The 56,186-nt window shown below is 72.9% G+C and carries 54 protein-coding genes (1 of these 54 running past the window's edge); 30 read left to right on the forward strand and 24 right to left on the reverse strand.

Annotated elements, in window-relative coordinates; genetic code table 11:
- Positions 1-148 precede the first annotated feature (148 nt).
- From AB0A74_RS21440 to AB0A74_RS21450, 3 genes are read right to left on the reverse strand one after another with little or no spacing between them, the layout of a single operon-like run.
- Complete coding sequence (locus AB0A74_RS21440; RefSeq protein ID WP_358251841.1) at positions 149-1,189, reverse strand: hypothetical protein; 1,041 nt, start codon at positions 1,187-1,189, stop codon at positions 149-151.
- A gap of 4 nt (positions 1,190-1,193) precedes the next feature.
- A complete protein-coding gene (gene hflX / locus AB0A74_RS21445; RefSeq protein WP_343936181.1) occupies positions 1,194-2,636 on the reverse strand; it encodes a GTPase HflX in 1,443 nt (480 codons plus the stop codon).
- A 42-nt stretch (positions 2,637-2,678) separates the two neighbouring features.
- On the reverse strand, positions 2,679-3,164 hold the full coding sequence (locus AB0A74_RS21450; RefSeq protein WP_358251843.1) for a winged helix-turn-helix domain-containing protein: 486 nt from the start codon (positions 3,162-3,164) through the stop codon (positions 2,679-2,681).
- Positions 3,165-3,209: 45 nt separating this feature from the next.
- Between AB0A74_RS21450 and AB0A74_RS21455 the strand changes: the two genes are divergently transcribed.
- Complete coding sequence (locus AB0A74_RS21455; protein WP_358251955.1) at positions 3,210-4,436, forward strand: MFS transporter; 1,227 nt, start codon at positions 3,210-3,212, stop codon at positions 4,434-4,436.
- Between the two features lie 18 nt (positions 4,437-4,454).
- On the forward strand, positions 4,455-5,639 hold the full coding sequence (locus AB0A74_RS21460) for an MFS transporter (protein WP_358251845.1): 1,185 nt from the start codon (positions 4,455-4,457) through the stop codon (positions 5,637-5,639).
- Here the strand turns inward: AB0A74_RS21460 and dapF are convergent.
- The 3 genes from dapF to AB0A74_RS21475 are packed head-to-tail and all read right to left on the reverse strand — an operon-like array spanning position 5,610 to position 8,020.
- A complete protein-coding gene (gene dapF / locus AB0A74_RS21465; protein ID WP_358251846.1) occupies positions 5,610-6,419 on the reverse strand; it encodes a diaminopimelate epimerase in 810 nt (269 codons plus the stop codon). The two genes, AB0A74_RS21460 and dapF, sit on opposite strands and share 30 nt — an antisense overlap.
- 4 nt (positions 6,420-6,423) lie before the next feature.
- Positions 6,424-7,326 (reverse strand): tRNA (adenosine(37)-N6)-dimethylallyltransferase MiaA, encoded by a 903-nt coding sequence (gene miaA / locus AB0A74_RS21470; RefSeq protein ID WP_358251848.1) that lies wholly within the window; start codon positions 7,324-7,326, stop codon positions 6,424-6,426.
- Between the two features lie 4 nt (positions 7,327-7,330).
- Complete coding sequence (locus AB0A74_RS21475; RefSeq protein ID WP_358251850.1) at positions 7,331-8,020, reverse strand: class III extradiol dioxygenase subunit B-like domain-containing protein; 690 nt, start codon at positions 8,018-8,020, stop codon at positions 7,331-7,333.
- Between the two features lie 183 nt (positions 8,021-8,203).
- Here AB0A74_RS21475 and AB0A74_RS21480 point away from each other — a divergent pair, with 183 nt between their 5' ends.
- A complete protein-coding gene (locus tag AB0A74_RS21480; protein ID WP_343936186.1) occupies positions 8,204-9,526 on the forward strand; it encodes a DUF349 domain-containing protein in 1,323 nt (440 codons plus the stop codon).
- A 56-nt stretch (positions 9,527-9,582) separates the two neighbouring features.
- On the opposite strand, the gene AB0A74_RS21485 is transcribed toward AB0A74_RS21480, so the two are convergent.
- Both AB0A74_RS21485 and miaB read right to left on the reverse strand, forming a co-directional pair.
- Entirely contained in the window at positions 9,583-10,056 is a 474-nt protein-coding gene (locus AB0A74_RS21485; RefSeq protein ID WP_358251852.1) for a hypothetical protein, read from the reverse strand.
- Complete coding sequence (gene miaB, locus AB0A74_RS21490; RefSeq protein WP_358251853.1) at positions 10,053-11,537, reverse strand: tRNA (N6-isopentenyl adenosine(37)-C2)-methylthiotransferase MiaB; 1,485 nt, start codon at positions 11,535-11,537, stop codon at positions 10,053-10,055. Before miaB ends, AB0A74_RS21485 begins: the two co-directional genes overlap by 4 nt.
- A gap of 284 nt (positions 11,538-11,821) precedes the next feature.
- On the opposite strand from miaB, the gene AB0A74_RS21495 reads away from it, so the two are divergent.
- Positions 11,822-12,781, forward strand: a complete 960-nt coding sequence (locus tag AB0A74_RS21495; protein WP_358251855.1) for a TAXI family TRAP transporter solute-binding subunit — start codon at positions 11,822-11,824, stop codon at positions 12,779-12,781.
- Between the two features lie 3 nt (positions 12,782-12,784).
- Here AB0A74_RS21495 and AB0A74_RS21500 read toward each other — a convergent pair whose 3' ends face one another.
- Complete coding sequence (locus tag AB0A74_RS21500) at positions 12,785-14,161, reverse strand: HAMP domain-containing sensor histidine kinase (protein WP_358251857.1); 1,377 nt, start codon at positions 14,159-14,161, stop codon at positions 12,785-12,787.
- A 1-nt stretch (position 14,162) separates the two neighbouring features.
- Positions 14,163-14,837 (reverse strand): response regulator transcription factor, encoded by a 675-nt coding sequence (locus tag AB0A74_RS21505; RefSeq protein ID WP_358251859.1) that lies wholly within the window; start codon positions 14,835-14,837, stop codon positions 14,163-14,165.
- Between the two features lie 163 nt (positions 14,838-15,000).
- Here AB0A74_RS21505 and AB0A74_RS21510 point away from each other — a divergent pair, with 163 nt between their 5' ends.
- From AB0A74_RS21510 to AB0A74_RS21525, 4 genes are all read left to right on the forward strand, one after another.
- Positions 15,001-15,729 carry an amino acid ABC transporter ATP-binding protein gene (locus AB0A74_RS21510; protein ID WP_358251957.1) on the forward strand — a complete coding sequence of 243 codons (729 nt, stop codon included), beginning with the start codon at positions 15,001-15,003 and terminating at the stop codon, positions 15,727-15,729.
- Positions 15,730-15,795: 66 nt separating this feature from the next.
- Entirely contained in the window at positions 15,796-16,683 is an 888-nt protein-coding gene (locus AB0A74_RS21515) for a glutamate ABC transporter substrate-binding protein (RefSeq protein WP_358251861.1), read from the forward strand.
- Between the two features lie 49 nt (positions 16,684-16,732).
- The gene (locus AB0A74_RS21520) at positions 16,733-17,407 is read left to right on the forward strand and encodes an amino acid ABC transporter permease (protein WP_358251863.1); all 675 of its coding nucleotides are present in this window, start codon (positions 16,733-16,735) and stop codon (positions 17,405-17,407) included.
- Entirely contained in the window at positions 17,404-18,303 is a 900-nt protein-coding gene (locus AB0A74_RS21525) for an amino acid ABC transporter permease (protein ID WP_358251864.1), read from the forward strand. The genes AB0A74_RS21520 and AB0A74_RS21525 overlap by 4 nt, the downstream gene beginning before the upstream one ends.
- 55 nt (positions 18,304-18,358) lie before the next feature.
- On the opposite strand, the gene AB0A74_RS21530 is transcribed toward AB0A74_RS21525, so the two are convergent.
- Positions 18,359-19,444: a Vms1/Ankzf1 family peptidyl-tRNA hydrolase gene (locus AB0A74_RS21530; RefSeq protein ID WP_358251866.1), complete on the reverse strand. Its 1,086-nt coding sequence runs from the start codon at positions 19,442-19,444 to the stop codon at positions 18,359-18,361.
- A gap of 48 nt (positions 19,445-19,492) precedes the next feature.
- Between AB0A74_RS21530 and AB0A74_RS21535 the strand changes: the two genes are divergently transcribed.
- The 8 genes from AB0A74_RS21535 (at position 19,493) to AB0A74_RS21570 (ending at position 27,201) form a co-directional block, all read left to right on the forward strand.
- Positions 19,493-20,203 carry an EcsC family protein gene (locus AB0A74_RS21535; RefSeq protein WP_358251868.1) on the forward strand — a complete coding sequence of 237 codons (711 nt, stop codon included), beginning with the start codon at positions 19,493-19,495 and terminating at the stop codon, positions 20,201-20,203.
- A 67-nt stretch (positions 20,204-20,270) separates the two neighbouring features.
- On the forward strand, positions 20,271-21,485 hold the full coding sequence (locus AB0A74_RS21540; protein WP_358251870.1) for an MFS transporter: 1,215 nt from the start codon (positions 20,271-20,273) through the stop codon (positions 21,483-21,485).
- 178 nt (positions 21,486-21,663) lie between these two features.
- The gene (locus AB0A74_RS21545; protein ID WP_358251872.1) at positions 21,664-21,801 is read left to right on the forward strand and encodes a hypothetical protein; all 138 of its coding nucleotides are present in this window, start codon (positions 21,664-21,666) and stop codon (positions 21,799-21,801) included.
- Between the two features lie 34 nt (positions 21,802-21,835).
- A complete protein-coding gene (locus tag AB0A74_RS21550) occupies positions 21,836-22,018 on the forward strand; it encodes a hypothetical protein (RefSeq protein WP_358251874.1) in 183 nt (60 codons plus the stop codon).
- A gap of 171 nt (positions 22,019-22,189) precedes the next feature.
- On the forward strand, positions 22,190-24,853 hold the full coding sequence (locus AB0A74_RS21555) for an AAA family ATPase (protein WP_358251875.1): 2,664 nt from the start codon (positions 22,190-22,192) through the stop codon (positions 24,851-24,853).
- Positions 24,854-24,902: 49 nt separating this feature from the next.
- On the forward strand, positions 24,903-25,436 hold the full coding sequence (locus AB0A74_RS21560) for an NAD(P)H-dependent oxidoreductase (protein ID WP_358251877.1): 534 nt from the start codon (positions 24,903-24,905) through the stop codon (positions 25,434-25,436).
- On the forward strand, positions 25,433-26,725 hold the full coding sequence (locus AB0A74_RS21565; RefSeq protein WP_358251879.1) for an MFS transporter: 1,293 nt from the start codon (positions 25,433-25,435) through the stop codon (positions 26,723-26,725). Before AB0A74_RS21560 ends, AB0A74_RS21565 begins: the two co-directional genes overlap by 4 nt.
- Before the next feature lie 47 nt (positions 26,726-26,772).
- On the forward strand, positions 26,773-27,201 hold the full coding sequence (locus AB0A74_RS21570; protein WP_358251880.1) for a CBS domain-containing protein: 429 nt from the start codon (positions 26,773-26,775) through the stop codon (positions 27,199-27,201).
- 186 nt (positions 27,202-27,387) lie between these two features.
- Here AB0A74_RS21570 and AB0A74_RS21575 read toward each other — a convergent pair whose 3' ends face one another.
- On the reverse strand, positions 27,388-27,915 hold the full coding sequence (locus AB0A74_RS21575; RefSeq protein WP_358251882.1) for an ABATE domain-containing protein: 528 nt from the start codon (positions 27,913-27,915) through the stop codon (positions 27,388-27,390).
- An 82-nt stretch (positions 27,916-27,997) separates the two neighbouring features.
- Between AB0A74_RS21575 and AB0A74_RS21580 the strand changes: the two genes are divergently transcribed.
- On the forward strand, positions 27,998-28,648 hold the full coding sequence (locus tag AB0A74_RS21580) for a maleylpyruvate isomerase family mycothiol-dependent enzyme (protein WP_358251884.1): 651 nt from the start codon (positions 27,998-28,000) through the stop codon (positions 28,646-28,648).
- On the opposite strand, the gene AB0A74_RS21585 is transcribed toward AB0A74_RS21580, so the two are convergent.
- Positions 28,611-29,387: an arylamine N-acetyltransferase gene (locus AB0A74_RS21585; protein ID WP_358251886.1), complete on the reverse strand. Its 777-nt coding sequence runs from the start codon at positions 29,385-29,387 to the stop codon at positions 28,611-28,613. The genes AB0A74_RS21580 and AB0A74_RS21585 overlap by 38 nt on opposite strands.
- A gap of 13 nt (positions 29,388-29,400) precedes the next feature.
- Positions 29,401-30,624, reverse strand: a complete 1,224-nt coding sequence (locus tag AB0A74_RS21590; protein WP_358251888.1) for an MFS transporter — start codon at positions 30,622-30,624, stop codon at positions 29,401-29,403.
- A gap of 63 nt (positions 30,625-30,687) precedes the next feature.
- Between AB0A74_RS21590 and AB0A74_RS21595 the strand changes: the two genes are divergently transcribed.
- Genes AB0A74_RS21595 through AB0A74_RS21605 form a run of 3 tightly spaced genes read left to right on the forward strand, consistent with a single transcriptional unit; the run spans position 30,688 to position 33,013 of the window.
- Complete coding sequence (locus AB0A74_RS21595; RefSeq protein WP_358251890.1) at positions 30,688-31,446, forward strand: heparin lyase I family protein; 759 nt, start codon at positions 30,688-30,690, stop codon at positions 31,444-31,446.
- The gene (locus AB0A74_RS21600; protein WP_358251892.1) at positions 31,446-32,384 is read left to right on the forward strand and encodes a DUF3500 domain-containing protein; all 939 of its coding nucleotides are present in this window, start codon (positions 31,446-31,448) and stop codon (positions 32,382-32,384) included. The genes AB0A74_RS21595 and AB0A74_RS21600 overlap by 1 nt, the downstream gene beginning before the upstream one ends.
- The gene (locus AB0A74_RS21605) at positions 32,381-33,013 is read left to right on the forward strand and encodes an endonuclease V (RefSeq protein ID WP_358251894.1); all 633 of its coding nucleotides are present in this window, start codon (positions 32,381-32,383) and stop codon (positions 33,011-33,013) included. Before AB0A74_RS21600 ends, AB0A74_RS21605 begins: the two co-directional genes overlap by 4 nt.
- Here AB0A74_RS21605 and AB0A74_RS21610 read toward each other — a convergent pair.
- Both AB0A74_RS21610 and AB0A74_RS21615 read right to left on the reverse strand, forming a co-directional pair.
- A complete protein-coding gene (locus AB0A74_RS21610) occupies positions 33,001-34,266 on the reverse strand; it encodes a 6-phospho-beta-glucosidase (RefSeq protein WP_358251895.1) in 1,266 nt (421 codons plus the stop codon). The genes AB0A74_RS21605 and AB0A74_RS21610 overlap by 13 nt on opposite strands.
- Positions 34,263-35,129: a LysR family transcriptional regulator gene (locus AB0A74_RS21615; protein ID WP_358251897.1), complete on the reverse strand. Its 867-nt coding sequence runs from the start codon at positions 35,127-35,129 to the stop codon at positions 34,263-34,265. The genes AB0A74_RS21610 and AB0A74_RS21615 overlap by 4 nt, the downstream gene beginning before the upstream one ends.
- Before the next feature lie 70 nt (positions 35,130-35,199).
- On the opposite strand from AB0A74_RS21615, the gene AB0A74_RS21620 reads away from it, so the two are divergent.
- Positions 35,200-36,093, forward strand: coding sequence for an alpha/beta hydrolase (locus AB0A74_RS21620; RefSeq protein WP_358251899.1), 894 nt, complete (start codon positions 35,200-35,202; stop codon positions 36,091-36,093).
- Between the two features lie 2 nt (positions 36,094-36,095).
- On the forward strand, positions 36,096-37,244 hold the full coding sequence (locus AB0A74_RS21625; RefSeq protein WP_358251901.1) for an MFS transporter: 1,149 nt from the start codon (positions 36,096-36,098) through the stop codon (positions 37,242-37,244).
- Here the strand turns inward: AB0A74_RS21625 and add are convergent.
- On the reverse strand, positions 37,219-38,226 hold the full coding sequence (gene add, locus AB0A74_RS21630; RefSeq protein WP_358251903.1) for an adenosine deaminase: 1,008 nt from the start codon (positions 38,224-38,226) through the stop codon (positions 37,219-37,221). The two genes, AB0A74_RS21625 and add, sit on opposite strands and share 26 nt — an antisense overlap.
- A 160-nt stretch (positions 38,227-38,386) precedes the next feature.
- Between add and AB0A74_RS21635 the strand changes: the two genes are divergently transcribed.
- The 3 genes from AB0A74_RS21635 (at position 38,387) to AB0A74_RS21645 (ending at position 42,276) form a co-directional block, all read left to right on the forward strand.
- Positions 38,387-40,228 (forward strand): Xaa-Pro dipeptidyl-peptidase, encoded by a 1,842-nt coding sequence (locus tag AB0A74_RS21635; protein WP_358251905.1) that lies wholly within the window; start codon positions 38,387-38,389, stop codon positions 40,226-40,228.
- A 93-nt stretch (positions 40,229-40,321) separates the two neighbouring features.
- On the forward strand, positions 40,322-41,074 hold the full coding sequence (locus tag AB0A74_RS21640; RefSeq protein WP_358251907.1) for a peptidoglycan DD-metalloendopeptidase family protein: 753 nt from the start codon (positions 40,322-40,324) through the stop codon (positions 41,072-41,074).
- A gap of 173 nt (positions 41,075-41,247) precedes the next feature.
- The gene (locus AB0A74_RS21645) at positions 41,248-42,276 is read left to right on the forward strand and encodes a DUF4192 domain-containing protein (RefSeq protein ID WP_358251909.1); all 1,029 of its coding nucleotides are present in this window, start codon (positions 41,248-41,250) and stop codon (positions 42,274-42,276) included.
- Positions 42,277-42,534: 258 nt separating this feature from the next.
- Here AB0A74_RS21645 and AB0A74_RS21650 read toward each other — a convergent pair whose 3' ends face one another.
- From AB0A74_RS21650 to AB0A74_RS21675, 6 genes are all read right to left on the reverse strand, one after another.
- On the reverse strand, positions 42,535-43,680 hold the full coding sequence (locus tag AB0A74_RS21650; RefSeq protein ID WP_358251959.1) for a DUF6596 domain-containing protein: 1,146 nt from the start codon (positions 43,678-43,680) through the stop codon (positions 42,535-42,537).
- A 5-nt stretch (positions 43,681-43,685) separates the two neighbouring features.
- Positions 43,686-44,093 carry a YciI family protein gene (locus tag AB0A74_RS21655; RefSeq protein ID WP_343936218.1) on the reverse strand — a complete coding sequence of 136 codons (408 nt, stop codon included), beginning with the start codon at positions 44,091-44,093 and terminating at the stop codon, positions 43,686-43,688.
- Between the two features lie 177 nt (positions 44,094-44,270).
- Positions 44,271-46,448, reverse strand: coding sequence for a S9 family peptidase (locus AB0A74_RS21660; protein ID WP_358251911.1), 2,178 nt, complete (start codon positions 46,446-46,448; stop codon positions 44,271-44,273).
- Positions 46,448-47,413 carry a UDP-glucose 4-epimerase GalE gene (gene galE, locus AB0A74_RS21665; protein ID WP_358251913.1) on the reverse strand — a complete coding sequence of 322 codons (966 nt, stop codon included), beginning with the start codon at positions 47,411-47,413 and terminating at the stop codon, positions 46,448-46,450. The genes AB0A74_RS21660 and galE overlap by 1 nt, the downstream gene beginning before the upstream one ends.
- Positions 47,414-47,431: 18 nt before the next feature.
- Positions 47,432-48,604: a galactokinase gene (gene galK, locus AB0A74_RS21670; protein ID WP_358251915.1), complete on the reverse strand. Its 1,173-nt coding sequence runs from the start codon at positions 48,602-48,604 to the stop codon at positions 47,432-47,434.
- Complete coding sequence (locus AB0A74_RS21675; RefSeq protein ID WP_343936222.1) at positions 48,601-49,293, reverse strand: iron dependent repressor, metal binding and dimerization domain protein; 693 nt, start codon at positions 49,291-49,293, stop codon at positions 48,601-48,603. The genes galK and AB0A74_RS21675 overlap by 4 nt, the downstream gene beginning before the upstream one ends.
- A 61-nt stretch (positions 49,294-49,354) precedes the next feature.
- Here AB0A74_RS21675 and AB0A74_RS21680 point away from each other — a divergent pair, with 61 nt between their 5' ends.
- Positions 49,355-50,203 (forward strand): sulfurtransferase, encoded by an 849-nt coding sequence (locus tag AB0A74_RS21680; RefSeq protein WP_358251917.1) that lies wholly within the window; start codon positions 49,355-49,357, stop codon positions 50,201-50,203.
- Positions 50,204-50,235: 32 nt separating this feature from the next.
- Here the strand turns inward: AB0A74_RS21680 and AB0A74_RS21685 are convergent, their stop codons facing one another.
- Positions 50,236-50,853, reverse strand: coding sequence for a hypothetical protein (locus tag AB0A74_RS21685; protein WP_358251919.1), 618 nt, complete (start codon positions 50,851-50,853; stop codon positions 50,236-50,238).
- A gap of 163 nt (positions 50,854-51,016) precedes the next feature.
- On the opposite strand from AB0A74_RS21685, the gene AB0A74_RS21690 reads away from it, so the two are divergent.
- The 4 genes from AB0A74_RS21690 to AB0A74_RS21705 all read left to right on the forward strand — a co-directional run.
- Complete coding sequence (locus tag AB0A74_RS21690) at positions 51,017-52,207, forward strand: acetoin utilization protein AcuC (RefSeq protein WP_358251920.1); 1,191 nt, start codon at positions 51,017-51,019, stop codon at positions 52,205-52,207.
- Between the two features lie 4 nt (positions 52,208-52,211).
- On the forward strand, positions 52,212-54,863 hold the full coding sequence (locus AB0A74_RS21695; protein ID WP_358251921.1) for a GNAT family N-acetyltransferase: 2,652 nt from the start codon (positions 52,212-52,214) through the stop codon (positions 54,861-54,863).
- A gap of 259 nt (positions 54,864-55,122) precedes the next feature.
- Positions 55,123-55,950: a glutamate ABC transporter substrate-binding protein gene (locus AB0A74_RS21700; protein ID WP_343936227.1), complete on the forward strand. Its 828-nt coding sequence runs from the start codon at positions 55,123-55,125 to the stop codon at positions 55,948-55,950.
- Positions 55,951-56,008: 58 nt separating this feature from the next.
- Positions 56,009-56,186, forward strand: the beginning of a protein-coding gene (locus tag AB0A74_RS21705) for a GntR family transcriptional regulator (RefSeq protein ID WP_358251923.1). The gene runs 602 nt beyond the window's last position; 178 of the gene's 780 nt are visible here — the first part of the coding sequence; the start codon lies at positions 56,009-56,011; its stop codon lies beyond the right edge, outside the window.

Raw genomic sequence — 56,186 nt, forward strand, 5'->3', positions numbered from 1 at the left:
GCGTGGCGTGGGCTGCGGCGCGGGCGTGGTGTTGCGCGGCGTGGGCTGCGGCGTGGTGCGGCCGGCGCTGCGGCGCGGTCGGCGGCGGCAGCGTGGCGTGGGCGGGTTCGCCGGCACTGTGGCGTGGCCGGTGGTGGGTGGCGTGGGGTCAGGACTGGCGGCGGTTGCGGGAGCGGCGGATGCCGAGCCCGATCAGGGCCAGTGCGGCTGCGCCTGCGGCGATGACGGCCCACGGGGGGATGTCGCTGCTGTCGGCGGCGGGCGCGGGGGAGGCTGCCGTGTCGCCGGTGCCCTGGGGTGGTGGGGGCGTGGTCGTCGTGGGGGCGGGGGCGGCCAGGGCCGCCGCGCCGGTGACCGCGCGGATGGTGGAGCGGGCGGCGTCGGGGGCGAATTCCGTGGCCGAGAGCAGGGTGCCGTCCGGGTCGAAGGCGATCGCCTCGCCCTGGGGCTCGTTCGGCAGCGGGACGCGGACCGGGTCCGATCCCAGGGCCTTGGCCAGGTCGCCGTCGTCGGGCACCGGGAACAGGTACGCGTCGGTGTAGGTGCGCAGCGCCGCCACGCGGCCGTCGTGGGACATCGCGCCGCCGGTCACCAGGCGGGTCACCACGGTGCTCTCCAGCGGGCCGCCCGGGGTGTCGGTGCCGCGCATCGACACGCGGGCCACCTGTTCCAGCGGGGTGGGGGCGGCGTCGGACAGGTCGGCGGTCGGGCGGTAGACCAGGGCCGAGCCGATGGGTTCCTTGGTGACGATGTGCGGGACGCCGCGGGCGTCCAGGAGCAGCGCTTCGGCGTCGTGCTTGCCGTCCGGGTAGGTCAGGCGGAACAGGCGGGACGTGCCGTCCGGGGCGATCGCGTGCAGCGCCACGGTCTCGCGGGTCTTGCCGTTGTCGCCGGTGTCGGCCAGCCACACGGTGCCGTCCGGCGCCAGGGCCAGGTCCTCGACGTCGTACGGGTTCGCCGGGGCGGTGATGGTGCGGGTGACCCCGCACGACCGGTTGAGGACCTGGACCTCCACCCGACCCGTGTCGCTGTCGTTGACGGCGAACCACTCGTCGCCGCTGGACCCCAGGCCGGACAGCTCGGCCAGCTTCGGCGAGGTGAGCGCGCACACGTCGGCGACGGCCGGCTCCGCCGAAGCGGGACCGGCCGTCAGGACGAGTGCGGCCAGGGCCGCGAGTGGCGCGCGCAAGGGATCAGGCGCGGCTTCCGTTCACGGCGAACTGCTCCAGCACGCCGGCCAGGTCGGGGCGCACGCGAGCGCTCAGCTCGGTGCCCTCCTCGGTGTGCCGCTCCTTGAGCACCTCGCCCTCGCGGTGCACGCGGGCCACGATCTCGCCGCGCGCGTACGGCACCAGGGCGTCCACCACGACCTCGGGGCGCGGGATCAGCGAGGCGATGCGCTCGCGCAGCTCCCCGATGCCCTCGCCGGTGTGCGCCGAGACGAACACCGCCGTGGGGAACAGGTGGCGCAGCCGGGCCAGGCCCAGGTCGCCCACCGCGTCGATCTTGTTGACCACCAGCAGCTCGTGCGGCATCGAGTCGTGCCGCTCGCTGATCTCCGAGATCACCTCGCGGACCGCCGTGACCTGCTTCTCCGGCATCCCGTCGGACCCGTCGACCACGTGCACGAGCAGGTCCGCGTCGGCGACCTCCTCCAGCGTCGACCGGAACGCCTCCACCAGCTGGTGCGGCAGGTGCCGGACGAAGCCGACGGTGTCGGTCAGCGTGTACGGCAGGCCCTCGGGGGTCTGGGTGCGCCGCGTGGTCGGGTCGAGGGTGGCGAACAGGGCGTCCTGCACCAGCACCCCCGCCCCGGTCAGGGCGTTGAGCAGGCTGGACTTGCCCGCGTTCGTGTACCCGGCGATGGCCACGTTCGGCACCGCGTTGGCCACCCGCGCGCCGCGCTTGGTCTCCCGGATGACGCTCATCGCCGCGATCTCGCGCCGCAGCTTGGCGATCCGGGCGCGGATGCGCCGGCGGTCGGTTTCGAGCTTGGTCTCACCGGGACCGCGCAGACCCACGCCGCCGTTGCCGCCGCCGGCGCGACCACCGGCCTGCCGCGACAGCGACTCGCCCCAACCGCGCAGGCGCGGCAGCAGGTACTGCAGCTGCGCCATCTCGACCTGGGCCTTGCCCTCCTTGGTCGAGGCGTGCTGGGCGAAGATGTCCAGGATGAGCGCGGTGCGGTCGATGACCTTGACCTTGAGCTTCTCCTCCAGCTGCCGCAGCTGGCCGGGGGACAGCTCACCGTCGCAGATCACCGTGTCCGCCCCGGTGGCGATCACGACGTCGCGCAGTTCGGCGACCTTGCCGGAGCCGATGTAGGTGGCCGGGTCGGGCCGGTCGCGCCGCTGGACGAGGCCTTCGAGGACCTCGGAGCCCGCGGTCTCGGCGAGCAGCGCCAGTTCGGCGAGCGAGGCCTCGGAGTCGGCCGCCGTGCCCTCGGTCCACACGCCGACCAGCACGACGCGCTCCAGGCGGAGCTGCCGGTACTCGACCTCTGTGATGTCCTCCAGCTCGGTGGACAACCCGGCGACGCGGCGGAGCGCGGCGCGGTCGGCGAGAGCCAGCTCGCCGGTGGACAGCTCGGCTTCGTGGTCGAGCCAGTCGTTGCTGTTGTGCGTGTTTTCCGTCATTTGCCCTTCATCGTCGCATGTCCCGCCGCCGGCGCCGAGTGGTTAATCGCCTGGGTACACCGCCAGGTAGATCGCCACACGCTCCCCTTCCGGGTCGTCCGGTTCAGCGGCCAGCTCATCCAACAACGTGCGGAGACGCCGCTTTAGTTCCCCGGCGTTCACCCTCGTCACCAGGCGTGTCTGGTCGACCTGGTCGTGGCCCAGCTCGGCCACCTCGGACAGGAACGCCTGGAGCATCGCCTCGCCCTTGGCGTGCGGGTCGACGCCGGACAGCCGCCAGGACAGGCCCGTGGACAGGTAGGGGATCTCCCGCGCGCCGCGGTTGCCGGTGCGCGCGGGCTGGGGTTCGAGGAAGCCCGTGGCGACGAGTTTGCGCACGTGGTGGAGGGTCGTGGCGGGGTCGCGGCCGAGGCGTTCCGCGATCTCCTTGTTGGTCATCGCCCGGTCGTAGGTGAGCCGGATGATGCGCAGCCGCACGGCGGAGGCGAGGGCGGCGGCTTCGGCCTCGGTGGCGGGGCGTCGGTGCACCCGCCCAGGATAAGTGATTGACACTTTCCAATCACTCCCGCGAGACTGCCGGACGTGTCCCTGTGGTCCCACCGCGACTTCCGCCTGCTCTGGGCAGGCGACACCATCAGCTACTTCGGCGCGTCCGTCGGTCGGGTCGTGCTGCCCCTGCTCGCCGCGGGCACCCTCGCGGCGACGCCGTTCCAGATGGGGCTGTTGACGGCGGCGAACACCGCCGCGTTCCTGCTCATCGGCCTGCCGGCGGGCGTGTGGGTGGACCGCATGCGGCGGCGCCCGATCATGCTGACCGCCGACTTCGTCCGCTTCGGGCTGCTGCTGTCCGTGCCGCTCGCGTGGTGGCTGGGCGCGCTGACCCTGGTTCACCTGGTCGTGGTCGCCCTGCTGGTGGGCGCGGCCACGGTCATGTTCGACATCGCCTACCAGTCGTACCTGCCGGTGCTGGTCGGGCGGGACCAACTGGTCGAGGGCAACGCCAAGCTGACCGCGAGCCAGTCCGTGGCCGAGGTGTCCGGACCCGCGGTGGCCGGTGGTGTCGCCCAGGCGGTGGGCGCGGCCAACGGCGTGCTGGCCACGGGCGTCGGCTACCTGTGCTCGGCGCTGTTCCTGATGCGCATCCGCACGCACGAACCCGAACCGGTGCGGTCCGACAAACCGAGCCTGGTGGCGGAGATCGGCGAGGGGTTGCGGTTCGTGTTCGGCAACCGGTCGCTGCGCGCGATCGTCGGCACGACCGGCACGGCGAACTTCTTCGGCGGCATGGGCATGGCCGTCATCGTGCTGTTCCTGGCCCGGACCCTGGACCTGTCCGACGGCGTGATCGGGCTGGTCCTGACCTCGGCGGGGCTGGGCGGCGTGCTCGGCGCGCTGACCGCGAACCGGTGGAACAAGCGGTTCGGGCAGCTGCGGGTGATCTGGCTGGTCATGCTGGTGACCCAGCCGTTCGGCCTGCTGATCCCGCTGGGGGCGGCGGACTGGCGGCTGGTGTTCGTGTTCGTCGGCGACCTGGCGGTCGCGTACGGGGCGATCGTCTACAACATCGCCCAGGTCAGCTACCGGCAGTCGATCTGCCCGGACCACCTGCTGGGGCGGATGAACGCGTCGATCCGGTTCGTGGTGTGGGGGTCCATGCCGTTGGGCGGCCTGGTCGGCGGTGCGCTGGGCGGGGGGTTCGGGATCGTGCCGACGTTGTGGATCGCGATGGCCGGTCAGGCGCTGGCCGTGCTGTGGGTGCTCTTCTCGCCGCTGCGGACGCGGGAGGCCGTGGCGGCCTGATCCGTCCTTGGGGGGTTCGTGCGGGATTTCCGGCTGTTCTGGGGGAGCGACACGGTCAGCCAGTTCGGCAGCGCGGTGTCGGTGTTCGCGTTGCCGCTGGTGGCGGTCGAGATGGGGGTGTCGGAGTTCGCGATCGGCTTGCTGACCGCGGCGGGCATGGCGGCGTTCCTGCTGGTCGGGCTGCCGGTCGGGGTGTTCGTGGACCGGGTGCGGCGGCGTCCGGTGCAGGTCTGGGGCAACGCGGGGCGCGCCGCGGCCCTGGCGTCGGTGCCGCTGGTGGGGTGGTTCGGCGGGCTGTCGTTCGAGTACCTGCTGGCGGTGGCGCTGCTGGTGGGCGTGCTGTCGGTGTTCGTCGAGGTCGCGGCCCTGTCGTACCTGACGGCGCTGGTGCCGCGGGCGGAGTTGTCGGCGGCCAACAGCCGGATGATGGCCACTCAGCAGGTCGCGCGGCTGTCCGGGAAGCCGCTGGCCGGGGTGTTCGCCGAGGTGTTCGGGGCGGTCGGCAGCCTGTTCGCGGTCACCGCGAGCTTCGCCGTGTCGGGCGCGCTGCTCGGCCGCGTCCGGACCCCGGAGCCCGTGCCGGAGCCGGCCCGCCGGCGGGTGTGGGCGGACATGGGCGAGGGGCTGCGGTTCGTGTTCGGGCACGCGTTGCTGCGCCCGCTGGTGTTGTGCACGACCACGTTCAACCTGGCCAACGGGGTGTGGAGCGCGCTCAACGTGGTGTTCCTGGTCCGCGTGCTGGACCTGCCGGCCGGGGTGGCGGCGTTGCTGCTCGGCGTCGGCAGCGCGGGCGGGGCCGTGGCCGGGCTGTTCGTCGGGCGGTTGAGCGGCCGGCGGCTGGTGTGGTCGTCGCTGGTGTGCACGCAGCCGGCGTGGCTGGTGGTGCCGTGGGCGGAGCACGGGTGGGTGGTCGCCGCCGGGTGTTTCGTGGCGACGATGGGCGTGCTGGTCTACAACGTCGCCCAGGTCAGCCTGCGGCAGGCGCTGTGCCCGGACCGGCTCATGGGGCGGATGAACGCCTCGATCCGGTTCCTCGCGTGGGGCGCGATGCCGGTGGGCGCGCTGCTCGGCGGGGCGCTGGCCGAGTGGGTCGGTGTGCGCGGCGGGCTGTGGGTGGCCTCGGTCGGGATGGTGCTGGCCGTCGGGTGGGTGCTCGCGTCGCCGCTGCGGGCGTCAGAGGGCGTCCCACCACGCCTGGTCTAGCTCGCCGCGCGCGAGCAGCACGGCCGGGCCGGTCAGGGTGGAGGTGTCCTCCTCGATGACGACCGAGACCTGTCCACCCGGGACGTCCACAGTGGCCTTGCCGGTGCGCCGGCCGGTGCCGTGCAGCCACGACGCGACCGCCGCGACCGTGCCCGTGCCGCACGAACGGGTCTCGCCAACCCCCCGTTCGTGGACGCGCATGCGCAGAGCGCCGTCGCCGAGAACGTTCACGAACTCGACGTTCACCCCGTTGGGGAACACCGCGGCGTCGAACCGGGGGGTGTCGCGGAGCAGGTCGAGGGTCGCGACCGGGGTCGTGGTGACGCACGCCAGGTGCGGGTTGCCGACGTCCACCGCCACGCCGTCGAACGCCGCCGCGCCGAGCGTGGTCGAGGACGTGCCGACCACGCGGGCCGGGCCCATGTCCACCGTGACGGTGCCGTCCTCGTGGGCGATGACGTGCCGCTGACCGGCGCGGGTGCCGATGGTGGACTCGCCGGTCGGGAGCAGGCCCTCCGACACCAGGTAGCGCACGAACACGCGGACGCCGTTGCCGCACATCTCGGCGATGGAGCCGTCGGCGTTGCGGTAGTCCATGAACCACGGGCCGAAGTCGGGGCGCACCACGCGCAGCACGCCGTCCGCGCCCAGGCCGCGCTGCCGGTCGCACAGCGCCCGCACCCGCTCCTCGGTCAGGTCGAGCAGACCGTCGGGGTCCGGCAGGACCACGAAGTCGTTCTCGGTGCCGTGCCCCTTGAGAAATTCGACGCCCACGCCCACCAGGCTACTTCGCCACGAGCCGCAGGACGTCGTCGGCCAGCGCGGGCGAGGCGGCGTCGAACCACGTCACCCGCCGGTCCCGCCGGAACCACGACCGCTGCCGCCGCACGAACCGCCGCGTCGCCCGCGCGGTCTCCTCGGCCGCCGCCGCCAGGTCGCACTCGCCGTCGAACGCCGCGAGCACCTGCTGGTACCCCAGCGCCCGCGCCGCCGTCCGCCCGTCCCGGAGGCCGCGGGCCTCCAGCTCACGCACCTCGTCGACCAGCCCGGCCGCGAACATCCGCTCCACCCGGACGTCCACCCGCCGGTCCAGTTCGGCCGCCTCCCGGTCCAGCCCGACCAGCACCGTGCCGTACCGGGCGGGACCCGGCTTGGGCAGGGTCGCCGAGAACGGCCGCCCGGTCAGCTCGATGACCTCCAGCGCCCGCACCACGCGCCGCCCGTTGGACGGCAGGATCGCCAGCGCCGCCGCCGGGTCCAGGCGCGCGAGCCGGTCGTGCAGCACCCCGGGGCCGACCGCCGCCAGCTCCTCCTCCAGCCGGGACCGCACCGCCTCGTCCGTGGCGGGGAACACCAGGTCGTCCAGCACGGCCTGCACGTACAGCCCGGACCCGCCGACCAGGACCGGCACCCGTCCCCGACCCAGGACGTCCTCGATCGCCGCACGGGCTTCGCGCTGGTAGACGGCGACGTGGGCGGTCTGGGTGACGTCCAGGACGTCGAGCTGGTGGTGCGGCACCCCCCGCCGCTCGTCCGGGGACATCTTGGCGGTGCCGATGTCCATGCCGCGGTAGAGCTGCATCGAGTCGGCGTTGACGACCTCCCCGCCCAACTCGACCGCGAGCCGCACGGCGAGGTCGGACTTGCCGGTCGCGGTGGGGCCTACGACGGCGATGGGCGCGTTCACGCCGCTAAGCCTCCCAGACGGCCACGTGGTACCCGACGCCGAAGGGCGCCGAGAACTCCGACCGCGTGCACCGCCACGGCCCCGGCACGCCCGCCAGGACCTGCCACGCCGCCCGCCCGGCCGCGCCCAGTTCGTTCGCCAGCCCCGGGTCCAGGGCCTTCAGCGCCTCGGCGTCGGCGTGCACGAGCGCCGCGCGCACGTCGTCGTCGAACGGCCGCGCCCGGTCGTCGGGCCGGCCCACGGCCTGCTCCCCGTGCCGGTGCGACCCGTCGCCCAGCACCAGCAACGCCCGGTTTCCCGAAGCGCCCAGCTCGGCCCCCAGCGCCACGCAGTCGGCGGTGGGCAGGTCCGGCGGCACGAGGTGGACGCGCACGCTGCGTGCGCCCGCGTGCTCGCGCAGCCACCCCGCCACCAGGGCGGGCAGGGGCATCGCCGGTTCCACAGAGGACGGCTCCGCCGAGAGCGAAACGGGCACGTCCACGCCAAATCCGAGAAACGATCCGGCAACGTTTTCCAGCACCCGAGGACCCGTCGGATCGGCCGCGACGGCGGTCCAGTCCAGGTCGTGGGCGGCGAGGTCGCGGGCCGCGGCGAGGCAGGCTGCCCGCACCGCTTGGGTTTCGGCCACGGCGCCACCCACGAGTTCGGGCACGAGCAGGGGTGGGTGCGGCACGACGGCGACACGCGAGATCATGGCGGCCCACGCTACCCATCAGCCACCACCAGTACCGATGCGAGCCCTGACCTGTTTGAATGCGCGCGGGGTACTGGGGACTATTGAGGAGTCGCGGTACCCGGGTGCTGGGCCCCGCCGTAGGCGGGGCGCCCGTGGTCGGCACGGGCACCACGAAGTGGGCAGGCGAGGAGGAAGCCGGCGATGACGGAACACGAGACGACACCGGAAGCCACTGGCGACAGTGGCACGGGGGCGGTGGTCGAGGAGACGCGGACGGTGAGCGCACCTCCGCCGGTCCCCGTGGCGTCGGACCACCCTGACCGCTGGGGGCGCGTGGACGAGGACGGCACCGTCCACGTCAAGACGGCGGACGGTGAACGGGTCGTCGGTTCCTGGCAGGCGGGGGAGCCCGCCGAGGGCCTGGCGCACTTCGCGCGCCGGTTCGACGACATCCGCACCGAGGTCGAGCTGCTGGTGACGCGGCTGACCTCCGGCGCGGGCGACCCCAAGCACGCGCTGACCAGCGCGAAGCACGTCCAGGAGAGCCTGAAGGACGCCGCGGTCGTCGGCGACCTGGCCGCCCTGTCCGCGCGGGTCGAGTACGTCCTGGTGCTCGCCGAGCAGGGGCTGGAGGCCGCGAAGGCCGCCAAGGACGAGGCCCGCGCGCAGGCCGGCGCCCGGAAGCTGGCGCTGGTCGAGGAGGCCGAGGCGCTGGCCGCGGAGTCCACCCAGTGGAAGGCCGCCGGTGACCGCCTGCGGGCCATCCTGGACGAGTGGAAGACCATCCGGGGCGTCGACCGCAAGACCGACGAGCAGCTGTGGCGGCGGTTCTCCAAGGCGCGTGACGCGTTCAACCGGCGGCGGGGCTCGCACTTCGCCGACCTGGACCGGCAGCGCGGGGTCGCGAAGAACCGCAAGCAGGAGCTGGTCGAGGAGGCCGAGAAGCTCGTCGAGTCCGACGACTGGGGTCCGACCGCCGGCCGCTACAAGGACCTGATGGTCGAGTGGAAGGCGGCGGGCCGCGCCCCGAAGGAGGCCGACGACGCCCTGTGGCAGCGCTTCCGCGCGGCGCAGGACGCGTTCTTCGCCCGCCGGTCGGAGGCCTTCAGCGAGCGGGACGCGGAGTTCGCGGCCAACGCGAAGCTGAAGGAGGAGCTGCTCGCCGAGGCCGAGCACATCGATCCCAGCCACGACCTGGAGGCGGCGCGGCAGCAGCTCTACCGCATCCAGGAGCGGTGGGACGCGATCGGCAAGGTCCCGCGCGAGCGCGTGCGGGAGCTGGAGGGCAAGCTGCGCGCGATCGAGGAGAAGGTGCGCGGCGCGGTCGACGCCCAGTGGCGGCGCTCCGACCCCGAGGCCGAGGCGCGGGTCGCGCAGTTCCGCGAGCGGGTCGAGCAGTTCGAGGCCCAGGCGGCCAAGGCCCGGTCGGCCGGCGACAAGCGGCGGGCCGAGCAGGCCGAGGCGCAGGCCAAGCAGTGGCGCGAGTGGCTGGCGGCGGCCGAGCAGGCCGTGGCCACCCGGTAGGTCGAAGCAGCACGAGAAGGGCCCCTTCCCGCCGCGGCGGGAAGGGGCCCTTCTCGTCACTGGAGCGCGGGGCGGGAAGCGGCGATCTTGAGCCACTTCACCAGCAGCACCACGATGGCGATCACGGCGACGACCAGGCCCGCGCCCGGTCCCGGACCCGGCTGGTGACCCGTGGTCGTCTGGGTCGTCCAGATCGACAGGACGCCGCTCACCGACGCCGCGAAGGACGCCAGGGCGCTCAGCCACGCCAGCGCCCAGCGGCGCACGGCCAGGGTGGCGGCGGGGAACAGCACGCCGGCCACCAGCACCGCGTACGAGAACACCTTGGGCATCGCCGGCGCCTCGCCGAGCAGCACCCGCAACCCGGTGTCCCCGCCCACCCACGGCAGCACGAACGACACCAGGATCGCCAGCACCGCCACCGCGATCAGCATCGCGCCCGCGCCCGGGTCGAACCGCTTGGCCGCCGAACGGCCGACGCCGTCGATCTCCGCGCGCAGGCCGGCCAGGTCCTCGGGGTCGTCGCTCATGCGACCGTGCACCCGCCCGTCGCGGCCGGCAGCGGCTCCGGGGCGCCGAACTTCGGCAGGCCGAGGGTCACGCCCGCCGTCTTCGGCCGGATGCCCGCCTCCGAGCGGTCGCCCGCCTTGGTGCGGCGGTGGCTGATCAGCGGGCCGTCGGCGATGAGGTTGTGCGGGGCCGCGTAGGTGATCACGGTCTCGACCACGTCACCCGGGCGGATGTGGGCGTCGCCCGGGGCGAAGTGGACCAGGCGGCCGTCGCGGGCGCGGCCGGACAGGCGGTGGGTCTCGGCGTCCTTGCGGCCCTCGCCGTTGGCGACCAGGACCTCCACGGTGCGGCCGACCTGCAGCTTGTTCTGCTCCCAGGACATCTCGTTCTGCAGCGCCACCAGCCGGTCGTAGCGCTCCTGCACGACCTCCTTGGGCAGCTGGTCGGGCAGCGTGGCGGCGGGCGTGCCGGGGCGCTTGGAGTACTGGAAGGTGAAGGCGCTGGAGAACCGGGACTCGCGGACCACGTCCAGCGTGGCCTGGAAGTCCTCCTCGGTCTCGCCCGGGAAGCCGACGATGATGTCGGTGGTGATCGCCGCGTCCGGCATGGCCGCGCGGACCTTGTCCAGGATGGACAGGTACTTCGCGGAGCGGTACGAGCGGCGCATCTCCTTGAGCACGCGGTCCGAGCCCGACTGCAGCGGCATGTGCAGCTGGTGGCACACGTTCGGCGTCTCGGCCATCGCTGCGATGACGTCGTCGGTGAAGTCCTTCGGGTGCGGCGAGGTGAAGCGGACGCGCTCCAGGCCGTCGACGCCCCCGCACGCGCGCAGCAGCTTGCCGAACGCGAACCGGTCGCCGAACTCGACGCCGTAGGAGTTGACGTTCTGCCCGAGCAGGGTCACCTCCAGCACGCCCTCGTCCACCAGCGCCTGGACCTCGGCGAGCACCTCGCCGGGCCGGCGGTCCTTCTCCTTGCCGCGCAGCGACGGGACGATGCAGAACGTGCACGTGTTGTTGCACCCGACCGACACCGACACCCAGCCCGAGTAGGCCGAGTCGCGGCGGGCGGGCAGCGTGGACGGGAAGGTCTCCAGGGCGTCGAGGATCTCGACCTGGGCCTCGCGGTTGTGCCGGGCGCGTTCGAGCAGCACCGGCAGCGACCCGAGGTTGTGCGTGCCGAAGACCACGTCCACCCACGGGGCGCGCTTGACGATCTCGCCCTGGTCCTTCTGCGCCAGGCAGCCGCCGACGGCGATCTGCATGCCCGGGTTGGCGGCCTTGGCGGGCGCGAGGTGGCCGAGGGTGCCGTAGAGCTTGTTGTCGGCGTTCTCCCGCACCGCGCAGGTGTTGAACACCACCACGTCGGGGGTCGCGTCACCCTCCGCCGGCGCGTAGCCCGCGTCTTCGAGCATGCCGGCGAGGCGTTCGGAGTCGTGCACGTTCATCTGGCAGCCGAACGTGCGGATCTGGTAGCTCCTGCGACTCTGCGTGCCGGTCACGTGGTCACGTCTCCCCTGGTCGGTGGCTTGATGGCCACGGTCGCCACGAGGTCATCGCTACTGCTCACTAGCTGGATCACTCCGTGCTGCAGGTCGATCAACATGCTCGGGGCATGCCTGCGTGGATGACGCCCTGGTCTCGTCCAACCCATCGTAGGCACCTTCCCGGGGGCGGCGTGCACGCAGTGCCGTTATGCGGGTCCGAGGCGTGCGGAACCGGTCGCCGCGGCCGCCCCATCCTTCCGTCGGGTCCGGGGCGGAGGCGGACGTGCGACGATGCGCGGGTGTCGGGAGTGCTGCTGCGGGTGCAGGCGGCCGGGGCCGTGTTGGCCCTGGCCACGTTGTCGCTGACCGCGTGCGGTGACGAGTTCGACCACGTCAAGCTGACCATGGCCGCGGGCAGCGACTCCGGGGTCTACCACCGGCTCAGCGGCGCCCTGGCCGACTCGTGGACCCGCGACCCCGGCATCCCGCACCCCCAGGTCGTCGTCACCGCCGGGTCGGTGGACAACCTCGAACGGCTGGCCGCCAACACCGCCCAGGTGGGCTTCTCGGCGGCCGACGCGGCGGAGCGCGCCCACAACGAGGGCAAGGGCCACCGGATCTCCGCGCTGGCCCGCATGCACGACGACTACCTGCAGGTCGTGGTCCGCGACGACGTCCCGGCCACCAAGCTCACCGACCTGCGGGGTCTGCGCGTCTCGCTGGGCGCGCCCGACTCCGGCGTGCTGGTCATCGCCGAACGGCTGCTCAAGTCCGCCGGCATGTCGCCGACCACCGACCTCCAGCCCCGTTACCTCGACCTCAACGCCACCACCGACGCCATGCGCGACGGCTCGCTGGACGCGTTCTTCTGGTCCGGCGGCGTCCCCACCACCGGCGTGCGGACGCTGGCCACCACGGTCAAGATCCGCATGCTGGACCTGAGCGACGTGCTGCCGCGGCTGCGCGCCCAGTACCCCGTCTACGGGTCGGCCACCCTGCCCGCCTCGGCCTACGAGCTGCCCGGCGGCCCGGTCACCAAACCGGTCACCACCCTGGTCGTGCGCAACTTCCTCCTGGTCAACGACACGATGTCCGACGACGTCGCGGAAGCGCTGCTCAGAGGCCTGTTCGGGGCGCAGGACGCGATGGTGGCGGCCAGTCCGGTGGCCCGGTCGATAGAGGTCCGGTCGGCCATCGAGACCACGCCGATCCCGCTGCACCCCGGCGCGATGCGCTACTACCGCGACGTCAAGGTCTGAGGCTCACACGGCCGGGAACGTGACGCTGACCCGCAACCCGCCCTCCGGGGGCAGCGACAGCTCCACCGACCCGTCCACCCGCTCCACGATCTGCCGCACGATCGCCAGCCCCAACCCCGAGCCCTGGATGTTCTGGTGCGCCGGCGACCGCCAGAACCGGTCGGTGGCCCGCTCCAGCTCCTCCGGCGACAGCCCCGGCCCCTCGTCGCGCACCGACAGCCGCACCACGCCGTCGCGCCGCCGCACGTCCACCCGGATGAGCGTGTCGTCGGGCGCGAACTTCAGCGCGTTGTCCAGCAGGGCGTCCAGCACCGCCTCCACGCCGCGCGGCGGGGCCAGCGCCCGCCCGCCGCGTTCGCCGTCGAGCACCAGGTGCACCGAGCGGGCCGCGGCGGCGGCGTTCCAGGCCGACAGCCGGCCCGCCACGGCCTGGTCCACCTCCACCGGCAGCGGGTCCACCGACGGGGCGGCGGCGCGGGCCATGGCCAGCAGCTCGTCCAGGATGCGGTTGAGCCGGTCGGCCTCGTCCAGCGCGGCCACCTGGTGCACCTCGGCCTCGCCGGAGACGTGACCCTCCAGGTTGGACAGCCGCAGCTTCAGCGCGGTCAACGGGTTGCGCAGCTGGTGCGAGGCGTCGGCGACGAACGCCCGCTGCGCGGCCAGCACGTCGGTCACGTTCGCGGCCATCTGGTCGAACGACCGCGACAGTTGCCGCAGCTCCGGCGGCCCCGACGCCGACCCCACCGGCTCCACGGCCCGCCCCGACACCACCGACGCGAGCAGCCTGCCCGTGGCGTCGTCCAGCGCCCGCACCGGCCGCAGCGTCCAGCGCACCAGCGGCAGCGCCGCGAACACGCCCAGCGCCAGCACCAGCAGGCTCGCCACGAGCAGCACCGACCACCACAGGGCGACCTCGCGGCGGGTCTTGTCGGTGGGGGAGAAGGTGACGATCGCGCCGCGCACCTCGCCGTCGGCCAGCACCGGCTCGGCCAGCACCAGCTCGACCCGGTCCCACGGCATGAACAGCTCCGGCGCGGTCGGCTGCCGGCCCGCCAGCGCGCTGTCCACCAGCTCGCGCACGCCGTCGGGCGACAGGTCCACCGGGCCGGACGCGGCCACCACCGTGCCCGACCGGTCCAGCAACGCCACCTTGATCCCGTACAGCTCCTGGTAGCGGACCAGCTCGCGCTCCATCACCGTCGGCTGGTCGTCGATGAGGGGACGCTGCGCGACCGACGCGAAACGCGCCGTGTCGGTCAGCCGGTCCAGGAACATCTCCTGCTGCTCGGTCGCCGCGACCCCGCGCCCGAGCGGCACGCCCATGCCGACCAGCACCAGCACCACCAGGGTGAGGACGATCCCGAGCAGCCGCGAGCGCATGTCAGCCGGTCACCGACAGCCGGTAGCCGACGCCGCGCACCGTCTCCAGCAGCGACGGCCGCCCGAGCTTGGTGCGCAGGGTCGCCACGTGGACGTCCAGCGTCCGGTTCGCCCCCGCCCACGTCCGACCCCACACCTCGGCCAGGATCCGCTCCCGCGTGCACACCGCGCCACCCGCCGCCATCACCAGCGCCAACACCTGGAACTCCTTGCGCGACAGCGCCACGGGTTCACCCGCCACGGTGACCTCGTGCCGGGCCAGGTCCACCCGCACGTCGGCCACCTCGAACACCTCCGTGCCGGTGCCGCCGACCCCGACCGGGTCGCCGCGCCGCCGCCGCACCGCGTGCACGCGCGCCACCAGTTCGCCGACGTCGTAGGGCTTGACCAGGTAATCGTCCGCGCCGGCGTGCAAACCCAGGATTCGGTCGTCGATTTCCCCGCGGGCCGACACGACGATGATGGCGACGTCACTCGCAGCCCTGATATTGCGGCAGAGCGTGACCCCGTCGATATCCGGCAGACCCAGGTCCAGCAACACGACGTCGATACCGGCCAACCGATCGAGCGTCCCCCGACCGGTTGCCTGTCGGTCTACGCTGAAACCCCGCCGTGTCAGCGCCGGGACCAGCGCTTCTGCCACGCGGTCGTCGTCTTCGACCAACAGCACGCGCACCGGCGTCCTCCCGAGTTATTGTCGCCTGCCTGTGACAGAGTTGAGACCCTAAGTCTTGCTCAACCGCCTGGACTGGTGTGGTGATTCACACCTAGGTTTCCCGCCATCGCTCTCCGAGCCCCGACTGGAGGATCTGATGACCGCCCCCACACCTGCTCCGCCGATGATCCGGATGGCGGGCGTGGACAAGTTCTTCGGGCCTCTCCACGTTCTCAAGCAGGTCAACCTTGAGGTGCCCAAGGGCCAGGTCGTCGTCGTGCTGGGGCCGTCGGGCTCGGGCAAGTCGACCCTGTGCCGCACGATCAACCGCCTCGAACCGATCAACGCCGGCACCATCGAGGTCGACGGCCAGCCGCTGCCCTCGGAGGGCAAGGAGCTGGCGCGCCTGCGCGCGGACGTCGGCATGGTCTTCCAGTCGTTCAACCTGTTCGCGCACAAGAGCATCGTGGACAACGTGATGCTCGCGCCGGTCAAGGTGCGCAAGACCCCGTCGGCGCAGGCCCGCAAGACGGCCATGGAGCTGTTGGAGCGGGTCGGCATCGCGAACCAGGCGGAGAAGTTCCCCGCCCAGCTCTCGGGTGGGCAGCAGCAGCGGGCGGCGATCGCCCGCGCCCTGGCGATGAAGCCCAAGGTGATGCTGTTCGACGAGCCGACCTCCGCGCTGGACCCGGAGATGGTCCAGGAGGTGCTCGACGTCATGACGACCCTGGCCCGCGAGGGCATGACCATGCTCGTGGTCACCCACGAGATGGGCTTCGCCCGCAAGGCCGCGGACCGGGTGATCTTCATGGCCGACGGCGAGGTCGTCGAGGACTCGACGCCCGAGGAGTTCTTCTCGGCGCCGAAGTCCAACCGCGCGAAGGACTTCCTTGGCAAGATCCTGACCCACTGAAGTCCCTTTGACCGCGGCGCTCAAGCCTGGCGCCGCCAGACCCCGACGAAGAGCAGGAGTAAGACGATGAGGGTTCGCACCCTTGCGGTGGCGCTGCTGGCCGGCGGCCTCGCCCTGACCGCGTGCGGCAAGGAGGGGACCCCGGGCGGGTCGACCCCGGCCCCCACGCAGCAGGTCGCCACCGACGTGAAGGTGGACGGCTCGGAGACGTTCAAGAAGATCCAGGCCCGCGGCAAGGTCGTCATCGGCGTCAAGGAGGACCAGCCGGGCCTGGGCTACAAGGACCCGACGAGCGGCAAGTACAGCGGCTTCGACGTCGAGATCGCGAAGCTGATCGCCGCCAAGCTCGGCTACGGCGACGACAAGATCGAGTACAAGGCGATCGCCTCCGCCGGTCGCGAGCAGGCGCTGATCAACGGTGACGTCGACTACTACGTCGGCACCTACACCATCAACGACAAGCGCAAGCAGCAGGTCTCCTTCGCCGGCCCGTACTTCACCGCCGGCCAGGACCTCCTGGTGAAGAAGACCGACAACACCATCACCGGCCCGGAGACCCTCAAGGGCAAGAAGGTCTGCTCGGTCACCGGCTCGACGCCGATCCAGAAGGTCAAGAACGAGGGCCTGACCGAGGCCGGCAACATCGTCGAGCTGCAGAACTACTCGCAGTGCGTGCAGCAGCTGGAGCAGGGCGCGGTCGACGCGGTCACCACCGACGACGCGATCCTCAAGGGCTACGCGGCGCAGCAGCCCGACGTGTTCAAGGTCGTCGGCAAGCCCTTCTCCAAGGAGCCCTACGGCATCGGCCTGGCCAAGGACGACAAGGCCCTGCGCGACAAGGTGAACGACATCCTGGAGGCGGCCATCACCGGCGGCCAGTGGGAGAGCATCTACAACGCGACCCTCGGCAAGTCCGGTTCGCCGGCCACCAAGCCGGTGCTTGAGCGGTACTGATCCTCTGAGGCGACCGGCCCTCCCCCGACCCTGCTAGCCGAGGAAGACGATGAACGTCCTGCTCGACAACCTCGACCTGTACGGGCCGGGGTTCCTCAACACCATTGAGCTGTTCCTCTACTCCGCGGTCGGCTCGCTGGTGCTGGGCACGATCCTGGCGATGCTGCGCGTCTCGCCGGTACCCATCTTCCGCGCGGCGGGCACCCTCTACGTCACCGTCGTGCGCAACACGCCGCTGACGCTGGTGTTCTTCTTCTTCGCGTTCGCGTTCCCGCTGCTCAAGATCCTGGACGCGGCGTCGTTCGGCGGCTCGGCTTCCCGCTACTACTTCACCTCCGCCCTGATCGCCCTGATCCTCTACACGTCCGCGTTCGTCTGCGAGGTCGTCCGGTCGGGCATCAACACCGTCCCGGTGGGCCAGGCCGAGGCGTCCCGCGCGCTGGGCCTGACCTTCGGCCAGATGCTCGGCTCCGTGGTGCTGCCGCAGGCGACGCGCGCCGTGGTGCCGCCGTTGATGAGCACGATGATCGCGCTGCTGAAGAACACGACGATCGCGGCCGGCTTCTCGGTGTTCCAGGCGGGTTCGATCAGCGCCAACCTGGCCGAGCGCGGTGAGAGCCAGCTGATCGGCCTGCTGTGGGTGGCGCTGTTCTTCGTCATCCCCGTGATCCCCATGACCCTGCTGCAACGCAGCCTTGAGAAGCGGTGGAGCATCGCCCGATGAGCGCCTCGGTCCTCTTCGACGTTCCCGGGCCGAAGGCTCGGCTGCGGTACCGCCTCTACGCGGTGCTCGGCACCCTCGTCCTGCTCGCCGGCATCGCCTTCGTGGTCTACCGGTTCGCGGACAGCGGGCAGTTCGACGGCCAGAAGTGGTCGTGGCTGGAGTACGAATACGTGCAGTTGCGCCTGCTGAGCGCGTTGGGCAACACGCTCAAGGCGTTCGTGGCGGGCGCGATCCTGGCGATGCTGTTCGGCGCGATCTTCGCGGCCGGCCAGCTCTCCGACCACAAGTTCGTCCGGGTGCCGTCGCTGGTGGTCGTGGAGTTCTTCCGCGCCGTCCCGCTCGTGGTGCTGATCTTCATCTCGCACTACGGCTTCGGGTTGGGCGCCAAGCTCGACACCACGATCGGCGACCTGACCGGTCTGACGATGGGCGGCACGTTCTACTCCGTCGTCATCGGCCTCACGCTCTACAACGGGTCGGTGCTCGCCGAGGTGTTCCGCGCGGGTGTGCTGTCCCTGCCGCGGGGCCAGAGCGAGGCCGCGTACGCCCTGGGCATGCGCAAGACGCAGGTGATGAACTTCGTGCTCCTGCCGCAAGCGGTCCGGGCCATGCTGCCGGCGATCATCAGCCAGTTGGTGGTCTTGCTGAAGGACTCCGCGCTCGGCTTCATCATCGAGTACGAGGAGTTGCTGCGCGAGGCGCGCTTCCTCGGCGGTCAGTTCGAGTTCGGCCGCCCGCTGGTGCCGATCACCATCGTGGTGGCCGCCGTCTACATCGGGATGTGCCTGCTGCTCACGTGGCTGGCGAACACGCTGGAGAAGCGCAACCGGCGCAACAAGAAGGTCGTGGAGCCCGAGGCCAAGCCGGCTGAGGACGTGGTCGCGGCGGCCGTCTGACCGCGGACGTGGAGAAGGGGCGGGACCCGCTCGGGTCCCGCCCCTTCCGCGTGTGTCAGGTGTGCCGGAGGAGTGCGCCCACGCCCTCCCACAGGCGGGCCTCGTCGGTGATCACGACCTCCGCGCCGGTGGCGCCGGCCGCCGTCGTGAGCACCTCGTCGGCCGGTTGCCGCTCGACGTGGTCCACGCCGAGCGCGCGCAGGTCGGACTCCCGGACCGCGACCTGGGCCGGGTCGTCGCCCGCGAACACCATCCGGTCGCCCAGCGGGGTGCGGTTGGCGATCAGGAGCGCGGCGACGTTGGCCTCGCGCAGGGCCGCCACGACCTTCTCCATGCCCTGCACCGCCAGACCGCCGTCGCGGTTGGACTCGGCGGTGAAGCGCTCGACCACCTCGTGCTCCCGGCTGTGGCGGTGCTGGGCGACCAGGGAGCGCACGGCGGCGTCGAAGGCCTCGTCGTCGGTCCCGTCGGCCAGGCTCGCGCCCTCGACCTCGACCAGGACGTCCCGGCACCGCGGGCTCAGCTCCTCGCGGACCGCGGCGCGGGCCTGGACCTCGCCGCCCAGGATGAGCAGCGGGGCGTTCAGCCCCTCGACCAGGGTCTCGGCGGCCTCGGCCACGCGGGCCGCGTTGCGCTGGGCGGTCTCCTCGACCGCGTTCTGCATGCGCTTGTGGGACCACCCGCCGCCGCCGACCTTGTGCAGCGGGTGCTGGTCGCCGCGCACCTCCGTCGACGTCTCCACCCGCCCGTCGTAGGCGTGCAGGTCCGCGCCGGCCCGGTCGGCGACCACCACGACGTGCGGCACCTGCGGTTCGATGAGACTGGCCAGCGGCAGCAGGTTCGGGCGGCGGGACCAGCGGGCCGAGTCGGCGGCCGGTGGTCGTGGCAGCGGCCGGTCGAGCAGGAGCCGTCCGCCGGCGGCGATGAGCGCCCGGCCGGCCTTGCCCACGGCGGGCTCCCGGGCCGCCGCGTCCATCGCGCGCAGGGTCTCCTCGTCCGCGCCCTGTCGCGCCAGGTCGTCGCGCAGCCCGCGCCAGCGCAGCTCCAGCGCCTTGGCCGCGTCCTCCGTGTCGTGCGAGGCGTCCAGGTAGACCGAGGCGAACGGTCCGCGCTCCCGGAGCACCTCTCCCAAGGTGGACATGTCCATGGGTGTCGGCTACCCGCTGCACCACCGCGTAACCTCGGTGTCATGGCCGACGAACCCGGTGCGCTGGCGAAGGCGCAGCAAGGAGCCGTGGACCACCTGCTCAAGGTCGGCATCGAGGGCTTCGGCCCGTTCAAGGGCGCCCGCGCGATGGCGTCCGACCTGCTCGACCGGGGCCTGACCAGGGACGAGGCGGTCCGCAACCTGATCCGCACGCACGTCGCCGCCGCGGGCATCCAGGGGTTCGCCACCAACATCGGCGGGCTCATCACCCTCCCGGTGACGCTGCCCGCCAACGTCGCCGCCGCCTACCTGGTCCAAACGCACCTGATCGCCTCGATCGCCGCCGTCTACGGGCACGACCTGGAGAGCGACGAGGTGCGCACGGCGATCCTGGTGTGCCTGTTGGGCAACGCCGGCACCGAGGTGCTGAAGAAGGCGGGCATCAAGGTGGGCGCGAAGCTCACGATGAACCTGATCGAGCGAATCCCGGCGCAGCTCATCCGGGAGATCAACAAGCGGGTCGGGTTCACGCTGCTGGCCAAGTACGGCACGTCGAAGGGCGCGATCACGCTGGCCAAGGGCGTCCCCCTGGTGGGTGGCGTGATCGGTGGCGGGTTCGACGCGGTGACCACGCGGGCGGTGGGCGGTTTCGCGCGGCGGTTCTTCTCCGAGCGCGCCGAGGTGCCGTTCGTGGTGGAGGGCCAGGTCGTGGAGGGCGAGATCGTCGAGGAGCGGCGCGCCGAGCTGGAGTGATTGGCCCAAGTTCTCGGGTCGGGCATGGCACTTCTCGTGGGCCAATCGCCCGCTTAGCGTCATCGGCATGGGAACGACGAAGCGGCTCGCGCTGGCGCAGGCGGTCAACTCGGTGGGCGACGGCGCGTTCTACGTGTCGTCGGCGCTGTTCTTCACGCGGGTCGTCGGGCTGTCCGTCGCCCAGGTCGGGTTCGCGTTGACGCTGGCCTGGGCGGTCGGCGCGGTGGCCGGCATCCCGCTGGGGCAGCTCGCCGACCGGTTCGGGGCGCGGCGGATCGCGGTCGCGCTGGCCGTGGTGACGGCGGGCGCGTTGGCGTTGTTCCTCGTGGTGCGGTCGCTGCCGGCGTTCCTGGCGGCGGCGTGCCTCTACACGTCCGGGCAGAGCGGGTTGCAAGCAGCGCGGCAGGCGTTGCTGGCCGGGCTGGTCGAGCCGGAGCGGCGGACGCGGGTGCGGGCGGTGCTCCAGTCGGTGCTCAACGCCGGGCTCGCGGTCGGCGCCGGGCTGGGCGCGGTCGCGCTGCACCTGGACACCCCGGCCGCGTACCTGACCGTGTTCGCGGTGGACGCCGCCGGGTTCCTGGTCGCCGCGCTGGTGCTGCTCGGCCTGCCGGAGGTGGTGGTCCGGGTGTCCGGGCCGAAGCGGGCGGGGGTGCTGCGGGACCGGCCGTACGCGGTGGTGGCGTTGGTGAACGCGGTCATCCTGCTCTACATGCCGATGCTGAGCCTGGTCGTTCCACTGTGGATCGTGCAGCGGACGGACGCGCCCGCGTGGGTGGTCGGCGCGCTCTTCGCGCTCAACACCAGCGCGGTCGTGGTGGGTCAGGTGCGGTTGGCGCGCGGGGTCACGGACCTGCGCACGGCGGTGCGGTCGGTGCGGCGCGGCGGTGTGCTGCTGCTGGTGTCGTGCGGGGTGTTCGCGCTGTCCGAGGGGCGCGGCGCGGGGGTCGCGGTGGCGGTGCTGGTGGTCGCGGCGGCCGTGCAGGTGGTGGGGGAGATGCTGCACGCCGCGGGGTCGTGGGAGATCGGGTTCGGGTTGGCGCCGGCCGACAAGCAGGGGCAGTACCAGGGGTTCTACGGCACGGGCACGGCCGTGGCGCGGACCGTCGGGCCGCTGCTGCTGACCACGCTGGTGCTGGGCGGCGGCGCGGTGGGGTGGCTCGTGCTGGGCGGGCTGTTCCTGGCCGCCGCGCTGGCGATGGGCCCGGCGGTGCGGGTTGCCTCGTCGCGCGGTGATCTTGATCGCCCGAATAAGTCCTTGGCATCCGCGCACGGGACGCGCTAACGTCATCGACATGTTCTTCCAGATCTGAGGTTCTCCTCCTCCGCGCCGCACGCGAGGCTTCGCGCCCGTGCCGAGCGCTTCTCTTCCTGGTGGCCCTAGCGGCTCTGTGACGACCCTTTCGCGGTCGTATGCCTTTGCACGCCTCGAATTCGTATGAGGAGGCGGTCGCATGCCCACCATGCGCACTGAACAACACCACGACGCGCTGCCGACCAACCGGAAGGCCCGTCGTGCCCAGGGTGCGGCCCAGCCGCGCTTCGGCGGGGGGCGGCTCATCGTCGCCAACCCGCGCCAGTACGCCATGCGGCGTCGCTGACCAGCGACAACGCCACACCGAGGGGGTAGGACCGATGATCGACCAGAACGACGTCCCGGCCGAGGGCGAGCAGCCCGAGCAGGAGCCGGAGTACGTGCCCAACCGCCGCGAACGCCGCGGCCACGCCCAGAAGAACGCGGGCGTGAACAAGATCCCCGGCCGGCCGCAGCAGGCGAACTTCGTCGGGCGCAGGCTCTTCCGCCGCAACGGCGGCTGAGCGCGCCGCGGCCCGCGGCCCCCGATGTCCATTGTGGCATCGGGGGCCGACAGTTCCCCGCGGAACGGCCATCCGGCACCGCCGGCACCGCGCTCATCACGCGGTGCCGGCGGTGTGCTCGCATTCCCTTTTTCTTTGTGCCGCGCGGAATTCGTCTAGGCTCGTGGCGTCATGAGCGCACAGCGGGTGAGCCCGGTCCTGGTGGGTCGGGCGGCGGAGGTCGCGCGGCTGGGCGAGGCGCTCGCCGACGCGCCCGCGACCGTGCTGCTCGGCGGTGAGGCGGGGGTCGGCAAGTCCCGGCTGGTGGCGGAGTTCGTCGCCGGGCTGGACGCGCGGGTGCTGGTCGGCGGGTGCGTCGAGCTGGACGGGTTGCCGTTCGCGCCGTTCGTGGCCGCCCTGCGCGGGATCGGGTTGGGCGAGCGGGAACGGGCCGACCTCGCGCCGCTGGTGCCGGGGCTCGAACCACGTCCGGGTGACGAGGCGCGTCCCCGGCTGTTCGAGGGCGTGTTGGCGCTGCTGGCGCGGCTGTCCGAGGACCGGCCGGTGGTGCTGGTCGTGGAGGACGCGCACTGGGCCGACCGGTCCAGCCGCGACCTGCTGGACTTCCTGGTGCGCAACCAGCGCGCGGTGCCGCGGTCGTTGATCGTGGTGACCCACCGGACCGACGAGACGAGCCGTCCGCTGCGCGCGGTGCTGGCCGAGCTCGGGCGGCTGCCGTGGGTGCGGTCGGTCGCGCTGGGGCGGTTGTCCGCCGCGGACGTGCGGCGGCAGGTGCGCGAGATCCTCGGCGGCGAGCCCGATCCAGAGTTCGCGCGGACGGTCTTCCGGCGCAGCGCGGGCAACCCGCTGTTCGTGGAGGCCCTGCTGGACGGGTCCGCCGGGCGGTCGTTGGCCGAGCTGTTGCTGGGCCGGGTGGACCGCCTGGGTCCGGACGCGGTCGCGATCGTGCGGGCCGCCGCGGTCGGCGGCGCGCGCGTCCCCCACGCGGTGCTGAGCGAAGTCGTGGACACGACCGCCATAAGGTCCACTGTGGACGGTGGCGTGCTGGTCGTGGACGGCGACGGGTACGCGTTCCGGCACGCCCTGATCCGCGACGCCGTGTGCGCGGACCTCCTGCCCGGCGAACGGGCGGACCTGCACGCCCGCTACGCGCGTGCCCTTCCCGAGGACGCCGCCGCCGAACTCACCCACCACCGCCACGCCGCCGGTGACCTGACCGGCGCCGTCGAAGCCGCGTGGCGCGCCGCCGACACCGCCCGCCGCGCCCTGGCCTACGCCGAGCAGTTGGCGATGCTCGAACGCGTCCTGGCGCTGTGGGACCACGCCGGGCACCTGGGCGTCGAACGGAGCACCGTGCTGGAGAACGCGGGCGAGGCCGCGTGGCGGGCCGGCGAGGACACCCGGGGCGTCGAGCTGACCACGGAACTGCTGGGGTCGCTCGACCTCGACGCCGAACGCGTCCGGTACGCGGCGGTCCTGGAGCAGCGCGCCCGCATGCTGGCCCGCCTGGGCCGTCCGGAGGCCCTCGACGACCACCGCCGCGCGGTGCGGACCGTGCCCGAGGGCCACGCGATCCGCGGCTACCTGCTCAACTCGTTGGCCGGCCGCCTGATGGAGGTGCCCGCGCCGGACGAGGCCCGCGCCGCCGCCCAACAGGCCCTGGCCGCCTCGCACCACGCCGGCGACGACCCGTCCGAGGCCGCCGCCCTGATCACCCTGGCCGTCCTGGACGCCCGCGAAGGCGACCTGGACGCCCAGTTGCCGCGCCTGGCCAGGGCGGCGGCGATCGCCGAATCCGTCGCCGCGCACCAGATCCGACTGCGGGCCGTGCGCTGGGAGTCGTCCCTCTCCGAGGCGTTCGGCAGGCTGGAGCGGGCCGAGTCCCTGGCCCGCCACGGCCTCCGCACCGCCCGCGAACTGGGCCTGGCGAGGTCGGCCGGCGTGGACCACGCGGTGGCGCTGGCGATGGCCCAGGTGGCGGCCGGCAAGTGGGACGAGGCGGTGGACTGCGTCGACCACGCCCTGGACCACGCGCCACCCCCGAACCACCACGCCCACCTGCTGTGCCTCAGGGGTTACGTGGACCTGCACCGGGGCGACCCGGACCGCGCGGAGTGGGCCGTGACCCGAGCCCGCGACCTGGTCGGCTCCGGCTTCAGCCAAGACCCGCTGCTGCTCACCCGCCTGACCGCCGAGATCCGCCTGGCCCAAGGCGGCGACCCCGCCGACGTCCTGCTGCCGGCCCTGCGACTGCCCCACCTGGCCCACGCGTCCCGCTTCGCCTGGCCCCTGCTGGTGCTCGCCCGCCGCGCCCGTCTTGTCGGTACCCCGTGGGACGATGGAGACGGGGGCCGGAGGCCGCTGCCGGTCGTCGGGCCGGTGCAGCGGGCGTGGTCGCTGACCTTCCACGGCTCACCCGAGGCGATCGCCGCGTGGGAGGCCCTCGACCAGCCCTTCCACCTCGCCTCCGCCCTCCTCGACCACGCCGCTCAGGACCCGAGAGCCCGCGCCGACCACCTCCGCCGCGCCGTCACGCTGGCCGAAGCCCTCGGAGCCGAACCCCTGCGGGCCCGGGCCGCCGACCTCGCGCGCCGCGCCCACGTCACCCTGACCGGCGAGGGCGCCGCCAAGCGCGACTCCTTCGGCCTGACCGCCCGCGAGGTGGAGATCCTGCGGCTGGTCACCGACGGCCTGGCCAACCGGGAGATCGCCGAACGCCTGTTCATCTCGGCGAAGACCGCGAGCGTCCACGTGTCGAACATCCTCGGCAAGCTCGGCGTGGCCAACCGCGTCGAGGCCGCCGCCACCGCGCACCGACTGGGGCTGTTCGAATAAGGCTGTTGCCCGATGTGCCGCCGGACGCCTTAGACCGACCGTCGTGGGCATGACGATCACGATCCTGGGCATCGCGGGCAGCCTGCGCGGCCAGTCGTTCAACCGCAGGCTGCTGACCGCCGCCCGCCACGAGCTGCCGCCCGGCGCGGAACTGACCGTGTGGGACGACCTGGCCGCCGTGCCCCCGTTCGACGAGGACGCCGAGGAGGCGCCGGGCGAAGCCGTCACCGGGCTGCGCAAGGCCGTCGCCGAGGCGCACGCGGTGCTCATCGCCACCCCCGAGTACAACAACTCCCTTCCCGGACAGCTGAAAAACGCACTCGATTGGGCGTCCCGCCCGTACGGCGCCGGTGTGCTGACCGGCAAGCCCGCCGGGGTGGTCGGGGCGGGCCCGGGTCCGCGCGGCGCGGTCACCGCGCAGGCCGACGCCCGCCGCGTCCTGGCCGCCGCGGGCGCGCGGGTGGTGCCCGGCGAGGTGGCGGTGGGGGACGCGGTCCGCCGGTTCGACGAGCGTGGCCGGCTGCTCGACCACGACCTGCGGACCGCGTTGGCCGACCTGCTGAAGGCGTTGGTGGACGCGTGACCCGCTGGGGTGCCGTGCTGGCGGTGGCGCTGTCGGTGGTGCTCGCCGCGCTGGACCTGACCGCCGTCGTGGTGGCGCTGCCGGTCATGGGCGAGGACCTGGGCGCGGGGCCGACCGTGACCCAGTGGGTCCTGCACGCCTACAACCTGCCGATGGTCGCGTTGAGCATCCCGGCCGGCCGCTGGTTGGACCGCGCCGGGCACCGGCCCGCGTTCCTGTTGTCGGTGATCGGGTTCGGGGTGGCCGGCCTGGCGATCGCGCTGGCCCCGACGGCCGGGCTGGTGCTGGCCGGCCGGGCGGCGCAGGGCCTGTTCAGCGCGTTGATCGGGGCGGTGACCATGCCGGTGATCGGCGCGGCGGTCCACCCGCGGCACCGGGGGCGGGCGATGAGCCTGGTGCTGACGCTGATCCCGGTCAGCGGGGTGGCGGGGCCGGCGCTGGGCGGGGTGCTGACCGACGCGTTCGGCTGGCGGTCGGTGTTCCTGATCAACGTGCCGGTGGTGCTGGTGGCGGTGCTGGTCGGGCTGCGGACGATCCCGCGTTCGGAGCGGGGGTTGCCGTGGCCGGGCCGGCGCCTGCTGCTGGAGGCGGCGGTCGTCGGCGTCGGGGCGACGGCGCTGTTCGTGCACGTCTACCTGGCGCCGGTGGCGGTGCTGGCGCTCGTGGTGTGGCTGCGGCTGCCGGAGGCGCGGCCGGTGCGGGACATGCTCCGCCGGCCCCGGCTGGGTCTCGCGCTGGCGGCGATGCCGTTGATCATCGTGGGCATCGCGGCGTTGAACTTCGTCGTGCCCTACCTGATCGCCGACCGGCCCGCGGTGGTGATCGGGCTCGCGGTGCTGTCGATGTCGGCGGGCATGGCCGTGTTCTCGCCGGTCGCGGGCGTGCTGGCGGACCGGTTCGGCGCGGTGCCGGTCGCGGCGGTCGGGGCGGTGGTCGCCCTGGTCGGCACGGCCCTGCTGCTGCCCGTGGACGCCACGACCCCGACCGCCGACCTGGTCTGGCGGCTGGCGGTGCTCGGCGTCGGCCACGGCCTGTTCGCCGGCCCGAACGCCGCCGCGATCCTCGCCGAGACCCCGCCGGACCTGGTCGGCACGTCCGGCGGCCTGACCTCCCTGCTGCGCACCCTCGGGTTCTCCGCCGGTCCGGCGCTCGGCGCGGCGATCGGCGCGTTCACCCCCACGGTCGTGGCGTTGCTGGTGGTCACGGCGCTGGGCATCACCGCGTCGGCCGCACAACTGCGGTGGTCCCATCGGGCGGATGATCTGCCGCTGGAGCGCCGGGCGAACTAGCCTGAGGTGGGTAGCACCGGATCTGGCCGGGATCAGGGAGGCGCCACATGAGGATCGCTGACGTCCTGCGGACCAAGGGCTCGGCCGTCGCGACGGTCGGGACCAGAGCGACGGTGGCGGAGCTGGTGGCCGCCCTCGCCGAGCACAACGTGGGCGCGATGGTCGTCGTCGGACCGGACGGCATCGCGGGGATCGTGTCCGAACGGGACGTCGTGCGCAGGCTGCACGACCGCGGCCCGGCGCTGCTGGACTCGCCGGTCGAGGACATCATGACGCCCGAGGTGTTCACCTGCTCCCCGAAGGACTCGGTGGAGAGCCTGTCGGTGCTGATGACCGAACGCCGCATCCGGCACGTGCCGGTGGTGGCCGACGGTCGGCTGGTCGGCATCGTCAGCATCGGCGACGTGGTGAAGAGCCGGATCAGCCAACTGGAAGAAGACCAGGACCAGCTCACGGCCTACATCGTCCAGGGCTGACCGACCGGCGGCGTCGCGCGGGACGTGACGCCGCCGGTCGCGTGGGGCGGTTGGTGTCGCGTCCCGCGCGCCTCCGCCGGTCGCGTGGCGCTTTGGGCGTCGCGTTCCGCGCGCGGCCGCCGGTTACGTCTCGCGCGCCGCCGGCCGCCTCCGCGTGCCGCCGCCGGCGCGTCCCCTGTGGCGTCGCTAGTCGCGGGTGCGGTGGTAGTGGCGGCTGACGCGGGCGCGGTTGCCGCACGACGGTTTGCACCACTGCTGCTTGGGGTGGGTGCGGACGAAGTAGCGGATGCAGCGCGGGGACGGGCACGCGCGCAGGTCGTCGCGCTCGGCGCTCGCCAGGAGTTCGATCGCTGCCGTGGCGAGGTCGGCCAGGAGGCGGTCGCCGGGCGTGGCCGTGTCCACGTGGTGCAGCGTCGGCGGGGTGCCCCACTCCAGTCGGGCGGCCCTCGGGGCGGCGGCCGCGGCGGCGTTGACCGTGCGCAGGGCCTCGTCCAGCGGGCGCAGGTGCGGGGTGTCGATGCGGGTGCCGGCCTCCGCCGCGTGCGCGAACAGGGAGCGGACCGCCCACCTCAGCTCGATGACCGCGTGCAGCAACCCTTCCGTGGCGGGCACGCCGGACCACGCTTCGAGTGCCTCCACCGAGGACAGGGTGTCGTCCAGTCCGCCGTGGCCGTCGTGCCGGACCGTGGCGGCGAACTCCAGCGCGCGGTTCATCCTCCCCATCCTAATGGACTTCCTTGGCCCCACCCGCTAGGTTGACTAACGGTTGAAGCCAACGATCCCATTAGGGGGAAGCGTGACGATCACCGGGGACGCGCTCGACGCGCACCGCCGGCTCACCGTGCTGGTCGCCGACCTGACCGACGACCGGGTCCGCGAACCGTCCGTGCTGCCCGGCTGGACGCGCGGGCACGTGCTGGCCCACATCGCGGGTGTCACGGAGGCCATGGCGCGGCAGGCGGAGAACGAGGGCGTCGGGCTGGAGCCCTACCCCGGTGGTCGGGCGGCCCGGGACGCGGCGATCGAGGAGCGGGCCGGGCGGTCGGCGGCGGAGCACCGCGCGGCGATCGCGGCGGCCGTCACGCGGCTGGAGAAGGCCTGGGCCGGCGTCCACGACTGGTCGACGCCCGTGGCCTACCGCGACGGCACGCTGGAGGACACCGCGTACGCCGTGTGGCGGGAGGTCGAGATCCACGCGTTCGACCTCGGCCTCGGACCGGTCACCTTCTCGCCCGCGTTCTGCGAGCACGCCGTGGACTTCCTGGCCAAGCGCGTCCCGGACGGCGTCCGGCTCACCCTGGTGTCGCCGGGTCGCGAGTGGACGATCGGGGCGGGCGAGCCGCACGAGCTGCGCGGCGAGGCGACCGACCTGGTGGTGTGGCTGGCCGGGCGCGAGCCGCTGGGCGAGGTCAGCGGGACGCGACCGGCGCTGGACCCGTGGCCGTAGGCAGCTCCAGCCCGAAGTCGCGGCGCAGCACGAGGTCGCGCTCCTCGGAGGTCAGGGTGCGCTTGCGCGGTGGACCGTCCGGAGTGGCCACGGTCAGCTCGTGATCGGTGATCGTGTGCCGGGCGTGTTCGTCGGTGCGCTGCACCAGCAAGCGGCCGACGAACGCGCTCGCCGGGTGCGTGGACAGGTAGTAGTTGAGGATCTCGTAGTCGGCGGGCGAGCGCGGGTCCTCGGTGAAGTCGTAGAGCGGCACCCACTCGCCGCCCTGCCGCGACCGCAGCGTCCACACGCCGTCCGCGTGGTCGAGCCGGAACGTCCAGTCGCCCTGGGCGACCCCCACCCCGGCCTCCAGCGGGATCGGCGCGAGCAGCCCGCCGCCGCCGAACCCGACGTCCGCCACCCACTGCCCGTCCACCACGAGCAGCGCGTGCGTGCGCGGGAGGTCGCCGGTGCGGCCCAGCAGGACCCGCGCGGCCAGACCGGTCACCCGGTGCCCGAGGCGCTCCAGGACGGCGGCGAACAACAGGTTGTGCTCGAAGCAGTAACCGCCGCGCCGGCGGCGGACCATCTTGTCCTGCAACGACTCCACGTCCAGCGCGATGGGCCGGCCGGCGAGCACGTCCGCGTTCTCGAACGAGATCGACCGCAGGTGGGCGCGGTGCAGGGCGGCGAGCTCCGGCTCGGGACCGCCGAGCCGGGCCAGGTACGCGTCGAGGTCGAGCCGGGCGCCGTTCCACACGTCGCCCAGCATGTCAGGCGGCGGGCGCGTCGGGGAGCGCCTTCATCTCCCGGACGCCGCGGACGCGGGTGATCAGCACGGCCTGCGCCACCAGGCCGGCCACCGCGATCCACAGCGCGGTGCGGTGGTCGAACAGGCCCGCCAGCAGGCCGCCCAGGGGAGCCCCGACCACGATCATGGCCCGGTTCAGCGAGCGGATCGTGGCGTTCATCCGGCCCTGGAGGTGGTCGGGCGTGATGGCCTGCCGGTAGGCCATCTCCGGCGGGCTGTCCGCGCCCACGCCGAAGCCCCACACGAGCTGCGCGGCCGACAGCAGGACCAGCCCGGTCACGGTCGAGTCCGCGAACGGGACCAGCGCGTAGGCCACCGGCGTCGACCACCGGCCCAGCACGATCACCCGCCCCGGACCGCCCAGCAGCACCGCCAACCGGGTGGACAGCGACGCGCCGACGACCGTGCCGAGCCCGCCCACCGCGAACGCGATGCCCAGCTCGAACGGCGAGAACCCCAGCACGTCGTAGCCGAACACCAGGAACACCGTCGCCGCCAGCCCGGCGAACAGGAACCACATGTGCGACGTGACCGCCAACGGCCGCAGCACCGGGTGCCGGTACACCCACGCCAGCCCTTCGCGCAGCTCACGCCGCAGGTTCCGGCGTTCGGGCGGCACGACCTGCTCCTCGACCCGCAGGGTGGTCAGCACCAGACCCGACGCCAGGTAGGACACCGCGTCCACGAGGATCGCCAGCGGCGCGCCGACGGCCGTGATCAACCATCCCGCCAGGGTCGGCCCGGCCGTCTGCGCCGTCGCCCGGGTCTGTTCCATGCGGGCGTTGGCGGTGGCCAGCCAGGTCGCCGGCACGAGCTTCGGCAGGAACGACTGGTGCGCCGCGTCGTACATCAGCGACAGCGCGCCGAATACCGTGACCAGCGCAAATAGCACCGGCAGGGTCAGCGCGCCGACGGCGTGCAGCACCGGCACCAGGCCCAGCACGACGAACCGCGCCAGGTCCGCGCCGACCAGGATCGGCCACCGCCGGTACCGGTCCACCACGACGCCCGCCAGCAGGCCGAACAGCAGGTACGGCACCCACGGCGCGGCCCGCAGCAGCCCCACCTCGAACTCGGACGCGGCCAGGTCGTCCATCGCCAGGACGGCCAGCGCCAGCGTCGTGATGTGCGTGCCGACCAGCGACACCGTGTCGGCGGCCCAGAACCGCAGGAATGCTCTTGTCAATTCGCCCCCTCAGGCCACAAGCTTGCCGGACCGCCGCGTGGTTCCGTGGCGGAAGGAGACGACGTGGCACCGACCCGTCGTTCAGTGCTGGCAGGCATCGCGGCGTCGCCGCTGCTCATCGGGGGTGGAGTGGCGCACGCGGCCACGTGGCGGCGCAAGTGGTCCGCTCAAGGCGGCTTGAGCGCGTTCGAGAGCATCGAGGACGACCGCGCGGACTCCCACCCCGGCGTCCAGCACATCTACACGCAGGGCAGCGACTACCGGTTCGACATGCACACGGTGGACCGCGACACGTCCACCGACCGGCAGCGCAACGAGGTCGCGGGGATGCGCGCCAACGGCGCGAACGTCAACATCTACCAGGGCGAGACGTGGCGCTTCACGTACTCGATGTTCATCCCCAGCACGTTGCAGGCGACGACCACGTTCACGCACATCATGCAGACCAAGATGCCCGGGGTCGGGTCCGCGCCCGTCACCGTGATGTCGTTGCGCCGCACCAACGGCGTGCAGAAGATCGAGTTCAAGGTGGTCGAGGGCAACGTCCTGGTCGGCAACACCGACCTGGCGCCGCTGCACGACAGGTGGATCGACACCTCGGTCGAGATCCGCGTCGGCGACGGCACGTCCGGCCGCGTCCGGTGGGTCGTGCGCAGCGGCGGCACGACCGTGCTGGACAAGACCCGCACCGGCGTGGACACCTGGTTGGGCGACCGGTTGCGCCCGAAGTGGGGCATCTACCGGTCGCTGGGCGACACCTCCGGGTCGCTGCGGAACTGCCACCTGCTGCTGCGGAACCTGGCGGCGGATAAGTTCGAGTGATGCTGCACGAGATCGCCGAGGCCACCCGCCGGTTCGCCGACCTGCTCGACGAGCGGCAGCGCGCGGAAGCGGTGCGCGACGTCACCGACGACGACCTGCGCCGCACGTGGGCCTACACGCCCGGAGCGCGTCCCGGGCTGGTCCTCGGCGATCTCGACCGCGCCCAGCGCAAGGCCGTGCACGGGCTGCTGGCGTGCGTGCTCAGCCCGCACGCCTACGCGCAGGCGGCGGCGGTCATGGCGCTGGAGGACGTGCTGGACGACCGCGAGGCCGGGCGGCGCGACCGGCACCAGGGCGACTACTGGACCGTCCTGCTCGGCGAACCGGGCTCGGACGAGCCGTGGGGCTGGCGCGTCGAGGGGCACCACCTGTCGGTGAGCGTCGTGGTGGCCGACGGGCGCGTGTCGGCGACCCCGTTCTTCCTGGGCGCGAACCCGGCGCGGGTCACCTACCGGGGCCGAACGGTCGCGCAGCCCCTGCGGCTGGAGGAGGAACTCGCCCGCGAACTCCTCGACCGCATGGGCCGCACGGCCCGCGGCCTGGCCGTCGTGTCCGACCGGCCGCCACCCGACCTCTACACGGGCAACGCGCCGCACGTCGGCGACATCGAGCCGCAGGGCGTCACGCCGGCGCAACTGGACCGGGCGTCGCGAGGCCTGCTGGTCGGGCTGGTGCGCTACTACCTGGACCGCCTGCACAGCGACCTGGCCGACGAGGAGTTCGACCAGCTCGACCTGGACCGCCTGCACTTCGCGTGGCAGGGCTCGGCGTCGCGCGGCGCCGGCCACTACTACCGCGTGCAGGGGCCGGAGCTGCTCATCGAGTACGACAACACGGCCAACGACGCCAACCACGCGCACTCGGTGTGGCGCAGGCGGTCCGGCGACTTCGGCGACGACCTGCTGGCCGCGCACCGGGCGGCGGTGAGGCACGAGTGACGCCGGAGGAGGCGGTCGCCGAGCAGGAGCGGCTGCGGCCGTCGGTGGTCACCGAGCCGGCCCCCGGGTTCGCGGTGCGGCACGTCGCCGGGCTCGACGTCGCCTACGCCGACGACGACCGGGTGGTCGGGGCCGTGGTGGTGCTCGACGCCGCCACGTTGGAGACCGTGGACGCGGCGGTGGTGGCCGGTGTCGCCGACTTCCCGTACGTGCCGGGGCTGTTCGCCTTCCGCGAGCTGCCGACGTTGCTGGCCGCGCTGGACCGGTTGACGGTGCGCCCGGACCTGCTGGTGTGCGACGGGCAGGGGCTGGCGCACCCCCGGCGGTTCGGGTTGGCCTGCCACATCGGGGTGCTGACCGACCTGCCCAGCGTCGGGGTGGCCAAGACGCCGATGGGCGCGTTCGAGGTGCCCGCGGCCGAGCGCGGCGCGTGGACCGACCTGGTGGACGACGGCGAGGTGGTGGGCCGCGCGTTGCGGACGCGGACCGGGGTGAAGCCGGTGTTCGTGTCCGTGGGGCACCGGATCGACCTGGACCGGGCGTGCGCCGAGGTGTTGCGGCTGTGCGAGGTGCGGTTGCCGGAGACCACGCGGCGGGCGGACGCCCTGGGGCGGGCTCACCTGAGGTAGGCCAGCTCCGGGTGCCGGTCGAGGTAGGTGTCCAGGAGGCTCTTCGCGGTCTTGGTGGAGTCCACGAGCGGGTGCAGGCCGAACGCCGCGAGCGCGGCGGGGTAAGTGCCTTCGAGGACCAGCCGGTCGATCGCCTTGACCGTCTGCACCAGACCGGCGGCGTGACCGGGCAACGGGCTGACCGCGTTCGGCCGCGCACCGCCCCTGTCAACCGTGCACGGCACTTCAACCACCGCTTCGAGGTCCACTGTGGACAACGTTCCTCGGTTGCGGACGTTGAGGATCAGGTCGGCACGCTCGTCGTTGGCGATGGCACGCATGAGCTTCAACGCGACATGCTCGTACCCGCCGCCTTCCAACGAGTCGCGCTCCTGCTTCATGTAGGTGGCTTCCCGTTCGAGCCGGGTGGTCTCCCAATCGACTTCACCGTCGTAGAACCGTTTTTGCTGCGCCAGGAGGAACGCGCCCCGGTCGTCACCCAGGGCGTCACGCGTGTCGTAGTAGTAGTGCAGGTACTCGTTGGGAATGACCCCCAACGCCCGCAGCCACTCGGACCCGAACAGCCGCCCTTCCTCGAACGACCGCAACGCGTCGTCGTCGCCCAACAGGCGGGGCAACAGGTTCTCCCGCTCGACGTACACGCCCTGTAGCCAGCCGAGGTGGTTCAGCCCGGCGTAGTCGAACCGTGCGTCCTCGACGCCCAACACCCGCGCCACCCGCCGGCACAGGCCGTAGGGGGAGTCGCAGATCCCGATGACCCGGTCACCGAGGTGCGCGGCCATCGCCTCGGTCACCAGCCCGGCGGGGTTGGTGAAGTTGATGACCCAAGCCTCCGGCGCGACCTCGGCGACCCGCCGGGCGATCTCCCGCGCGACCGGAACGGTCCGCAACCCGTAAGCGATCCCGCCCGCACCGACTGTCTCCTGCCCCAACACCCCGTGCGCGTGCGCGACCTGCTCGTCGATCGCCCGCCCGGCCAACCCGCCGACCCGGATCGCGGAGAACACGAAGTCCGCACCCCGCAACGCCTCGTCCAGATCCGTCGTCGCCGACACACGAGGCCCGAGACCGTCGGTACCGCGTGAGACGATGGAACCGGGGGCCGGAGGCCGCCCCAACACCTCCCGCACCCGAGCCAGCCGCGCCGCATCTACGTCGTGCAGCACCAGTTCGTCCACGAGACCGTCGCCCACCAGCGCCCGGTGCACCAGGGGCACCCGGAACCCGCCACCGCCCAGGACCACGAGCCTCACCGCACACATCCTGCCTCGCCGAGCAACCCGATGAACGCCCGGGTGAGCGGGTCGGGCTCCTTGTGGCTGTACGCGACCAGCGTGCGCCGCACCGGCGGGTCCACCCGCAGCACCACCCCGTCGAACCGCTCGGGCAGCACGTTGCGCGGCACCAGCGCCGGCCCGAGGCCCGCCGCCGCCAGCACGGGCGCCGCCGCCGTCTGCTCGGTCCGCACCGCCGCCCACGGCTGGAACCCGCGCTCCCGGCACGCCGCGTCCACCAGGTCCGCGAGCCCGTTGCCCGGCGCGTAGTGCACCCAGCCCTCGCCGGCGAACACCCGCAGGTCCACCGGCGAGGTCAACGCGCTGTCCGCCGGCACCACGACCACGAACTCCTCCACCCCGAGCGCGTGGGTGAACCCCGGCCAGCCCGCCGGCTCCGGCCCGATCGCCACGTCCGCCTGCCCGTCGGCCATCGCCTCGCGCAGCTCGTCGGTGTGCCGGTGTTCGAACAGCCTGATCCGCACGTCCGGGTGCCGCGCCCGCCACGCCCGCAACACCGGCGGCAGCACGCCCAGCGTCAGCGAGTACAGCGTGGCCACGTGCAGCTCACCGCACTCCAGGCCGCCCGCCCGCCGCGCCGCCGTCAACGCCCGCTCGGCGTCGGCGAGCGCCTGGCGTGCGAACGGCAGCCACGCGCGACCCGCCGGCGTGAGCCGCACCGTGCGCGGCAGCCGGTCCAGCAACGGCGTGCCCACCGCCTTCTCCAACGCCCTGATCTGGTGCGACAGCGCCGGCTGGGTGACGTGCAGCAGCTCGGCGGCCCGCGTGAAGGACCCTTCGTCCACGACCGTCACCAGGTACTCGAACTGCCGCAGAGTCATGAAGACACTTTATATCGACCAGTAGATCTATGCCTTGGACTTATGGGTGACGCGCGCGCACGATCGGATCATGGCACTGAACGACCAAGCCCGCGCCGTCCTCGACAAGTGGGCCGGCGCGGCGCCCCTGGAGACCCTCACCGCTTTCGAAGCGCGCCAGGCCGGCCTCGGGTACCTGGAACTCCAGGGGCCGAAGGAGCCGGCCCGGGTCGAGCACCTCTTCATCCCCGGCCCGACCGCAGACCTCCCCGCCCGCGTCTACTACCCGCGGACCGGCGAGGGTCCTTTCCCCGGCATCGTGTTCCTGCACGGCAGCGGGTTCGTCACCCTCAACCTCGCCGTGTACGACGTGGCCCTGCGCGCCCTGGCCAACGCCACCGGCCACGCCGTCCTCGCCGTCAACTACCAGAAGGCCCCGGAACACCCGTTCCCCGTGCCGCTGGACGACTGCCGCGCCGCGACCGAGTGGTTCCTGGACCACGCGGAGGAGTTGAACGTGGCGAGTCTCGGCATCATGGGCGACAGCGCGGGCGGCACCCTGGCGGCCGTGCTGTCGCAGGAGTTCAAGGACCGCCTCAAGTTCCAGGTGCTGGTCTACCCGCCGCTGGACACCGACTTCGAGACCGAGTCCTACGTGGACAACGCGCGCGGCTTCGGTCTGGAACGCGAGGGGATGCGCTGGTTCTGGCGGCAGTACTTGGGCGACCGCGAGGCCGACGCCGAAGCCGCCCCGCTGCGCGCCACGGACTTCACCGGCCTGCCGCCCACCTTCGTCGCCACCGCCGAGCACGACCCGGTCCGCACGGACGGCGAGCGGTACGCGCAAGAGTTGGAAGCGGCCGGCGTCCCCGTGCGGTTGCGCGGGTTCAAGGGCACGATCCACGCGTTCCTGCTGATGGACGGCGTGCTGGACGACTACCGCGTGCTGCTGGCCGAACTCGCCGACTGGCTGGGGGAGCGGTAGCGATGCCCCTCGCACTCGTCGCGCTGGCCATCGGCGCGTTCGGCATCGGCACCACCGAGTTCGTCATCGTCGGACTGCTGCCGCAGGTGGCGGCCGACCTCCAGGTGTCCATCCCGGCCGCCGGCCTGCTGGTGTCGGGGTACGCGCTGAGCGTCGTCGTGGGCGCTCCGCTGATCACGGCGTTGGGCTCGCGGGTGCCGCGCAAGCGTTTGCTCGTGGGGCTGATGGTGCTGTTCATCCTCGGCAACCTGCTGTGCGCGGTGGCCGACAGCTACCCGTTGCTGATGGTCGGGCGGGTCGTGGCGGCGTTGTGCCACGGGGCGTTCTTCGGCGTGGGCGCGGTGGTGGCGTCCGGGTTGGTCGCGCCGGACCGGCAGGCGCGGGCGATCGCGCTGATGTTCACCGGCCTGACCGTGGCCAACGTGCTGGGCGTGCCGATGGGCACCGCGTTGGGGCAGGAGTTCGGCTGGCGGTCCACGTTCTGGGCGGTGACCGCGCTCGGCGTCGTGGGTCTGGTCGGCATCCTGGCGCTGGTCCCGCCGCAGCCCGCGTCGGACGGGTTGCGCGGTGAGCTGGAGGTGTTCCGGCGGCCGGGGGTGTGGTTGGCGCTGGGCACGACGGCGCTCGGGTTCGGGGCGGTGTTCGCGTCCTTCACCTACATCGCGCCGATGATGACCGAGGTCGCCGGGTTCTCGCCGGGCGCGGTGACGTGGCTGTTGGTGCTGTTCGGGGCCGGGCTGTGCGTGGGCAACGTGCTCGGCGGCCGGGCGGCGGACCGCAGCCTGATGCCCAGCCTGTACGCGATCCTGGCCGTGCTGGCGGTGGTGTTGGCGGTGTTCGTGTTCACCGCGCAGTCGCAGGTGCTGGGCGCGGTGACCATCGGCCTGTTGGGCGTGGCGGGGTTCGCGACCGTGGCCCCGTTGCAGAGCCGGGTGCTCCAGCAGGCCGAGGGCGCGCCCGCGTTGGCCTCGGCGGCGAACATCGCCGCGTTCAACCTGGGCAACGCGGCGGGCGCGTGGCTCGGCGGCCTCGCCATCGACGCCGGGTTCGGCTACACCGCGCCGAACTGGGTCGCCGCGCTGATGGCGGTGGCGGCGCTGGGCGTGGCGGTGGTCGGCGGCCGGGTCAGGACCCCTGTTCCACCGCGGTGATCGCGGCGAGGAGCTCGGCCTTGCGTTCCGGGGAGGCGAAGCTGGCGTGCACGCCCGCGCGAGCGAGGTCCGCCAGCTCGCTCCGGCCCAGGCCGAACCGCTCGTGGCACAGCAGGTACTCGGCGTCGAGGTCGGTGTGGAACATGCCGGGGTCGTCGGTGGCGATGGTCACCGGCACCCCGGCTTCGAGCAGCCTGGGCAGCGGGTGGTCCTCGATCCGGCCCACGGCGGCCGTGCGCAGGTTCGACGTCGGGCACACCTCCAGCACGACCCCGTTGTCGCGCAGGTGGGCCAGTAGCTCCGGGTCGCGCACGGCGGCGGTGCCGTGGCCGATCCGCTCCGCGCCCAGGTCGCGCAGGGCCTCCCAGATCTGGTCCGGCCCGGTGGTCTCGCCCGCGTGCGGCACGCTGCGCAGCCCGGCGTCCCGGGCGATCGCGAAGGCCTCCCGGAACGCCCGGCGCGGCGCGTCGGACTCCGCGCCGCCCAGGCCGAACCCGACCGTGCCCGGCGGGCGGTGGTCGACGGCGTAGCGGGCGCTGGTCACCCCGAAGTCCCGATCCCACGTGCCGGGAACGTCGAACACCCACGCCAGCTCGACGCCGTGCTTCTCCCACGCCTCCGCCCGGCTCGACGCCAGCGCCTCGTCCAGCTCGTCGGGCGCGATGCCGGTCCGCAGGTGGCTGGTCGCGCTGACGGTCACCTCGGCGTAGCGGACGTTGCGCCGCGCCTGCTCCTCGGCCAGCCCGACCACCAGCGCGGCCACGTCGTCGCCGGTGGTCACCAGGTCGTTGACCTTGGCGTACACGTCGATGAAGTGGGTGAAGTCGGTGAACTCGTAGAACGCGCGCAGGTCGGCCTCGTCGGTGGGCACGCCGCGGTGCGGGTGCCGGCGGGCGAGGGTGAGGACGGTGTCGAGGGAGGCTGACCCGACGAGGTGGACGTGCAGCTCCACCTTGGGCAGCGCGGCGATGAATTCACGCATGGCGCGGGCGAGTCTGCACACCCGGTCGGCGCTGGTCAAGCCGCCGATCGTCGGGTGTGCGCCGGCTGTCCACAGTGGACTTGACGGCCACTTGACACGTCTTGCGCCTCAGGGGAAAGGTCTGCGCAAAACCTGTCGTGGACATGATGGGGGAACTGCCGTGAAGGGTGTTCGGAGAGCCGCGGTGCTCGCGGCTCTGGTGACGCTGCCCCTGGGAACGCTGCCCGTGGTCGCTTCGGCCGCGGAAGGCCCGGTCTTCAAGGACGGCGAGGCGCAACCCGTCTTCGACCCGAAGGACGTGGTCAAGGAGAGCGTGTGGGTCCGCGCGCCGGTCGACAGCGACCGGGACGGGCGGGACGACGAGGTCTACACCGAGGTGGTGCGCCAGAAGGCCACCGACCGGGGGCTGAAGGTCCCCGTGGTGTTCTTCAACAGCCCGTACTTCTCCGGCGGCAACGACGTGGCCAACCACAACGTCGACGTCGAGCTGTACGTGCCCAACCGGCACGGCGGCTACGACAAGCGGGACGGGTCGCTGCTCAAGGCGCAGGCGGACGAGCGGATCGCCGCCGCCGTCGGGCCCAACGCCGGTCCCATCCGGTCGGGCCGGTACGAGGACTACTTCATCTCGCGCGGCTTCGCGATGGTGTACGCGGAGTCGTTGGGCACCGGCAAGTCGTCGGGCTGCCCGACCTCGGGCGGGGTCAACGAGACCATCGGGTCCAAGGCGGTCGTGGACTGGCTCAACGGCCGTGCGACGGCCCGCAATGCCGCCGGCGCGGCCGTGAAGGCGACCTGGACCACCGGCAACACCGCGATGATGGGCGTGTCCTACAACGGGACCCTGCCCAACGCCGTGGCGTCCACCGGTGTCGAGGGCCTGAAGGCGATCGTGCCGATCGCGGCGATCTCCAGCTGGTACGACTACTACCGCGCCGACGGGGCCGTGGTGGCGCCCGGGACGTTCCAGGGCGAGGACCTGGACGTGCTCGCGGAGTACGTCTACACGCGCGAGGACCGTGAGATCTGCAAGCCGGTGATCGCCGAGATCGCCCGCAAGCAGGACCGCGTGACCGGTGACTACAGCGCGTTCTGGGACGAGCGGAACTACGTCAAGGACGCCGCCAAGGTCAAGGCCGCGGTGCTCGCCGTGCACGGCCTGAGCGACTGGAACGTCAAGGTCAAGCACGTGCACCAGTGGTACGAGGCGCTGAAGAAGCACGGCGTCGAGCACAAGATCTGGCTGCACCAGTCCGGGCACACCGACCCCGACACGCTGCGCTCGGCCGAGTGGCGGCGCACGATCAACCGGTGGTTCTCGCACTACCTGTACGGAATCGACAACGGCATCGAGAAGGAGCCGAAGTCGACCATCCAGCGCGAGGACAAGTCGTGGGTGGACGAGGCCGAGTGGCCCGCTCCGGGCACCGCGTCGGCGCGGCTGTTCCCGTGGGCCGGCGGTTCGGCCAAGGGGGCGCTGCGGTCGGCGTCCGTGCCGGGTCACGCGGTGGTGGAATCGCTGCGCGACGACTCGTCCAAGCTCGCCGACGACCTGGTGGACCTGCCCAGCTCCGGTAACCGCCTGTCGTACGCGACGTCTCAGACGGCGACCGACCTGCGCCTTTCGGGTGTCGCCCGGGTGAACCTGGCGATCTCGTTCGACCGGCCCGCGGCCAACGTGACCGCGCTGCTGGTGGACCGCGCGCCGGACGGCACGAGCCACATCATCACCCGCGGGTGGACCGACCCGCAGAACCGGGTGAGCCCGTCCCGGACCAAGCCCATCGCGCCTGGTCACACGTACCGGGTGGAGGTGGAGCTGGAGCCGCAGGACTACCTCGTGAAGGCCGGTCACAAGGTCGAGTTCGTGCTGCTCTCCAGCGACTACGACTACACCCTGCGGCCCAAGCCGGGCGCCGGGCTGTCGATCGACCTGACCGCGACCTCGGTGGAACTCCCCGTGGTCGGCGGGCGGGAGGCGTTGCGCCGTTCGGTTGGTTAGGAAGTAATTCACGAACTGTCTAGCTGGTGAGTCTTCCACTTGACGGCTGGGCGTGGTCCGATCACCACACCCAGTCGTCAAGGAGGTTGGCAGATGCGCCGCGTCTTAGTCACCGCCCTCGTCGCGCCGCTCTTCGGCCTCGCCCTCACCGCGGGCGAGGCCGTGGCGGCTCCGGCCTTCCAGTTGCCGTTCCCGTGCGGGCAGGTCTGGGAGGGGCAGACCCGGACCAACCACAGCCCGCCCAACTCGATCGACTTCAACCGTTCCGGTGATGACGGTGACCCGGTCGTGGCGTCCGCGGGCGGCACCGTGACCAGGGTGGCGAACGAGGGCAGCGTCAGCTACGGCCGGTGGATCGAGATCGACCACGGCAGCGGGTGGCGGACCCGGTACGCGCACCTGTCCGCGCAGCGGGTGTCCGTGGGGCAGACCGTGCGGATCGGGCAGCAGATCGGCAACGTCGGCTCGACCGGCGGTTCCACCGGGCCGCACCTGCACTACGAGCAGCGGCTCAACGGCGCGGACGTGAAGATCGTGTTCAACGGCTCCCAGGCGTACTACTGGGGGACGCGCAGCTACACCAGCCGCAACTCGTGCAGCGGGGCGACCGGGACGGTCAACACCAGCGGCTCGTCGCTGACCGTCCGGTCGGGGCCGGGGACGAACTACGCGGCGGTCGGTTCGGTGGCGGACGGTGCCACGGTGACCATCCGGTGCCAGGCGGTGGGCGAGTCGATCACGGGGACTTACGGCACCACCAACCTGTGGGACCACATCGGTTCGGGGTACATCTCGGACGCTTACGTCTACACGGGGTCGGACGGCCGAGTAGCCCCGGACTGCTGACCCTTCACTCCCTCTGAGCCGCCCCGGCACATCCGCCGGGGCGGCTTAGCTTTTCCCCTTCGTGGCCCCTTCCGTGATCCATTCGTGGTCCCTTTCGGGTGACGAGGCGAACTTGTCCACAGGACGGGCGGCCGTCCTCGCCTTCTGGTTTCCGGCCGGCCAGAGTCGATCACATGACGACTTCAGTGAACTTGGCCGGCGATGTCCGTTCCCCGGGCGAATTGATCGCCGCCCTGCCCCACCTGATCGGTTTCCACCCGACCGACTCGGTCGTGCTGGTGGTCCTGGTCGGGCAGGCGGTGGAGCAAACCCTGCGCGCGGACATACCGCCACCGCACGACGACCGCAGGGTCGCCCGCCACCTGGCCGCGCCGCTGTTGCAATACCCGAACCGCCGCCGGGTGGTGGCCTTCGTGGTGGGCGGCGGCAGCGGCGACCCGCCCGAACGACTGCCCCGCGAACACCTGGTGGCGCACGTGGAAGCCGCGCTGGCCCAGGTGGGCGTGCCGGTGGCGTGCGCGATCTGGACCCCCGCCACCGCCCGCGACGCCCCGTGGTTCAACTACCACGACCTGGGCGACGAGGGCACCGTCCCGGACCCGTCCGCCACGCCCCTGGCCGCCCTCGCCGTGTCCCGCGGCATGATCACCTACCCCGACCGCGAAACCCTGGCCAACACCCTGACCCCGGACCCGGAACCCGCCCTGACCCGCCGCTCCGCGGCCCTGGACCGCCTGGTGGCCGAGGCGGAGGCGGCTCCCTACGACGACCCGGCCACGTCCCTGCGCCACCGGGCGCTGGTCCAGGCGGAGGTGGTGCGGGCGGGCACCCGGAAACGCCCGCTGACCGACTCGGAGGTGGCGGCCCTGGCGTTCGCCCTGTCCGACTTGCTGGTCCGCGACGCCAGCCTGGCGTGCGCCGTGGGCGAGCACGCGCGGTCGGCGGAGGCACTGTGGGCGGAACTGACCCGGGCCACACCGCTGCCGGAACGAGCCGAGCCGGCGACCCTGCTCGCTTTCTCGGCGTACATCAGAGGGGACGGAGCTTATGCGGCAATAGCCTTGGACCGGGCGCAGGAAGCCCAACCAGGCCACCGATTGGCCCGCCTCCTGAGAATGGCGCTGGACAACGGAATGCCACCCGGCACAGTCCGCCAACTGGCAGAACGAGCAGCCGACCTGCCTTTCCCCGAGCACACCTGACACCGGGCGGGGAACCGCCGAAACCGCACAACCGCCGGCCGGCCGACCCACGGCGGGCGACCCACGGCGGGCGACCCACGGCGGGCGACCCACGGCGGGCGACCCACGGCGGGCGACCCACGGCGGGCGACCCACGGCGGGCGACCCACCGCCGCCGACCCACCGCCGCCGACCCACCGCAGCCCACCCACCGCACCAGTCGGCGTCGGCGGCAGGCTTCCCCGGTCCGGGCGGCGCTTCAGCGGCCCGCTCCGTCCCTCACTCGGGGCGGAGGGCGTTGAGGCGGGCGGCTTGGCGGGTCAGGTGGGCTCGTTCGGCCAGGTTCGGGGCCTTGTGGGCGGCCTCGGTGTAGAGGTGGGCCGCCGTTGTCAGGTCGCCGGCTCGTTCGTGCAGGTGAGCCGCCGCCGCGGTGTGGCGGGGGAGGGAGGTGTCCAGGGGTGCCAGGGCGGCCAGGCCCGCCTGGGGGCCGTCCGCCTCGCCGATGGCCACGGCGCGGTTGAGGCGGGCCACCGGGCTGTCGGTCAGGCGGACCAGCTCGTCGTACCACTCGACGATCTGCACCCAGTCGGTCTCCTCGGCCGTCCGGGCGTCGGCGTGCAGGGCGGCGATGGCCGCCTGGGCCTGGAACTCGCCCAGGCGGTCGCGGGCCAGGGCCGCCTGGAGCACCCGCACGCCCTCGGCGATCAGGCCCGTGTCCCAGCGGGTCCGGTCCTGGGCCGCCAGCGGGACCAGGGAGCCGTCCGCGGCGGTTCTCGTCCCCCGGCGGGCGTGGTGCAGGAGCATCAGCGCCAGCAGCCCGGCCACCTCCGGGTGGTCGATCGCCGCGGCCAGCTGCCGGGTCAGGCGGATGGCCTCGGCGGCCAGGTCCACGTCGCCCGAGTAGCCCTCGTTGAACACCAGGTACAGCACGCGCAGCACGGTGGCCACGTCGCCGGGCTGGTCGAACCGGACGCCGGCGACCGTCCGCTTCGCGCGGCTGATCCGCTGCGCCATGGTCGCCTCGGGGACCAGGTACGCCTGGGCGATCTGGCGGGTGGTGAGGCCGCCGACGGCGCGCAGGGTCAGCGCGACCGCCGACGACGGGGTCAGGGAGGGGTGGGCGCACAGGAAGTACAACTGCAACGTGTCGTCCACGGCGGGCGCGGGGCCGGGTGGGGGTTCCTCCTCCACCGCGTCCTCGCGGCGGCGGCGGGCGGTGTCGGCCCGGGTGGCGTCCAGGAACTTGCGCCACGCCGCGGTGACCAGCCAGCCCTTCGGGTCCCGGGGCGGGTCGGCCGGCCACGCGCGGACGGCCTCGACCAGGGCGTCCTGCACCGCGTCCTCGGCCGCCGCGAAGTCGGCTCCGCGGCGGACGAGGATCGCGAGCACGGCTGGGGTGAGGCTGCGCAGCAGGGCCTCGTCCATCGAGGTCACTCGGTGATGGTGGGAGGGGAGGCGTAGAAGGGGCGCAGTTCGAGCCACTCGTGGATCGGCTTGCCGCCGGCGCCGGGGGCCGCCGACAGCTCCCCGGCCAGCTCGACCGCGCGCTCGTAGCTGTCCACGTCGATGACCATCCAGCCGGCGATGAGGTCCTTGGTCTCGGCGAACGGGCCGTCGGTCACCGGCGGGCGACCCTCGCCGTCGTAGCGGACCCAGGTCCCCTCGGGGGCGAGGGCCTGCCCGTCGACGAACTCGCCGGTCTGCTCCAGCCGAGCGGCGAAGTCGCTCATGTACCGCACGTGCGCGGAGATCTCCTCCGGCGTCCACTTCTCCATCGGGACGTCGTTGACCGCCGCCGGAGCGCCGCGGTAGTGCTTGAGCAGCAGGTACTTGGCCATCGTCGTTCTCCTCGGTGTCCTCGCGACCCATTGTGGTCGCGTTCACCTCGGGGACGGAGCGGCGCACCGGATCTCGACATCACCGCCGAAGATTTTCTCGCCGGGATCGAGCCGGACCCGCGGACGAGCGCGCCCGCGCCACGGCCGGGTGGCGTGGCGCGGGCGCGACCGCGGACGTCAGAGCAGCTCGGGGCGCTTCCAGGGCTCGCCGAGCACGTGTTCGGCCAGGAACGCGAACACGGTCTCGTACCAGACCTTGGTGTTGCCGGGCGTCAGGATCCAGTGGTTCTCGGTCGGGAAGTACAGGAACTTCGCCGGCACCCCGTGCCGCACCAGGTCGAAGAACAACCGCTGGCCCTCGCCGACCGGCACCCGGTAGTCCTTGTCGCCGTGGATCACCAGCATCGGCGTCTTGATGTCGGCGACGCGCAGGTGCGGTGAGTTCGCGCGCACCCGCTCGTCGTCGCGCTGCGGGTCGCCGACCTCGCGGATCCAGTAGTACGAGCTGTCCGTGGTGCCGGTGAACGCGTCGAGGTGCCACAACGACGCGTGCGTCACGATCGCCTTGAACCGGTCGGTCTGCGTGGCGATCCAGTTCGACATGTACCCGCCGAACGAGCCGCCCATCGCGGCGGTCCGGCTGTCGTCGATGTCCGGCCGCCGCACGGCCACGTCGGTGATCGCCATCAGGTCGGTGTAGGGCTTGGCACCCCAACTGCCCCAGCCGGCCTGGATGAACTCCTGGCCGTACCCGAGCGACAGCGCCGGGTCGGGCAGCAGGACGGCGTACCCGCGCGCGGCCATCAGCCACGGGTTCCACCGCCAGCTCCACGCGTTCCAGCTCATGATCGGACCGCCGTGCACCCACAGCAGCAGCGGCGCGGGGTCGTCCGCCGAGCAGCCCGCCGGCAGCACCAGCCACGCCCGCACGGTCCGGCCGTCCGCCACGACGGTCGAGACCTCGGTCAGCGTGCCGGGCAGCGACTCCACGGCACCGGGCGCGGGCAACGCGACCGGGTGCTGGTCCGCGCCCGTCAGGTCCAGGCGCACCGGCCGCGGCGGGTGGTCCCACCCGCTGCGCAACGCGTAGACGTGGTCCCGACCCACGATGACCTCGCTGTACGCGCCCGACGCGGTCAGCCGGACCACCTCGCCGGAGGCCAGGTCGAGCCGGAAGACCGGCTGGTGACCCCGCTGCGCGGCGGTGAAGTAGACGGCCGTGCCGTCCGGCGCGACGACCGGGTGCTCGACCTCCTCCACGAAGTCCGGCAGCAGCTCGGCGACCTCGCCGGCCAGGGAGATCCGCACCAGGGCGTTGCGCCACGTCCGGTCGCCGGTGGAGTCCAGCGCGCGCACCGCGACCACGCCCGACGAGTCGGGCAGGAACGCGACCTGGCCGAACGAGTGCCCGTCCTGGTCGGCCAACACCCGGCTGGACGACCCGTCGGCGGCGACCAACCGCAACCGGACCCGAGCGCCGTAGGACGCGCTGACCTCGACGCGCTCGGTGTGCACGACCCACCGGCCGTCGGGGCTGATCACGGCGGCGTCGTCCAGCCGGGCCGCCGACTCGGGCGTGAGGTCGACCAGCGCGGCGGGATCGAGGCGCTCGCCGGCGGAGTCCGCTGAGCTCGCCGCGGTGGAGCCCGCCGCCGAGCCGAGGCCGGCCGCCGCCGAGCCCGAGCCGGCCGCCACGCCGGAGCCGGTCGCCGCCGAGCCGAGGCCGGCCGCCGCCGAGCCCGAGCCGGCCGCCGTGCCCGCGTCGGGCAGGGTGCCGGTCAGGAGGCGGGGGTAGGCGGGGCCTAGGTCGGTGTCCCAGTAGCGGACCGGGTAGGACTCGTGCAGGATCGCCGTCACGCCCGCGTCCTCGCGGGCCTTGCGCAGGTTCGCGTCCTCGGTGAACGCGCCGCCCGGGTGGGCGCCCGCCGTCAGCAGCAGCGTGCCCGACTCGCCGGCCACCACGACCCGGTCCACGCCGCCCGCCGGGCGGAACAGCTCCCGCGCCTCACCCGCCGGCGGCAGCAGCCACAGCGCCGTCTTGTCCTTCGTGGACCCCGGGTCGTTCGGCTTCGCTTGCGGGTCCGGCCTACCCGAGAGGAACAGAAGATCACCCGACGGCGTGAACACCGGGTTCGACTCGCCCTTCGCGCCGCGCGTCAGGCGGCGGGCCGGGCGGGCGCCGGCGGGGTCGATCTCCCACAGCGCGCCTTGCCACGTCTTGCCGTCCGGGGCCAGGTCCGCCACGACCGCCACCAGGCGCGTGCCGTCGGGGGACAGGGCCAGCGACCCGACCCTCGGCATCCGGGTGTACGCGGTCAGGTCGGCGAAGTCCTCCGCTCCGATCGCCGCGCCCATCAGGCCCCCCGCGACCGGGACCGGGTGAACTCCCACGCGTCGCGCACGATGCCGGCCAGGTCCACCCGCTCCGGCTTCCAGCCCAGCTCGGTGCGCGCCTTCTCGCTGGAGGCCACCAGCACCGCCGGGTCGCCCGCGCGGCGCGGCGCGACGTCGGCCGGGATCTCGTGGCCGGTCACCTCGCGGCAGGCCTCGACGACCTGCTTGACCGTGAAGCCGAAACCGTTGCCCAGGTTGTAGATCCGGTGCTCGCCCGCCGTCGCGGCGCCGATCGCCTTCACGTGTGCGTCCGCGAGGTCCACCACGTGGATGTAGTCGCGCACGCACGTGCCGTCCTCGGTCGGGTAGTCGTCGCCGTACATGGCGACCTTCTCCCGCGTCCCCGAGGCGACCTGCAGCACGATCGGGATCAGGTGCGTCTCGGTGGCGTGCCGCTCGCCGAACCGGCCGTACGCGCCGGCGACGTTGAAGTACCGCAGGGACACCGCCGCCAGGCCGTGCGCCGCCGCGTAGCCGGTGATCGCGTGGTCGATCGCGAGCTTGGTCGCGCCGTAGGTGTTGGTCGGCCGGGTCGGCGCGGTCTCCGGGATCGGCACCTCGTCGGGCTCGCCGTAGCAGGCCGCGGTCGAGGAGAACACCAGCCGCGGGGTGCCGTGCTCCAGCATCGCGTCCAGCAGCACCAGCGCAGTGCCGACGTTCCCGTGCCAGTACTTCGCCGGGTCCTGCATGGACTCGCCGACCAGCGACTTGGCCGCGAAGTGCAGGACGCCGTCGAAGCCCTCGGCCAACACCTCGCCGATGACGTCGTTGATGTCGGCCTCGATGAGCCGGACCCCGTCGGGGACCGCGTCGGCGTGCCCGGTCGACAGGTCGTCGAGCACGACCACCTCGTGACCGGCCTCGACCAGTCGAGCCGCGCACACGCTGCCGACGTACCCGGCACCGCCCGTCACGAGCAGCTTCACCGTGATCCCCGCTTTCCTCTACTCGTCCGTGAAATCGTCCCGGCCCGCGCCCGCCGAGGGCACCGCCGGGAAGGTCCTCGGGGCGGTCCAGCCGCGTCGCGCGTACGCCGCGAGCACGGTCCGCACCACCTCGTCGTGCCTTTCGGCGGGCGTCAACGCGATCGCCGAACCGCCGAACCCGCCGCCGACCATCCGGGCGCCCAGGGCGCCCGCGGCCAGCGCGGCGTCCACCGCGACGTCCAGTTCCGGGCAGGACACCCGGTAGTCGTCGCGCAGGCTCTCGTGCGACGCGGTCAGCAGCGGCCCCAGTTCCGCCATGCCGCCCGCGCGCAGCACGTCCACCGAGCGCAGCACGCGCTCGTTCTCCGTCACCACGTGCCGCGCCAACGGCTTGAGCCGGTCCGGCAGGCGGTCCACGTCCGCGTGGGCCGCGTCCCGCAGCGCGGGCACGCCCAACAGCGCCGCCGCCTCCTCGCAGCCCGCCCGGCGCGCGCCGTAGCCGCCGTCGAGGTTGGAGTGGTGGGCGCGGGTGTCGATCACGAGAACTTCCAGGCCGGACGCCGCCGCGTCGAACGGCACCTGCTCGGTCTTGCCCGACCGCACGTCCAGGAACAGCACGTGCGCCTCGGTGCACAGCAGCGACGCGGTCTGGTCCAGCAGACCGGTCGGCGCGCCCACGAAGTCGTTCTCCGCCCGCTGCACCCAGCGGGCGATCTCCGGCCGGTCCTCGGGCACCCCGGAAAGCCCCAGCAGGGCCAGGGCCACCGCGCACTCCAGCGCGTGCGAGGACGACAGCCCCGCGCCGGCGGGCACGTCACCCGCGATCACCAGGTCCGCGCCGGAGGTGACGCCGTGTCCGCGCAGCACCCAGGCGACCCCGGCCGGGTACGCGGCCCACCCGGTCACCGCGCCGGGCTCCAGGGCGGCCACCGCGACCGGCTCGGCGCGCTGCACGCCGCCGTCGTCGCCGAGGGTGGCCACGGTCAGCAGGCCGTCGGCGCGCGGGGACGCGGCCACGGCCGTGCGGTGGGGCAGGGCGAAGGGCAGCACGAACCCGTCGTTGTAGTCGGTGTGCTCGCCGATCAGGTTGACCCGACCGGGCGCCGACCACACACCGCGCGGGGCGGCGCCGTGCAGGCGGCCGAACGCCGCCGCGGCCCGCCGTGCCTGCTTCTCCCGCCCCAGGCTCACCTGGCCTGCACCAGGACCGCGTGCGCCACGGACGGGTCGAGCTCGGCCGTCGTGCCGTTGCCGCGGACCTGCACCACCTTCGCGCCGCCCATCGAGTCGACGTCCACCGTGCCACCCGGCACCACGCCCGCCGCCTTCAGCTCGGCCATCAGGTCCGGGTCGAGCTGCACGTGCTCGGCGATCCGCCGCACCTCGACGCGACCGCCGCCGCGCCGGGCCACCTCGTCCACGCGGACCAGGTCGGACTCCGCCGGCGGGGCCGGGTCGCCGTCGCCCAGCTTGTCCAGGCCGGGGATGGGGTTGCCGTACGGGGAGGTGGTGGGGTTGCCCAGCAGCTTGACCAGCTTGCGCTCGACGGCCTCGCTCATGACGTGCTCCCAGCGGCACGCCTCGCTGTGCACGTGCTCCCACTCCAGGCCGATGATGTCGACCAGCAGGCGCTCGGCGAGCCGGTGCTTGCGCATGACCGCGATGGCCAGGCTCCGGCCCTGCTCGGTCAGCTCCAGGTGGCGGTCGTCGGCGACGACGACCAGGCCGTCGCGCTCCATCCGCCCCACGGTCTGGCTCACCGTGGGACCGCTCTGGCCGAGCCGCTCGGCGATGCGGGCGCGCAGAGGCACGACGCCCTCTTCTTCGAGCTCGTAGATCGTGCGGAGGTACATCTCCGTGGTGTCGATGAGGTCGTTCACACCCGCTCCCCTTCGTATGGTGCCAATGCTAGTCGCCCGGTGAGGGGTGCAGGATGGTGCCGTGCATCCATTGATCAGCACCGAAGCCCTGGTCTCCGCGCTCGCCGACGCCGCTGGGCCGGTCGTGGTGGACGTCCGCTGGCGGCTGGGCGGACCTCCCGGACGTCAAGACTACGAGGTCGGCCACATCCCGGGCGCGCACCACCTCGACCTGGACACCGACCTCTCCGCCGCGCCGGGCGCGGGCGGGCGCCACCCGCTGCCCGCGCCGGAGGACCTGCAGCGCGTGCTTCGCTCGATCGGGATCGACCGGGGTCACCCGGTCGTGGTGTACGACGGTGGTGACGGGTCGGTCGCGGCGCGCCTGTGGTGGCTGCTGCGGTGGGCCGGGCACCGCGAGGTGGCCGTGCTGGACGGCGGGTTCGCGGCGTGGGTCGCGGAAGGCCGGCCGGTGACGACCGAGGTCCCGCCGGCGACCGAGGGCGACATCGTGGTCGAGCCCGGCGCGATGCCCGTGGTGGACGCCGACGAGGCCGCGGCGCTGGCCCGCGAGGGCGTGCTGCTCGACGCCCGCGCCGCCGCCCGCTACCGGGGCGAGACCGAGCCGGTGGACCCGCGCGCGGGGCACATCCCGGGCGCGGTGAACGCCCCCTCGACCGAGCACGTCGGCGCGGACGGCCGCTGGCAGGCCCCCGCGGCGCTGGCGGAACGGTTCCAGGCGCTGGGCGTGCGTGACGGCGTGCGCGTGGGCGCTTACTGCGGGTCGGGCGTGACGGCGTCGTCGGTCGTGCTGGCCCTGGAGGCGGCCGGCGTGACGACCCCGGACGAGCCGGCCGAGCTGTACGCCGGCTCGTGGTCGCACTGGTGCGTGGACCCGTCCCGGCCGCTGGCGACCGGCCCCCACCCCTGATCCGCGCGAGCCCCGCGGGGCCGCCGTCGAACTCAGGCGTTGGGGATCTTCTCGAAACCCTTGGTCGCGAGCTTCAGGGCCGCCTCGCAGGGCTTGCCGCTGTCGTCGATCGGCGTGACGTTGGCGGTGAAGGCCGGGGTGAGCCCGACGGTGCCCGGCTCGTCCAGCACGACCACGACGGTGCAGGAGCCGCCCTCCTCCTGCACCTCGTACGCGGTGTTGCCACCGATCTCGAACTCCCGGCGCTCCTGGTCGTCGGTGGTGTCGAAACCGACCCGGAACAGCACCAGCGTGAACGGGTCGTCGGTGCTCTGCACGCAGCCCGGGTCGCCGGGCTTCTGCGCGCCGACGGCCTCGGCGACGTCCTGCGGCGTGAGCAGCTCGCAGCTGTCGTAGCCCTCGGACTTCTTGCGCGTGCCGACCTTCACGCTCCCGCCCGAGCTGCCCGGCTTGGTGACCGTGGTGCTCACCGCGGTCTTCCGCCCGCTCGTGGACTCCTTGGTCGAGCTGGGCTTGCCGGACGTCGTCTTGCCGGCGCTCGACCCGCCCGCGGCCGGCTTCGCGGAGCCGGTGACCGTCGTGGCGCACGCGGACAGGCCGAGCACGAGGGCCAGCGCCAGCGTGGCCGTGAGGGTGGTGGAGCGTCGCATGTCCTGTCTGACCCCGTTCCGACGCGCGGGGTTCCATCCTGGGTGAACGCGTTCCGCCCCGGCCCGTCGCGGCAGACTCTAGGACCTGCCGGTGCGGTCGCACGTCGGGAGCGGCCAAGCTGTGATCACACCACCGGTGGGCGCGTGCATTAGGTTCCGGGGCATGGGCGCCGAAGAGGTCACCGCCACCGCCGCCGTCGTGTGGGACGAGTCGTTCCTCGGCTACGACCTGGGCGGCGACCACCCGTTGAACCCGGTCCGGCTGGACCTGACCGTCCGGCTCGCGACCTCGCTGGGCGTGCTGGACGGGGTCGAGGCGCTCGCGCCGCGGCCCGCGACCGACACCGAGATCGAACGCGTCCACGAGCCGTCCTACCTGTCCGCCGTGCAGGCCGCGCCGATGGCCGCGTGGGACGTCGGCCACGGCCTGGGCACCGCCGACAACCCGGTGTTCGAGCGCATGCACGAGGCGTCCGCGCTGGTCGTGGGCGGTTCGCTGGCGGCGGCGCGGCGCATCGCGTCCGGGGAGGTCAAGCGGGCGGTGAACATCGCGGGCGGCCTGCACCACGCCATGCGCGACCACGCCGCCGGGTTCTGCGTCTACAACGACTGCGCGGTGGCCATCTCGTGGCTGCTGGACAACGGGTTCGACCGCATCGCCTACATCGACTCCGACGTCCACCACGGCGACGGCGTCCAGGACGCGTTCTACGACGACCCGCGCGTCCTGACCGTCTCCCTGCACCAGAACCCGCTGAGCCTGTGGCCGGGCACCGGCCGCCCCTCCGAGCTGGGCGGACCGGGCGCGGAGGGCACCGCGGTGAACATCGCCCTGCCGCCGGGCACCCGCGACCCGGGCTGGCTGCGCGCCTTCCACGCGACCGTCCCGGCGCTGCTGCGGAGTTTCCGGCCGCAGATCCTGGTCACCCAGTGCGGCGTGGACACCCACCGCGAAGACCCGCTGGCCGACCTGGCGCTGTCGGTCGACGGGCACCGCGCGATCTACCGGACCTTCCGCGACCTGGCCGAGGAGATCACCGGCGGGCACTGGCTCGCGCTGGGCGGCGGCGGGTACGAGCTGGTCCGCGTGGTGCCCCGGTCCTGGACGCACCTGCTGGCCACCGTGCTGGACCGCGACGTGGACCCGGCCACCCCGCTGCCCGCGGACTGGGTCGCCGACACCGCCCGCCGCGCCCCGAACTGGCCGCTGCCCACCACCATGTCCGACGACGCCGACGTGGCGTTCGAGCCGTGGGGCGGCGACGCGGACACCCCGCTGGACGCCGCCGTCCGCGAGACCCGCCGCGCGGTGTTCCCGCTGCACGGCCTGGACCCCGACGACCCGAGGGACTGACCCGGTGGACCCGTACGACTACCCGCGGGCCTGGGAGGCCGACGTCGTCCTGAGCGACGGCGGCACCGTCCACCTGCGCCCGATCACCCCCGACGACGGCGAGAAGCTGCTGGCCTTCCACGGCCGGCTGTCCGAGCGGACCCGCTACTTCCGCTACTTCGGGCCCTACCCGCGGATGCCCAAGCGGGACGTCGAGCGGTTCACCACCGTCGACCACGCCGACCGGGTGGCCTTCGTCGCCCTGCTGGGTGACGACATCGTGGCCGTGGGTCGCTACGACCGCCTGGGTGGGGGCGACAGCGCGGAGGTCGCGTTCGTCGTGCAGGACGAGCACCAGGGCCGGGGTCTCGGGTCGATCCTGCTGGAGCACCTGGCGGCGGCGGCCCGCGAGCGCGGGTTGAGCCGGTTCACCGCGGAGGTGCTCGCGGAGAACGGCCAGATGGTGCGGGTCTTCCGGGACGCCGGGTACAAGGTCAGCCGCGCGTTCGAGGAGGGCGTGCTGCACCTGGAGTTCGACATCGACCCGACCGAGGAGTCGGTGGCGGTGGCGCGGGCGCGCGAGCAGGCGGCCGAGGCGCGCAGCGTGCACAACCTGCTGCACCCGCGGTCGGTGGCGGTGATCGGCGCGTCGACCGACCCGACCAAGATCGGGCACGCGGTGCTGACGAACCTCCTGGAAGGGGTGTTCCACGGGCCGGTGTACCCGGTGAACGCCGAGCACCGGTCGGTGCGCGGGGTCCGGGCCTACCCCTCCGTCCTGGACATCCCCGACGACGTGGACCTGGCCGTGGTCGCGGTGCCGGCGGCCGGCGTGGACGAGGTCATGGACGCCTGCCTGGCCAAGGGCGTGAAGGCGCTGGTGGTCGTGACCTCGGGCTTCGGCGAGACCGGGCCGGGCGGGTTGAGCGCCGAGCGGCGGCTCGCGGCGGAGGCGCGGGCGCACGGGATGCGGGTGGTCGGGCCGAACGCGCTGGGCGTGCTGAACACCGAGCCGTCGGTGCGGCTGAACGCGACCCTCGCGCCGAGGTTGCCGGGACGGGGTCGGACCGGGTTCTTCTGCCAGTCCGGCGCGCTGGGGACGGCGATCCTCGCGGCGGCGGCCGAGCGCGGGCTGGGCCTGTCCACGTTCGTGTCCGCGGGCAACCGGGCGGACGTGTCCGGCAACGACATGCTCCAGTACTGGGAGACCGACCCCGCCACGGACGTGGTGCTGCTGTACCTGGAGTCGTTCGGCAACCCGCGCAAGTTCGCGCGGCTGGCGCGGCGGTTGGGGCGGACCAAGCCGATCGTGGCGGTGAAGTCGGGCCGGCACGCGGTGTCCCCGGCGTTGGCGGCGACCGGCGTGCAGGTGGACGAGTCGTCGGTGCAGGCGTTGTTCGAGCAGGCCGGCGTGATCCGGGTGGAGTCGCTGGCCCAGTTGTTCGACACGGCGTTGCTGCTGGCCCACCAGCCCCTACCGGCCGGGCCGCGGGTGTCGGTGGTCGGCAACTCGACGGCGATCGGGCTGTTGGCGGCGGACACGGCGCTGGCCCAGGGGCTGGAGCTGGCCGGGCCGCCGGTGGACGTCGGCGCGCAGGCCGGTCCGGAGGTGTTCGCGGCGGCGGTCCGCGACGCCCTGGAGAACCCGGACACGGACGCGCTGGTGGTCGTCTTCGTGCCGCCGCTGGCGGTGCCGGGGGCGGCGTTCGCGCGGGCGTTGCGGGAGGTGGCGGGGACCAAGCCGATCGTCTCGACGTTCCTCGCGGTCGAGGGCGTGCCGGACGAGCTGGCGGTGCCCGGTCCGGACGGCGCGCCGGGGCGCGGGTCGGTGCCGTCGTACCCGAGCCCGGAGCGGGCGGTCCTGGCGTTGGCGCGGGCGGCCCGGTACGCGCGGTGGCGCGCCGAGCCTCAGGGCCACTTCGTGCGGCCGTCCGGGATCGACGCGGTGGCCGCGCAGGCGCTGGTGGACGGGTTGGACCTGGTCGAGGAGCGCCGGGTCGACGACGAGACCGCGGTGCGGCTGCTGGCGTGCTACGGGGTGGAGGTCGTGCCGTTCCGGGTGGTGCGGTCGGCGGCGGAGGCCGTGGCGGCGGCCGCCGCGCTGGGGTACCCGGTGGCGTTGAAGTCGGTGGACGAGCGGTTGCGGCACCGGACGGACCTGGTGGGCGTGCGGCTGGACCTGACCGGTGAGGACGCGGTGCGGTCGGCCTACGACATGCTGGTCGAGGTGTCCGAACGGTCCGATGTGTACGTCCAGCGCATGGCTCCCAAGGGGATTTCCTGCGTCGTGGGACTCCAGGACGACCCGTCGTTCGGCACGTTGGTGTCGTTCGGGCTGTCCGGTTTGGTCAGTGACCTGTTGGGGGATCGGGCATATCGGGCGGTGCCGTTGACCGAGACGGACGCGCGGGCGTTGGTGCGGGCCCCGAAGGCGGCTCCGTTGCTGGCGGGCTACCGGGGTGGGGAGTCGGCCGATCTCCCGGCGCTGGAGGAACTCGTGCTGCGGTTGGCGGCGTTGGCGGAAGATCTTCCCGAGGTGCGCGAGTTGGCGCTGGAACCCGTGTTGGCGAGCGCGGCCGGGGCGTTCGTGACCAGCGCCCGGTTGACCTTGGGGCCGCCGCCGTCTCGTCACGACACCGGCCCCCGACGGCTCCGGTCGCCCGGTGGGGGCCGGTAGGCGCGGTTCGGGGGATCGGGGATTTCCCGCCCACGCCGGAAAATCGCGGTCGGCGACGGCACGGTTCGGTGTGGACTTTGCTGGAATGTCGTGTGGCTGGTGGAAAGATCACCACTCCCGCGTTACGGCTATCCCGAGGTTGATGCGCAACTGTCACCCTTGACCGATCCGGAAAGGGTCAAGTTCGGCTCGACTATGGACGGAAAACCTTTCGCCGCTTAGGTTTCCGACATCTTTCGAGGACCCGAAAAGGGGAAGAATGGCACTGGCATCGCTGCGCGCCCTCGCTCTGGTGTGCTCCGCCGCGCTGGTCCTGGCCTCGTGCTCCTCCGGCGACGACACGACCCTCGTCGGCAAGGCGACGTCCAACAAGTTGACGATCGCCGTGGCCTACGACCAACCCGGCCTCGGCGTGCGCCGGCTGGACGGCGTCTACAAGGGATTCGACGTGGACGTGGCCCGGTACGTCGCGAAGGAGCTGGGCGCGGACGAGTCGAAGGTGAAGTTCATCGAGGCCACGCCGTCGCAGCGCGAGCAGCTGCTCACCAGTGGCACGGCGGACCTGGTCGTCTCCAGCTACTCGATCACCGAGAAGCGCAAGGAGGTGATCGACTTCGTCGGGCCGTACTTCATCGCCGGGCAGGACCTGCTGGTCCGGTTGTCCGACACGCGGATCACCGGTCCGGAGTCGCTCACCGCCGGGATCCGGCTGTGCTCGGTGGAGAACACGACCTCGGCGCAGTACGTGAAGGACCAGTTCGCCCAGTCCGTGGAACTGGTGAACTACCCGAACTTCAGCGACTGCGTCACCGCGCTGCTGGCCGAGCAGGTGGACGCGCTCACCACCGACGACGTGATCCTCGCGGGTTACGCCGCCCAGAACCCCGAGCTGCTGCGGGTGGTGGGGAAGCCGTTCAGCGAGGAGAAGTACGGCATCGGCATCCGCCGCGGGGACGCCGCCGGCAAGGCGAAGGTGACCGCCGCCGTCCAGAAGATGATGGACACCGGCGAGTGGCGCAGGTCACTGGAGGCCAACGTGGGGCAGTCCGGTTACGCCATCCCGGAGCCGCCCAAGATCAGCTCGTGACGTGGGACCCACTCCGATAGCGGTCTGACCGGCGGGTTCGAGGTCGTAGGCTCGCCGGGTGCCTGCTTCGCATTTCGCGCCCCAGTACCGAGCGGACGGACCGGTCCGCGCCGGTATCCCCGAGCACGGTCGCATCCCGCGCTACTACGCGGTGAAGACCGAGCTGCTCTGGCTCATCGAGGCGCTGGGGGAGGGGACGGCGCTGCCCTCCGAGCGGGAGCTGGCCGAGCGCTACT

Origin of the sequence: Saccharothrix sp. NPDC042600, from assembly GCF_040647305.1 — a bacterium.
Lineage (GTDB): Bacteria > Actinomycetota > Actinomycetes > Mycobacteriales > Pseudonocardiaceae > Actinosynnema > Actinosynnema mutabilis.

Bases quoted from the DNA above. Each gene is read 5' to 3' on its own strand.
- hflX (WP_343936181.1), bottom strand. From the start codon at position 2,636: ATGACGGAAAACACGCACAACAGCAACGACTGGCTCGACCACGAAGCC.
- AB0A74_RS21475 (WP_358251850.1), bottom strand. From the start codon at position 8,020: ATGATCTCGCGTGTCGCCGTCGTGCCGCACCCACCCCTGCTCGTGCCC.
- AB0A74_RS21480 (WP_343936186.1), top strand. From the start codon at position 8,204: ATGACGGAACACGAGACGACACCGGAAGCCACTGGCGACAGTGGCACG.
- AB0A74_RS21485 (WP_358251852.1), bottom strand. From the start codon at position 10,056: ATGAGCGACGACCCCGAGGACCTGGCCGGCCTGCGCGCGGAGATCGAC.
- AB0A74_RS21500 (WP_358251857.1), bottom strand. From the start codon at position 14,161: ATGCGCTCGCGGCTGCTCGGGATCGTCCTCACCCTGGTGGTGCTGGTG.
- AB0A74_RS21510 (WP_358251957.1), top strand. From the start codon at position 15,001: ATGATCCGGATGGCGGGCGTGGACAAGTTCTTCGGGCCTCTCCACGTT.
- AB0A74_RS21515 (WP_358251861.1), top strand. From the start codon at position 15,796: ATGAGGGTTCGCACCCTTGCGGTGGCGCTGCTGGCCGGCGGCCTCGCC.
- AB0A74_RS21520 (WP_358251863.1), top strand. From the start codon at position 16,733: ATGAACGTCCTGCTCGACAACCTCGACCTGTACGGGCCGGGGTTCCTC.
- AB0A74_RS21525 (WP_358251864.1), top strand. From the start codon at position 17,404: ATGAGCGCCTCGGTCCTCTTCGACGTTCCCGGGCCGAAGGCTCGGCTG.
- AB0A74_RS21530 (WP_358251866.1), bottom strand. From the start codon at position 19,444: ATGTCCACCTTGGGAGAGGTGCTCCGGGAGCGCGGACCGTTCGCCTCG.
- AB0A74_RS21535 (WP_358251868.1), top strand. From the start codon at position 19,493: ATGGCCGACGAACCCGGTGCGCTGGCGAAGGCGCAGCAAGGAGCCGTG.
- AB0A74_RS21540 (WP_358251870.1), top strand. From the start codon at position 20,271: ATGGGAACGACGAAGCGGCTCGCGCTGGCGCAGGCGGTCAACTCGGTG.
- AB0A74_RS21545 (WP_358251872.1), top strand. From the start codon at position 21,664: ATGCGCACTGAACAACACCACGACGCGCTGCCGACCAACCGGAAGGCC.
- AB0A74_RS21550 (WP_358251874.1), top strand. From the start codon at position 21,836: ATGATCGACCAGAACGACGTCCCGGCCGAGGGCGAGCAGCCCGAGCAG.
- AB0A74_RS21555 (WP_358251875.1), top strand. From the start codon at position 22,190: ATGAGCGCACAGCGGGTGAGCCCGGTCCTGGTGGGTCGGGCGGCGGAG.
- AB0A74_RS21560 (WP_358251877.1), top strand. From the start codon at position 24,903: ATGACGATCACGATCCTGGGCATCGCGGGCAGCCTGCGCGGCCAGTCG.
- AB0A74_RS21570 (WP_358251880.1), top strand. From the start codon at position 26,773: ATGAGGATCGCTGACGTCCTGCGGACCAAGGGCTCGGCCGTCGCGACG.
- AB0A74_RS21575 (WP_358251882.1), bottom strand. From the start codon at position 27,915: ATGAACCGCGCGCTGGAGTTCGCCGCCACGGTCCGGCACGACGGCCAC.
- AB0A74_RS21600 (WP_358251892.1), top strand. From the start codon at position 31,446: ATGCTGCACGAGATCGCCGAGGCCACCCGCCGGTTCGCCGACCTGCTC.
- AB0A74_RS21615 (WP_358251897.1), bottom strand. From the start codon at position 35,129: ATGACTCTGCGGCAGTTCGAGTACCTGGTGACGGTCGTGGACGAAGGG.
- AB0A74_RS21620 (WP_358251899.1), top strand. From the start codon at position 35,200: ATGGCACTGAACGACCAAGCCCGCGCCGTCCTCGACAAGTGGGCCGGC.
- AB0A74_RS21625 (WP_358251901.1), top strand. From the start codon at position 36,096: ATGCCCCTCGCACTCGTCGCGCTGGCCATCGGCGCGTTCGGCATCGGC.
- add (WP_358251903.1), bottom strand. From the start codon at position 38,226: ATGCGTGAATTCATCGCCGCGCTGCCCAAGGTGGAGCTGCACGTCCAC.
- AB0A74_RS21640 (WP_358251907.1), top strand. From the start codon at position 40,322: ATGCGCCGCGTCTTAGTCACCGCCCTCGTCGCGCCGCTCTTCGGCCTC.
- AB0A74_RS21645 (WP_358251909.1), top strand. From the start codon at position 41,248: ATGACGACTTCAGTGAACTTGGCCGGCGATGTCCGTTCCCCGGGCGAA.
- AB0A74_RS21650 (WP_358251959.1), bottom strand. From the start codon at position 43,680: ATGGACGAGGCCCTGCTGCGCAGCCTCACCCCAGCCGTGCTCGCGATC.
- AB0A74_RS21655 (WP_343936218.1), bottom strand. From the start codon at position 44,093: ATGGCCAAGTACCTGCTGCTCAAGCACTACCGCGGCGCTCCGGCGGCG.
- AB0A74_RS21660 (WP_358251911.1), bottom strand. From the start codon at position 46,448: ATGGGCGCGGCGATCGGAGCGGAGGACTTCGCCGACCTGACCGCGTAC.
- AB0A74_RS21685 (WP_358251919.1), bottom strand. From the start codon at position 50,853: ATGCGACGCTCCACCACCCTCACGGCCACGCTGGCGCTGGCCCTCGTG.
- AB0A74_RS21690 (WP_358251920.1), top strand. From the start codon at position 51,017: ATGGGCGCCGAAGAGGTCACCGCCACCGCCGCCGTCGTGTGGGACGAG.
- AB0A74_RS21700 (WP_343936227.1), top strand. From the start codon at position 55,123: ATGGCACTGGCATCGCTGCGCGCCCTCGCTCTGGTGTGCTCCGCCGCG.